General features: G+C 65.5%; 50 protein-coding genes and 1 other RNA gene. 25 read left to right on the forward strand and 26 right to left on the reverse strand.

Features of this window, described 5'->3' with window-relative positions; all coding sequences use genetic code 11:
* From JDO7802_RS18860 to JDO7802_RS14170, 6 genes are all read right to left on the reverse strand, one after another.
* On the reverse strand, nt 1-113 hold a 113-nt coding region (locus JDO7802_RS18860; protein WP_438501650.1), incomplete at its 3' end, for a deoxyribodipyrimidine photo-lyase.
* A 99-nt stretch (nt 114-212) separates the two neighbouring features.
* Nucleotides 213-1,196 (reverse strand): acryloyl-CoA reductase, encoded by a 984-nt coding sequence (gene acuI / locus JDO7802_RS14150; RefSeq protein ID WP_055086603.1) that lies wholly within the window; start codon nt 1,194-1,196, stop codon nt 213-215.
* 13 nt (nt 1,197-1,209) lie between these two features.
* Nucleotides 1,210-2,289, reverse strand: coding sequence for a dimethylsulfoniopropionate demethylase (locus JDO7802_RS14155; RefSeq protein ID WP_055086604.1), 1,080 nt, complete (start codon nt 2,287-2,289; stop codon nt 1,210-1,212).
* On the reverse strand, nt 2,286-2,786 hold the full coding sequence (locus tag JDO7802_RS14160) for a DinB family protein (protein WP_055086605.1): 501 nt from the start codon (nt 2,784-2,786) through the stop codon (nt 2,286-2,288). The genes JDO7802_RS14155 and JDO7802_RS14160 overlap by 4 nt, the downstream gene beginning before the upstream one ends.
* Before the next feature lie 10 nt (nt 2,787-2,796).
* On the reverse strand, nt 2,797-3,483 hold the full coding sequence (locus JDO7802_RS14165; RefSeq protein WP_083481178.1) for a DUF1326 domain-containing protein: 687 nt from the start codon (nt 3,481-3,483) through the stop codon (nt 2,797-2,799).
* On the reverse strand, nt 3,480-4,181 hold the full coding sequence (locus JDO7802_RS14170) for a DUF2182 domain-containing protein (RefSeq protein WP_245624200.1): 702 nt from the start codon (nt 4,179-4,181) through the stop codon (nt 3,480-3,482). Before JDO7802_RS14170 ends, JDO7802_RS14165 begins: the two co-directional genes overlap by 4 nt.
* An 89-nt stretch (nt 4,182-4,270) precedes the next feature.
* Between JDO7802_RS14170 and JDO7802_RS14175 the strand changes: the two genes are divergently transcribed.
* From JDO7802_RS14175 to JDO7802_RS14200, 8 genes are all read left to right on the forward strand, one after another.
* Nucleotides 4,271-4,984, forward strand: a complete 714-nt coding sequence (locus JDO7802_RS14175) for a FadR/GntR family transcriptional regulator (protein ID WP_055086606.1) — start codon at nt 4,271-4,273, stop codon at nt 4,982-4,984.
* Nucleotides 4,985-5,038: 54 nt separating this feature from the next.
* The gene (locus tag JDO7802_RS14180) at nt 5,039-6,070 is read left to right on the forward strand and encodes an ABC transporter substrate-binding protein (RefSeq protein WP_055086607.1); all 1,032 of its coding nucleotides are present in this window, start codon (nt 5,039-5,041) and stop codon (nt 6,068-6,070) included.
* 91 nt (nt 6,071-6,161) lie between these two features.
* Complete coding sequence (locus JDO7802_RS14185) at nt 6,162-6,524, forward strand: DUF4345 family protein (RefSeq protein ID WP_245624201.1); 363 nt, start codon at nt 6,162-6,164, stop codon at nt 6,522-6,524.
* Nucleotides 6,517-6,868: a transfer-messenger RNA gene (gene ssrA, locus JDO7802_RS17730) on the forward strand. Before JDO7802_RS14185 ends, ssrA begins: the two co-directional genes overlap by 8 nt.
* Nucleotides 6,869-7,027: 159 nt before the next feature.
* A complete protein-coding gene (locus JDO7802_RS14190; protein ID WP_055086608.1) occupies nt 7,028-7,513 on the forward strand; it encodes an SspB family protein in 486 nt (161 codons plus the stop codon).
* Nucleotides 7,514-7,594: 81 nt separating this feature from the next.
* Nucleotides 7,595-8,986: a class II fumarate hydratase gene (fumC, locus tag JDO7802_RS14195; RefSeq protein ID WP_055086609.1), complete on the forward strand. Its 1,392-nt coding sequence runs from the start codon at nt 7,595-7,597 to the stop codon at nt 8,984-8,986.
* 42 nt (nt 8,987-9,028) lie between these two features.
* Nucleotides 9,029-9,202, forward strand: coding sequence for a DUF4169 family protein (locus JDO7802_RS17735; RefSeq protein ID WP_083481179.1), 174 nt, complete (start codon nt 9,029-9,031; stop codon nt 9,200-9,202).
* Complete coding sequence (locus JDO7802_RS14200; RefSeq protein ID WP_055086610.1) at nt 9,199-9,429, forward strand: ribbon-helix-helix domain-containing protein; 231 nt, start codon at nt 9,199-9,201, stop codon at nt 9,427-9,429. Before JDO7802_RS17735 ends, JDO7802_RS14200 begins: the two co-directional genes overlap by 4 nt.
* 34 nt (nt 9,430-9,463) lie before the next feature.
* Here the strand turns inward: JDO7802_RS14200 and aroB are convergent, their stop codons facing one another.
* Nucleotides 9,464-10,558 (reverse strand): 3-dehydroquinate synthase, encoded by a 1,095-nt coding sequence (gene aroB / locus JDO7802_RS14205; RefSeq protein WP_055086611.1) that lies wholly within the window; start codon nt 10,556-10,558, stop codon nt 9,464-9,466.
* A 7-nt stretch (nt 10,559-10,565) separates the two neighbouring features.
* Entirely contained in the window at nt 10,566-11,135 is a 570-nt protein-coding gene (locus JDO7802_RS14210) for a shikimate kinase (RefSeq protein WP_055087267.1), read from the reverse strand.
* A 77-nt stretch (nt 11,136-11,212) separates the two neighbouring features.
* Between JDO7802_RS14210 and JDO7802_RS18310 the strand changes: the two genes are divergently transcribed.
* From JDO7802_RS18310 to JDO7802_RS14240, 7 genes are all read left to right on the forward strand, one after another.
* Entirely contained in the window at nt 11,213-11,371 is a 159-nt protein-coding gene (locus JDO7802_RS18310) for a hypothetical protein (RefSeq protein ID WP_187298149.1), read from the forward strand.
* Nucleotides 11,361-12,884 (forward strand): hypothetical protein, encoded by a 1,524-nt coding sequence (locus JDO7802_RS14215; protein WP_055086612.1) that lies wholly within the window; start codon nt 11,361-11,363, stop codon nt 12,882-12,884. Before JDO7802_RS18310 ends, JDO7802_RS14215 begins: the two co-directional genes overlap by 11 nt.
* A complete protein-coding gene (locus JDO7802_RS14220) occupies nt 12,881-13,801 on the forward strand; it encodes a site-specific tyrosine recombinase XerD (RefSeq protein ID WP_055086613.1) in 921 nt (306 codons plus the stop codon). The genes JDO7802_RS14215 and JDO7802_RS14220 overlap by 4 nt, the downstream gene beginning before the upstream one ends.
* A 70-nt stretch (nt 13,802-13,871) precedes the next feature.
* Entirely contained in the window at nt 13,872-14,321 is a 450-nt protein-coding gene (locus JDO7802_RS14225; protein ID WP_055086614.1) for a YtoQ family protein, read from the forward strand.
* A gap of 42 nt (nt 14,322-14,363) precedes the next feature.
* On the forward strand, nt 14,364-15,677 hold the full coding sequence (locus JDO7802_RS14230) for an HlyC/CorC family transporter (RefSeq protein WP_055086615.1): 1,314 nt from the start codon (nt 14,364-14,366) through the stop codon (nt 15,675-15,677).
* A 71-nt stretch (nt 15,678-15,748) separates the two neighbouring features.
* Entirely contained in the window at nt 15,749-16,462 is a 714-nt protein-coding gene (locus JDO7802_RS14235; RefSeq protein ID WP_055086616.1) for a lysozyme inhibitor LprI family protein, read from the forward strand.
* A complete protein-coding gene (locus JDO7802_RS14240; protein ID WP_055086617.1) occupies nt 16,459-16,935 on the forward strand; it encodes a hypothetical protein in 477 nt (158 codons plus the stop codon). The genes JDO7802_RS14235 and JDO7802_RS14240 overlap by 4 nt, the downstream gene beginning before the upstream one ends.
* Here the strand turns inward: JDO7802_RS14240 and JDO7802_RS14245 are convergent.
* Together JDO7802_RS14245 and JDO7802_RS14250 are read right to left on the reverse strand one after the other, a co-directional pair.
* A complete protein-coding gene (locus JDO7802_RS14245) occupies nt 16,911-17,993 on the reverse strand; it encodes a T6SS phospholipase effector Tle1-like catalytic domain-containing protein (protein ID WP_055086618.1) in 1,083 nt (360 codons plus the stop codon). The two genes, JDO7802_RS14240 and JDO7802_RS14245, sit on opposite strands and share 25 nt — an antisense overlap.
* The gene (locus JDO7802_RS14250) at nt 17,990-20,308 is read right to left on the reverse strand and encodes a xanthine dehydrogenase family protein molybdopterin-binding subunit (protein ID WP_245624202.1); all 2,319 of its coding nucleotides are present in this window, start codon (nt 20,306-20,308) and stop codon (nt 17,990-17,992) included. Before JDO7802_RS14250 ends, JDO7802_RS14245 begins: the two co-directional genes overlap by 4 nt.
* A 207-nt stretch (nt 20,309-20,515) precedes the next feature.
* Between JDO7802_RS14250 and JDO7802_RS14255 the strand changes: the two genes are divergently transcribed.
* Both JDO7802_RS14255 and JDO7802_RS14260 read left to right on the forward strand, forming a co-directional pair.
* On the forward strand, nt 20,516-23,599 hold the full coding sequence (locus JDO7802_RS14255; RefSeq protein WP_055086619.1) for a valine--tRNA ligase: 3,084 nt from the start codon (nt 20,516-20,518) through the stop codon (nt 23,597-23,599).
* Nucleotides 23,596-24,585 (forward strand): GT-B fold glycosyltransferase domain-containing protein, encoded by a 990-nt coding sequence (locus tag JDO7802_RS14260; RefSeq protein WP_055086620.1) that lies wholly within the window; start codon nt 23,596-23,598, stop codon nt 24,583-24,585. The genes JDO7802_RS14255 and JDO7802_RS14260 overlap by 4 nt, the downstream gene beginning before the upstream one ends.
* 9 nt (nt 24,586-24,594) lie before the next feature.
* Here the strand turns inward: JDO7802_RS14260 and JDO7802_RS14265 are convergent, their stop codons facing one another.
* Together JDO7802_RS14265 and JDO7802_RS14270 are read right to left on the reverse strand one after the other, a co-directional pair.
* Nucleotides 24,595-25,242, reverse strand: a complete 648-nt coding sequence (locus JDO7802_RS14265; RefSeq protein ID WP_055086621.1) for a hypothetical protein — start codon at nt 25,240-25,242, stop codon at nt 24,595-24,597.
* Nucleotides 25,242-25,949, reverse strand: coding sequence for an ArsR/SmtB family transcription factor (locus tag JDO7802_RS14270; protein ID WP_055086622.1), 708 nt, complete (start codon nt 25,947-25,949; stop codon nt 25,242-25,244). Before JDO7802_RS14270 ends, JDO7802_RS14265 begins: the two co-directional genes overlap by 1 nt.
* A 196-nt stretch (nt 25,950-26,145) precedes the next feature.
* On the opposite strand from JDO7802_RS14270, the gene JDO7802_RS14275 reads away from it, so the two are divergent.
* From JDO7802_RS14275 to JDO7802_RS14310, 8 genes are all read left to right on the forward strand, one after another.
* The gene (locus tag JDO7802_RS14275; protein ID WP_055086623.1) at nt 26,146-26,784 is read left to right on the forward strand and encodes an ATP-dependent Clp protease proteolytic subunit; all 639 of its coding nucleotides are present in this window, start codon (nt 26,146-26,148) and stop codon (nt 26,782-26,784) included.
* 235 nt (nt 26,785-27,019) lie between these two features.
* On the forward strand, nt 27,020-28,288 hold the full coding sequence (clpX, locus tag JDO7802_RS14280; protein WP_055086624.1) for an ATP-dependent Clp protease ATP-binding subunit ClpX: 1,269 nt from the start codon (nt 27,020-27,022) through the stop codon (nt 28,286-28,288).
* A 92-nt stretch (nt 28,289-28,380) separates the two neighbouring features.
* Entirely contained in the window at nt 28,381-29,598 is a 1,218-nt protein-coding gene (locus JDO7802_RS14285) for an FAD-binding domain-containing protein (RefSeq protein ID WP_055086625.1), read from the forward strand.
* 104 nt (nt 29,599-29,702) lie between these two features.
* A complete protein-coding gene (locus JDO7802_RS18580; protein ID WP_055086626.1) occupies nt 29,703-30,848 on the forward strand; it encodes an SPOR domain-containing protein in 1,146 nt (381 codons plus the stop codon).
* A 42-nt stretch (nt 30,849-30,890) separates the two neighbouring features.
* Nucleotides 30,891-32,060 (forward strand): D-alanyl-D-alanine carboxypeptidase family protein, encoded by a 1,170-nt coding sequence (locus JDO7802_RS14295; protein WP_055086627.1) that lies wholly within the window; start codon nt 30,891-30,893, stop codon nt 32,058-32,060.
* Between the two features lie 69 nt (nt 32,061-32,129).
* Complete coding sequence (gene tmk / locus JDO7802_RS14300) at nt 32,130-32,726, forward strand: dTMP kinase (protein ID WP_055086628.1); 597 nt, start codon at nt 32,130-32,132, stop codon at nt 32,724-32,726.
* Nucleotides 32,723-33,781, forward strand: a complete 1,059-nt coding sequence (locus JDO7802_RS14305) for a DNA polymerase III subunit delta' (protein WP_055086629.1) — start codon at nt 32,723-32,725, stop codon at nt 33,779-33,781. The genes tmk and JDO7802_RS14305 overlap by 4 nt, the downstream gene beginning before the upstream one ends.
* 37 nt (nt 33,782-33,818) lie before the next feature.
* Entirely contained in the window at nt 33,819-34,610 is a 792-nt protein-coding gene (locus tag JDO7802_RS14310; protein ID WP_055086630.1) for a TatD family hydrolase, read from the forward strand.
* Here JDO7802_RS14310 and JDO7802_RS14315 read toward each other — a convergent pair.
* The 14 genes from JDO7802_RS14315 to JDO7802_RS14380 form a co-directional block, all read right to left on the reverse strand.
* A complete protein-coding gene (locus tag JDO7802_RS14315) occupies nt 34,607-35,320 on the reverse strand; it encodes a helix-turn-helix transcriptional regulator (RefSeq protein WP_055086631.1) in 714 nt (237 codons plus the stop codon). The genes JDO7802_RS14310 and JDO7802_RS14315 overlap by 4 nt on opposite strands.
* Nucleotides 35,321-35,324: 4 nt before the next feature.
* A complete protein-coding gene (locus JDO7802_RS14320; RefSeq protein WP_055086632.1) occupies nt 35,325-35,723 on the reverse strand; it encodes a VOC family protein in 399 nt (132 codons plus the stop codon).
* Between the two features lie 86 nt (nt 35,724-35,809).
* A complete protein-coding gene (gene ureG / locus JDO7802_RS14325; RefSeq protein WP_055086633.1) occupies nt 35,810-36,439 on the reverse strand; it encodes an urease accessory protein UreG in 630 nt (209 codons plus the stop codon).
* Nucleotides 36,436-36,810 (reverse strand): carboxymuconolactone decarboxylase family protein, encoded by a 375-nt coding sequence (locus tag JDO7802_RS14330; protein ID WP_055086634.1) that lies wholly within the window; start codon nt 36,808-36,810, stop codon nt 36,436-36,438. The genes ureG and JDO7802_RS14330 overlap by 4 nt, the downstream gene beginning before the upstream one ends.
* Complete coding sequence (locus JDO7802_RS14335) at nt 36,807-37,424, reverse strand: urease accessory protein UreF (protein ID WP_187298150.1); 618 nt, start codon at nt 37,422-37,424, stop codon at nt 36,807-36,809. The genes JDO7802_RS14330 and JDO7802_RS14335 overlap by 4 nt, the downstream gene beginning before the upstream one ends.
* Nucleotides 37,414-37,860: an urease accessory protein UreE gene (locus JDO7802_RS14340; RefSeq protein WP_055087269.1), complete on the reverse strand. Its 447-nt coding sequence runs from the start codon at nt 37,858-37,860 to the stop codon at nt 37,414-37,416. Before JDO7802_RS14340 ends, JDO7802_RS14335 begins: the two co-directional genes overlap by 11 nt.
* A gap of 32 nt (nt 37,861-37,892) precedes the next feature.
* The gene (locus JDO7802_RS14345; protein WP_144430624.1) at nt 37,893-38,492 is read right to left on the reverse strand and encodes a hypothetical protein; all 600 of its coding nucleotides are present in this window, start codon (nt 38,490-38,492) and stop codon (nt 37,893-37,895) included.
* Nucleotides 38,493-38,524: 32 nt separating this feature from the next.
* Entirely contained in the window at nt 38,525-40,234 is a 1,710-nt protein-coding gene (ureC, locus tag JDO7802_RS14350) for an urease subunit alpha (RefSeq protein WP_055086637.1), read from the reverse strand.
* A gap of 132 nt (nt 40,235-40,366) precedes the next feature.
* Nucleotides 40,367-41,185, reverse strand: a complete 819-nt coding sequence (locus tag JDO7802_RS14355) for a cyclase family protein (protein ID WP_055086638.1) — start codon at nt 41,183-41,185, stop codon at nt 40,367-40,369.
* A 77-nt stretch (nt 41,186-41,262) separates the two neighbouring features.
* Nucleotides 41,263-41,682: a lysozyme inhibitor LprI family protein gene (locus tag JDO7802_RS14360; RefSeq protein WP_055086639.1), complete on the reverse strand. Its 420-nt coding sequence runs from the start codon at nt 41,680-41,682 to the stop codon at nt 41,263-41,265.
* A 4-nt stretch (nt 41,683-41,686) separates the two neighbouring features.
* Nucleotides 41,687-41,971 (reverse strand): antifreeze protein, encoded by a 285-nt coding sequence (locus JDO7802_RS14365; protein WP_144430625.1) that lies wholly within the window; start codon nt 41,969-41,971, stop codon nt 41,687-41,689.
* On the reverse strand, nt 41,968-42,279 hold the full coding sequence (locus JDO7802_RS14370) for an urease subunit beta (RefSeq protein ID WP_055086641.1): 312 nt from the start codon (nt 42,277-42,279) through the stop codon (nt 41,968-41,970). The genes JDO7802_RS14365 and JDO7802_RS14370 overlap by 4 nt, the downstream gene beginning before the upstream one ends.
* Nucleotides 42,276-42,596, reverse strand: a complete 321-nt coding sequence (locus tag JDO7802_RS14375; RefSeq protein ID WP_055086642.1) for an urease subunit gamma — start codon at nt 42,594-42,596, stop codon at nt 42,276-42,278. Before JDO7802_RS14375 ends, JDO7802_RS14370 begins: the two co-directional genes overlap by 4 nt.
* A gap of 10 nt (nt 42,597-42,606) precedes the next feature.
* The coding region (locus tag JDO7802_RS14380; RefSeq protein ID WP_187298151.1) for an urease accessory protein UreD at nt 42,607-43,001 on the reverse strand (395 nt) is incomplete at its 5' end.

Raw genomic sequence — 43,001 nt, forward strand, 5'->3', positions numbered from 1 at the left:
AACACCGGCAGGACTGGACGCTCCGCATCGACCGCCCAGTCCAGGGCCGGATTGTCGGTGAGGCGCAGATCCCGTCGCAGCCAATATATGATAGGTTTCATCGCGCCCTCCATCTTGCGACGTTCAGATAGCCCGTCGCCCGGGCAGGCAAGACCCATCTTCTTCTGGCCGGAAATACCCCGGGGTCCGGGGCAGAGCCCCGGCCCCTTCGATCAGGCGTTCAAGTCGACGACGACGCGTCCGCGCACCTGACCTTTCAGGATGTCCGCGCCCAGCTTGGGCAGGTCCGACAGCGTGGCGGGCACGACCATCGACTCCAACTTGTCCATCGGCAGCACTTCGGCCAGTCGCGTCCAGGCGCGCACGCGGTTGTCGTAGGGTTGCATGACGCTGTCGATGCCCAGCAGGTTCACGCCGCGCAGCAGGAACGGGATGACCGTCGCGGGCAGGTTCGCCCCCCCGGCTAGGCCCACGGCAGCAACGGACGCCCCGTATTCCATCTGACCCAGCACACGTGCCAGCATCGCGCCGCCCACGGCATCGACGCAACCGCCCCAGGTCTCGCCCTCCAACGGGCGCTTGACGGTCTCGTTGATATCCTCGCGCGCGACGATCTGGCTGGCACCCAGCGATTTGAGGTAATCCGCCTGTTCCGGGCGCCCCGTCACGGCCGCGACATGGTGGCCCATCGCCGACAGGATCGCGACGGCGACCGATCCGACGCCGCCCGCCGCCCCCGTCACCAAGACGGGACCGCCCTTGATGCCATGATCCTCCAACGCCTGAACGGCCAGCATCGCGGTGAACCCCGCCGTTCCCACGGCCATCGCCTGTCGCGTGTCCAGACCCTTGGGCAACGGCACCAGCCAGTCGGCCTTCACCCGCGCCTTCTGGGAATAGCCGCCCCAATGCGCTTCGCCCACGCGCCAGCCCGTCAGGACGACCTTGTCGCCGGGGGCATATCGGTCGTCGTCCGACGACTCCACCGTGCCCGCGAAATCGATGCCCGGAATGTGTGGATAATTCCGCACCAGACCGCCGCCCGGCCCGATGCAGAGCCCGTCCTTGTAGTTGACGGTGGAGTATTCGACCGCGACCGTCACCTCGGCCTGCGGCAGGTCGTCCAGCGTCAGGTCCTTGACGGACGCCTGCGTGCCATCGTCGGTCTTGTCGACCACCAGTGCCTTGAACGTCATATCGTAACCTCCTCTATCTCCAGAATTTCTCTCGCAGGTGGGCCGCTTTCGGCCCGTCCTGCGTTTGAACGACCACGTCTTCCCCGGCCCCCCAGCGTCGGTCCACCGATCCGATGGCGACGCCGCAGCCGAATTCCTGCGACCAGGCGGACGATGTGACGACGCCGATCCGCTCCTCGCCCAGCATGATCGGCCAGAGCCGGTCGCAGGTCGGAAGCGGGCCGGCCATCTCCACCGCCATCAGGCGGCGGTTCGACACATGCGCCTTCAGGGCCGGACCGCCGATGCAGTCATAGACCTGCACGTATTTGTCCAGGCCCACCTCGAACGGCGTGTCGAGGTCGGTCATGTCGTTGCCGTAGCTGAGCATGCCGCCTTCTATCCGCTCGACCAGGTTCGGACAGCCCGCGCGCACGTCCAGATCGGCCCCCGCCGCGAACAATGCGTTCCAAAGCGGCATCGCATCCGCCTCCCGCTCGACATAGATCTCGAAGCCGCCCTGCTTGGAATAACCGGTCCGACTGATGATCATCTCGGTGCCGTTGAACGCGAAGCGGTCATGGCGGAAGAACTTCAGCTTGCGCACCTCCTCGCCGAAGACGCGCGCGGCCAATTCGTCCGACAAAGGCCCCTGGATCGCCAGCGGCTGCACGTCGGCCTCGAACACCTGAACGCCGTAGCCGCCCGCCTCGGCCATGCCCGCAATCCACAGGCGCAATTCGCCGTCGGCCAGGCTGACCCACCATGTGTCGGGTCGTGGCTTGAGTGCCACGGGATCGTTCAGCATTCCGCCGTCATGATTGCAGATCGGCACATAGGCGCATTGGTTCGGTTGCAATTGCGACAGGTCGCGGGGCGTCAGCCGCTGCATCAGGGTGTCGGCGTCCGGCCCGGTGATTTCCACCTGACGCTCCACCGCGACGTCCCAGACCTGCACCGCGCGCTTGAGATGCGCCGCGTCGACGTCGGTGCCCGCGAAACTCGCCGGCAACATCATGCGATTGTAGACGGTGTAGGCGGTGCATCCCGCCCGATCCACGGCATCGGTCCACCACGTGCGGCGGATGCGGTTCGAGCGGGCCAGCGCGGTCATCCGAGCCCCGGCATGACGAAAAGGTCGGTCACGCCGGTCGACAGGCCGGCGGAGGTCAGCATCTGATGCATCTGTCCTCGATGATGGGTTTGGTGGTTGAAGTAATGGGCAAAAAGCACAGCGCGCGGCCGCGAAACCTCGCGCCCGAGCATCGGGGAGTGCCACGTCAGATCGCCTTCGCAATCGTCCATGCCATCGGCCCAGACAAGGATTTCAGCGTCGAGCACGGGGCGGCGGCTGCGCCATGTTGCCATATCCGGCACCCAGTCGGTCGAGCCGTCGATCCCGCCGCCATTCCGCGCGGCACCGACAAATCGGGAAAGCCAGATTTCGTCGGCCCACATCACGTGTGACGCCGTCTTGCGGAACGATCCGAAAAAGCCGCCTCGATCCTGTTCCGCGGCGTCGTCGGTCATGCCCTGCGTGGCCTCGACCATCCACTCGTTCTGCCACGCATTATAGCGGGCCATGGTGCGCACCCAATCCGCCGCGATCATCGCCCTACCCTCAGCGCGCGACTTCGGGACCCGACCAGTCGATCTGGCAGATTTCGGCGCTGCGGCCGTCGAAGTCCCAGACGCGACCGAATGCGCGAACGCGGCCCTTGTTGGCCGTGGCCACTGTGATGTCACTGCCCATCCAGTATTCGGTGTTGGTGGCTACGATGTCTCGGTCCGGATCCTTGCCTTGGACCGGAACAACCTCGCCCTGGATCTTCTTGCCGACCATCAGGCGACGCGTCTTGCCCTCGGTCTCATAGGTGATGGCGGCGCGTTCGGCCCCCAGGAATTCGCTGACCAGCAGCTTGAACAGACCGGTCGTCCCCTTGGCCCGCCCCGAGAAGATCTCGATCAGGGCGAGATAGGCGTTCTGATCGGCGCGGTCGTCGATGAAGGCCGCCGCCTTCCAATTGCCCCGCGCCATCAGGCCCGGAATTTCCAGCAGCAGACCGACGTTCAGGCCCGACAGATCGGTGTCGCCGTAATGCCCGCTGTCGATGCGGATGCCCGACCAGGCCTGGCAATAGCCTTCGGTCGGCGCGTGCTTGCCCAAGGACACGACGCAGGGGCAGAACACCGTGCAGTTGCAGTTCAGGATCAGCTCGCCCTTGATCGCCCAAGGCGTCGTCCCGGCGGCCTGCGGGCGCGCGTCGGGGTGACGGTTGGACACGGCTGGCGCGGCAATCTTGGTCATATCGTTCCTCCGATCATGTATCCCGCGCCAGCAATGCAGGCGAGGCCGATCGCGCCGGGCACAAGCGCCCCGCGCGAGAGTTTCTCTAGCGTCATCATGAGTGTGGCCAGCGCCATGAACCCAAGGCTCATCGCGCCGCCGATCAGGCCAAGCGCCATCAGCGCCCAGCAGCATCCAAGGCACGTCGCCCCCAGTCGCAGGCCCATGCGCCAAGGACCGTCGTCCCAGTGCTGCATGAAGAACGTCAGTGGCTGGCGGCATTTCGACAGGCAAGCGTCCTTGAGCGCGCTGAACTGATACGCCCCCGCCGCCAGCAGCAGACCGGCGGCCAGCCAGACGCTGTCGGTGGACCCCAGGCCCAGCTGCACGGCGGCGGCGATCCCGGCGAAACCGATCCAGACGGTGACGTATCCGGCGACCAGCCATGCCCCGCCGCCGGTGCCCTGGCTGTCCGCGATCTGGTCATGCGTGGCAAAGGCCGGAATGGCCGTGGGCAGCATCATCGCGGCCGACATGATCAGCCACATGGCGACAGCACCGCCCGGCCCCACGGCCGCGACCGGCAGACGGCAAATGTCGCGCAGCGCGGTCGCCAGGGCGGCGTCGGTCGTCATCGCATAGACCCCCATCCAGGCCGCGATCAGGCCGGAATAAAGGATCAGCCAATGCGGCGCGGCCATGCGGGACAGATGCTTCATCAGCCAGCCCTCCCGTGCCGCTTGATGTGATGTGATTCCTGCGACATAAATGTCAGACAATCAAATGTCAGACAATTGGAAATCGCCCCATGGCGGCCCGCCCCCCGCTCTCCACCGCCATCGCCGACAGGATCGCCGCGCGCATCGCGGACGGGGACCTGATGGCCGGGGATCGGTTGCCGTCCGAAACGGATCTGGCCGAGCAGTTCGAGTGCTCCCGCGCGACCGTGCGCGAAGCATTGAAACGTCTGGCCGCCCGCAATCTGATCCGTACGGCGCGCGGGGCCTCGGGCGGGGCTTTTGTCGCCGATCTGACCTATGCGGCCGCTTTGGATGCGCATGTCTCGACCTCCACGCTTTTGCTGTCGATGAATGCCGTCGATTTTCAGACCGCGGCCGAGGCGCGCTTCGCGCTGGAACGGGCCTGCGCCGATCTGGCCGTCGCAAACCACCAACAGGCCGATCTGTCCCGATTGATGGCGGCGATCGACACCCTGGACGGACCGATCGACGATGCGGCGTTTTGCGCCGCCGATGTCGCGTTCCATCGCGCGCTGGTCGACGCGGGGCGCAATCCGGTCCTGTCGTATCAACTGGCCGGCGCGGTGGAGGCGATGCAGCCGCTGATGAACATGCTGACCTATGCCGACCGCGACCGGGCAACGATCCTGACGCTGTACCGGCGCATCGCCGATGCCCTGCGCGACCGCGACGCCGTCGCGATTCGCGCCATTCTGTCGGAATTGGAAGCATCCATGCTGATGCTGTTCCAGACCGGTCAGTCGCGCCGCAACGCCCGCTAGACATTTCCCGAAATGAGCAGCAGGGTCCGGAAAAATCCAAACGGGAGACCTGCCATGACCTTTCGCCTGACCCTTCTCGCCTCGACAGCCCTTGCCCTGCCGGCGGCGGCCCAGACCCTGACGGTGTTCGATTACTCCGGGTTCGAGGATCCGGCCTTCCACGCCACCTACGTCGAAAAGCACGGGGCCAGCCCCGATTTCGCGTTTTTCGGCGACGAGGAGGAGGCCTTCCAGAAGCTGTCTTCGGGCTATGACGAACCTGGTGTGACGCACATCTGCGCGGGCTCCGCCACGAAGTTCATCGAATCCGGCCTGATCGAACCTTGGGACCTGAGCCGCATCGACAATTGGGACAACCTGAGCACGGATTTGACAGGCCAGGATGTCGCGTCGGACGGCGACGTCTATTTCATGCCCGTCGATTACGGCTCCACGGCCATCGCCTATAACACCGAAGAAGTCCCGGCCGAGGCGGTCGCGTCGCTCGACGTGTTCCTGAACCCCGAATACCAAGGTCGCATGTCTCTGCCCGACAATGTCGACGACGCCTATGCCCTGGCCTATCTGGCGACCGGCACGACCGATTGGTCCAACGCGACGGATGAGGAGTTCGAGGCCGCGAACGACTGGCTGCGTCAGGCGCACCAGAACCTGCGCACCTATTGGACCGACCCGGCCGAGCTGTCGCAGCTTTTGTCGTCGGGCGAAGTGCTGGTCAGCTGGGCCTGGAACGAAACCTTGCCGACCATGGTCGACGAAGGCTTCCCCATCGGTTTCCAGCGGGAGGCGACGGAAGGATCATCGCTGTGGCTGTGCGGCTACGTCAACATGGCCGACACCACGTCGGACGAAGATCTGGCTTATGATTTCCTGAACGCGATGCTGGACGAAAGCGCCACCGTCCCCCTGTTGGAGGCGGGCTACGGCCAGTCGAACGAAGCGGCCATGGTCGGTCAGGGCGAGGAGGCGCTGGTCGCGGCCGGTCTGGGCACGATCGACGCTCCGGTCCTGGCGCAGCTGCCGATGGACGGGCAGCTGCGGCAACGCCAGGCCGAAACGTTCGAGCGGATCAAGGCCGGCTTCTGATCCTACACGACCCGAGGAAATACGCGGCCCCGTCGGAACACCCGGCGGGGCCGTCGCGTTTGCGCAGGATACGCAACGCCGGAGCTTGCCCATGATCGATATCATCAACATCCTGATGGCCCTTGCCACCATCGCCTTCGGGGCCGCCGGCTGGCTGGCCCCCGACTGGACGATGAAGAAGGTCAGCCTGGCCGACACCGGCACGACCATGGGCAAGTCCGAGGTGCGGGCCGCGTCCGGCGCGTTGTTCGTTGTCGCCGGTCTGGGCGCGATCCTGCTGGGCGGGCCGATCGCCTATGTCATGCTGGGCTGCATCTGGCTGGGTGGGGCTTTGGGTCGGGCCACGTCGCTGGTGCTGGATGGCACGACGACGCGCAAATGGGGCTTCTTCGGCACCGAAATCGTCTTCGGCATCTTGCTGATCTGGATGAATATGGCTGTCGCGGCGGCTTGAATTCCGCTGCGTGTCCGACTATCTGATGTGTGTTCGCTTCGGCGGACTATGGCAATAAACGCGCTCGTAATACGCGGATCGGACCCGGGGGCGGTACCCGGCGACTCCACCAAACATCCGTATTGGCGGATCATGGGGTCGAAATAGGATCGACGGACGTCTAAAGGGGTAATGCTTTTGCTCGGTGAGTTACCACCGTTATCGGTACAAGATGTACAGTTGCCAATAACAACAGTGCTCCGGTCGCCGTCGCAGCGTAAGCTGCGTCGAGATCGAAACTTAAGTCCTTGCGCCTAGCAGTGTAAGGCGGGGTTCGCAGGCACCTGGCAACAGAAGCCTGCACTTTCCCCAATTCGAACGAAACGTGCTGCACCGCACCCCATGGCTGGTGCCGCGATGGGCCGGCGGGATATCGGGCGGACGGAATTATCGGTCCTGCCCGCCCTTGCCGCCCCCTTCGACCTCTGGTCTATCTAGGAGTCGAAGATGCCCGTGGGGGACCCATGACCGACAGCGACGCGACCGCGACCATCGATTACGGCCACCTGATGCACGACGCGATGCGCGGTCTGATCCGTCGCGTGCTGCAGGATGTGGCCGAAACCGGCCTGCCCGGCGATCACCACTTCTTCATCTCGTTCGATACGAACCATCCCGGCGTCGACATCGCCCCGTGGCTGCACGATCGCTACCCCGAGGATATGACCATCGTGCTTCAGCACTGGTTCGATGCCCTCGACGTGCGCGACGACGGGTTTTCCGTGACGCTCAACTTCGGTGAAAGTCAGGAACCGCTGGTGGTGCCCTGGGCCGCGATGAAGACTTTCGTCGACCCGTCGGTGGAATTCGGCTTCCGGTTCGAGCGGCAGGACGACGATGGCACCGGGCCCGAACCGATCGAGGAAGCCCCCTTCGCCGAAATGGAAGAAGAGCCGGAGCCGCCCCGCAAGGACGCCGATGTCGTCAGCCTGGACCAGTTCCGCAAATAACGCGCCCGCGCCCGTTTCGATGGACGCCCCCACCGCGGACCGCTAGACCGTTGGCGACATTCGCCAGCAGGACACGATCCCATGACCGACACCCGCACCGAAACCGACAGCTTCGGCCCGCTCCAGGTCCCTTCCGACAAGTATTGGGGCGCGCAGACGCAGCGGTCGATCCAGAACTTCCCCATCGGTTGGGAACGTCAGCCCGTGGCCATCGTGCGCGCCCTGGGCGTCGTCAAGAAGGCGGCGGCGGCCGTGAACGAAGGGTTTGGCGATCTGGATCCCGGCCTGTCCAAGGCCATTCAGGACGCGGCCACCGAAGTCATCGACGGCAAGTTCGACGACAACTTCCCCCTTGTCGTTTGGCAGACGGGATCGGGCACGCAATCGAACATGAATGCCAACGAGGTCATCTCGAACCGTGCGATAGAAATGCTGGGCGGCACCATCGGATCGAAGGACCCGGTGCATCCCAACGACCATTGCAACATGGGCCAATCCTCCAACGACACCTTCCCGACAGCCATGCATGTCGCCATCGGGATGATGGCGCGCGACACGCTCCTGCCCGGTCTGCGCAAGCTGCACGCGGCGCTTGCCACCAAATCCGACGAGTTCAAGGACATCATCAAGATCGGCCGCACGCACACGCAGGATGCGACGCCCCTGACCTTGGGTCAGGAATTCGGTGGCTATGCGCATCAGGTCGCCAAGGGGATCGAACGGGTCGAGGCCTGCCTGCCCGACATCTATGAGCTGGCGCAGGGCGGCACCGCGGTCGGCACGGGCCTGAACACCCGCAAGGGCTTCGCCGAGAATGTGGCGACGGAAATCGCCCGGATCACCGACCTGCCCTTCGTTACGGCGCCCAACAAGTTTGAGGCGCTGGCTGCCCATGACGCGATGGTCATGTTCTCGGGCGCGCTCAAGACCGTCGCGGCCAGCCTGTTCAAGATCGCCAACGACATGCGCCTTCTCGGCTCCGGCCCCCGGTCGGGCCTGGGCGAACTGATCCTGCCGGAAAACGAGCCTGGGTCGTCGATCATGCCCGGCAAGGTGAACCCGACGCAGGCCGAGGCGCTGACGATGGTTTGCATCCACGTCATGGGCAACGACGCTGCCGTCGGTATGGCCGGATCGCAGGGCCATTTCGAGTTGAACGTCTACAACCCAATGATGAGCTACAACGTCCTGCAATCCATGCAACTGCTCGGCGACGCCGCCGGCAGCTTCACCGACAACATGGTGGTCGGCACGCAGGCCAACACGGCGCGCATCGACAAGCTGATGAAAGAATCGCTGATGTTGGTCACCGCACTGGCCCCGACCATCGGCTACGACAACGCCACCAAGGTGGCCAAGACGGCGCACAAGAACGGCACAACCTTGCGCGAAGAAGCCATCGGCATGGGTCTGGTCGATGCGGAAACCTTCGACCGCGTGGTCGATCCCAAGCTGATGATAGGGCCGAAGTAAGTCGGGCTTCACCCCGTCGCGCGACCGCGCTACCCTTGCGTCATGGCAAAGATCGTCAACCTGAATCGCGCCCGAAAGACACGGGACAAAGACGCCGCGAAAAAGCGGGCGGATGAAAACGCCGCCCGGTTCGGACGCTCCAAGATCGAAAGACGGATCGAAACCGCGCAGGCCGATAAGGCCGAGCGCAGCCTGGACGGCCACGAAATCGAATGACCGACGCGCGGCCCCGCAAACGATCCCTAACGCTGCATGGGCACCGGACCTCAGTGTCGCTGGAGGAAGCGTTCTGGGTGGCCTTCGTGCAGATGGCACGGGACCGCGACCTGTCGCTCAATGCCCTGGCCGCACAGATCGACCGGGATCGCGGCGTGACGGCGGGGCTCGCTTCGGCGATCCGGGTGGCGGTCCTGAAACATGTGCGGCGCCCCGAAGACGGCTAGCCGCCCTGTCCCGGACGCCAGGCGACGCAGGTGCCTACGCGGATGCCCGCAGCACGCCCAGAACTTCCTCCGTCGGCACATCCGCCGTCACGAAAGCGTCCCCGATCCCGCGCGCCAGAACGAACCGGAGCGTCCCGTCCACGACCTTCTTGTCCTGCCCCATCAGGCCCAGAAGCGCCTCCGCGGGCGGCAGGTCGCCGGGTATGTCGCGCAAGTCTTTCGACAGGCCCATCGCCTCAAGGTGCGCGCGCACGCGCGACGGATCTTCTTGCGGGCACAGCCCCAGGCGCGACGACAGCTCGAACGCCATTGCGCAGCCGATGGCCACGCCTTCCCCGTGCAGCAGGCGATCAGAATAGCCCGTCGCCGCCTCCAGCGCATGACAGAACGTGTGGCCAAGGTTCAGCAGCGCGCGGTCCCCCTGCTCGGTCTCGTCGCGCACGACGATATCGGCCTTCATCTGCACCGAATGGCGGACGGCCTCGGTCCGCAGGACCGGATCGTCGGCCAAACGCACCGCGTTTTCCTCAAGCCAGCCGAAGAATTTCGCGTCGCCCAGCAGCCCGTATTTCACGACTTCGCCGTACCCGGCGCGGAAATCGCGTGGGGTCAGGGTGTCCAGAACGTCGACATCGGCCAGCACCAGCGATGGCTGATGAAATGCGCCGACCAGGTTCTTGCCGTGGCGCGTGTTGATCCCGGTCTTGCCGCCCACCGACGAATCCACCTGCGCCAGAAGGGACGTGGGCACCTGAACGAAACGCACGCCGCGGCGCAGGATCGCGGCGGCAAATCCGGCCAGATCGCCGATCACCCCACCGCCCAGTGCGACAACGACATCGCCGCGTTCGCATCGCTGGTCCAGCAGCCATTCAACGGTCTGCACGATCCCGTCCCAGCCCTTCGTTGCCTCCCCCGGTTCCAGCAACAGCGCGGGCGCGTCTATGTCGCCCAACCCGTCGCGCAAACGGTCCAGATGCAGCCCCGCGACACGCCGTTCGGACACGACGAAAACCTTGCGCCGTCGCAGCAGGGGGTCGATCAGCGCGGCCGCCCGCGCCATCAATCCCTGCCCGACGTGCACGTCGTAAGCCCGGTCCCCCAAAGGGACATGCACGATCTCGGTCATCGGAACCTCATGTCAGTATGCCGCCATCGCGCAGCGCCGCGATCACACGATCGACCATCTGCGGGATCGGCAGGTCCGGCGCACCTTCGGCCACCAGATCGGCTGCCTGATAGGACGGCGTACGCGCCTCCAGCAAGTCGATCAGGGTCGCCTTGGGATCGTCCGTCATCAAAAGCGGCCGCGTCGTGCGGTGCCGCACCCGGCTCCAAAGCAGCTCTGCATCGGCCTTCAGCCAGACCGAAACCCCCAATTTTCCGATCAACGCCCGGTTTTCCGCCCGCAGGAACGCCCCGCCCCCGGTGGATACCACGCCCGGTCCTTCGGCCAGCAGACGGGCCAGCACTTCGGTTTCACGGGCGCGGAAGAACGGCTCTCCGTCGCGGGCGAAGATCTCGGCGATGGTCATGCGCGCGGCCGTGACCAGGGCGTCGTCGGTGTCGCGGAACGGCACGCCAAGGCGTGCGGCCATGGCGGTTCCGACGGCCGTCTTGCCGCAGCCCATCATACCGACAAGCACCACGGGGCGCGTCAGGTGCAACCCGCGTGACCCACCCGTCACCGGCCCCCGCTCCGGCATCTTGTCGCCCATCGCCCGCATCCGCCGTCCATGCCCTGTCGCTTGACCGATTGCCATCTATATCTCCGCCCGCCACAATGGTTGCAACGATAACAGGCAAGGCAGGTATGTTCCGGTTTCTCAAATATCTCCTGATCCTTCTCGTCCTGGGGACGGTGGGCCTCTTTGGTTATTCCTATCTGTTGGAGCCTGACCCCACGCCCGGAACCACGACGATCGAGATCGATGCGGGCTAGCGTCCTTGCCGCGGCGGCCCTGCTGTGCGCGGCCCCACTTGCCGCACAGCAGCCGCCCGAATCGGCCATCCCATGGCTGTCGGACAGCTTGTCGTCCCCGCGCACGATCCCGGCCCCGGACGAACCTGCGGCCACGCCGCTGACCGGCACGGATGTCACCGTCATGCCGCTGGGGCAGACGCGGCGCGATGCCGTGGGCCTTCTGTCGTCGCGCCTGACAGGCCTGCCGCGCGATGCCTTTGCCGGTTCCGATCCATCCCGCCTCGCCAGGTTGATCGCGGATCAACCGACCGACGCCCTGCCCGCGATGCAGGACATGGTGCTGATGCTGCTGTTGGCGGAACTGGATCCGCCACGTGCCGCCGCCGACCCCGACGCGCTGTTCTTTGCGCGGGTCGATGGTCTGCTGCGCTTCGGCGCGTTGGACCAGGCGCAGGCCTTGCTGGAACGGGCCGGTGCCACCGACCCGCAGGCATTTCGGCGCTGGTGGGACACGTCGCTGCTGACGGGGTTCGACACCCGTGCCTGCGACGCGATGACGGCGAACCCCGGCGTCGCCCCGACCCTGCCCGCACGCATTTTCTGCCTGACGCGCACCGGCGACTGGGCCGCGGCCGCCCTGACCCTCGACACCGGACGGGCCCTTGGGGCGATCACGCAGGCCGAGGATGATCTTCTGGCCCATTTCCTGGACCCGGAGATGTTCGAGGGGATGCCCCCGCCCATCCCACCGCGCCCCATGACGCCGCTTGCCTTTCGCCTGCTCGACGGGATTGGGGAAACGCCGTCGATCTCGGGCCTGCCGCTGGCCTTCGCCGTTGCCGACCTGCGCCCGACGACGGGCTGGAAAAGCCAGATCGAGGCCGCCGAACGCCTGACCCGCGCCCGTGCGCTGGACGTCAATCGCCTGCTGGCCCTCTATACCGAAGGGCGCCCTTCGGCCTCCGGCGGGGTTTGGGACCGGGCCGCCGCGATCCAGCGTCTGGACACTGCCATCATGGCGCGGGACGCGGGGACGGTTGCCGTTGCCCTGCCCCCGGCTGTCGCGCGGATGGACGAGGCCGGTCTGCTGGTCGCCTTCGCCGATCTTTACGGCGAGGCGCTGTCCAAGCTTCCAATTCCACCTCCGGCGGCAAACCTTGCCCTTCGCGTCGGCCTCCTGTCCCCGGCCTATGAGAAGATCGTGGCACCGCTTGCCGACACGACCGGCGTGTCCACCGACGCCCGAATTGCCTTCGCCGTGGCCGTGGCCCTTGGCGATATGACGGGCGTCGCTTCCGACGATCCCCTGGAGCGTGCCATCGCCGACGGCTTCACCGGCACGCCACCCGACCACCTGACCCGTCTGGCCGAGGGCGAACGATTGGGCGAAGCCCTCCTGGAGGCCGCACTTCTGCTTGCCGACAGGGCCGAGGCCGATCCGCAGGACATCGCGGACGCGCTCGCCTTCTTACGGTCCGTCGGCCTGACCGACATCGCCCGCCGCACGGCGCTGCAACTGCTGCTGTCGTGAACTGGGTCGATCTGTTCCTGGAGGCGCAGGCCGCCGAACGCGGTGCGGCCCTCAACTCCCTGCAGGCCTACCGGCGCGACCTCGATGCTTTTGCGGCGCATCTGATCCATCGAAATCTGGCCATCGACACGGCGACCCGGACGCAGATCGAAGGTTTTCTCATCGCCTGCGAGGCGAAGGGGCTTGCGGCATCGACCCGTGCGCGCCGCCTGTCGGCCATTCGCGGCCTTTACCGGTTCGCCCACGAGGAAGGGCTGCGCGACGACGATCCGGCCATCCGCATCACCGGCCCGCAGAAACCGAAATCCTTGCCCAAGACGCTGTCGGAGGCAGATGTCGATGCCCTGCTCGGCGCGGCCGAGGATATGGGCAAGACCGAAGCGGAGAAGCTGCGCGACACCTGCCTGATGCAGCTGCTGTATGCGACGGGCATGCGCGTCAGCGAACTCGTCGCGCTGCCCGTCGCGACTGCGCGGGGCGATCCGCGGATGCTGCTGGTCCGCGGCAAGGGCGGGAAAGAGCGCATGGTCCCCCTGTCGCCCGCCGCACGCGATGCCATGGCGCATTGGCTTCGACACCGCGACCGCGCGGAGGCACAGGCCCGCACCACCAAGGGCACGCCCGCGTCGGCCCATCTGTTCCCGTCGCGCGGCAAGGCGGGACATCTGACCCGCGTCTGGTTCCACAGCCGGATCAAGGCGCTGGCCGCGTTTGCCGGGCTGAACCCCGATGGCGTCAGCCCCCACGTGCTGCGCCACGCCTTCGCGACTCATCTATTGGCAGGCGGGGCCGATCTGCGCGCGATCCAGACGATGCTGGGGCACGCCGACATTTCGACCACCGAAATCTACACCCATGTCCTGGAGACCCGGCTGCGGGACCTCGTGCTGACGCATCATCCGCTTGCCACGGAGTGACGGAGCGGAGCGAGGGATCCTCCTTCGCGCTCCGTGGGGTATTCAGGAAACGAAGAATTAGGAGCGATCCATGACCTTGAACGTCTATCTGTCCGGCGAGATTCACACCGACTGGCGCGACGAAATCACCGCGGCCTGCGCCGACCTTGATGTGACCTTTGCCGCCCCCGTCACCGACCACGCCGCCTCCGACGATTGCGCCGTGGCGATCATGGGCGCGGAGCCGGACAAGTTCTGGCACGATCACAAGGGGGCCAAGCTGAACGCCATCCGCACACGGCGCGGTATCGACCAGGCGGACATCGTGGTCGTGCGCTTCGGCGACAAATACAAGCAGTGGAATGCCGCCTTCGACGCCGGCATGGCTGCGGCCTTGGGCAAATCACTGATCGTGATGCACGGGCCAGACCATCAACACGCCCTCAAAGAGGTCGACGCCGCCGCCCTTGCAGTGACCGAAACGCCCGAACAGGTCGCGCAGATCCTTACCTATGTCCTGACCGGCACTTTGCCGTCCTGATCGCGCCTTGTCGCAGCCCCCGTCCCGGACCATAACGCGCCCATGGAAACAACCATCGACACGATCAACTGGGGCGCCACTTGGGGCACGGCAGGCGCTATCGTCTTCCTGCTGTTCCTGTCCGCGTTCTTCTCGGGCTCCGAAACGGCGCTGACGGCGGCCAGCCGCGCCAAGCTGCGCAGCCAGGCCGACAAGGGCAGCGCCGGGGCCGAACGCGCCCTTCAGGTGACCGAAGATAACGAACGCCTGATCGGCAGCGTCCTTCTGGGCAACAACATTGTCAACATCCTGTCGGCCTCGCTGGCGACGGCGCTGTTCACAATGCTTTTCGGCGAAGGCGGCGTGGCGATCGCGACATTGGTGATGACGGCGCTGGTCCTCGTCTTCGCCGAGGTCCTGCCCAAGACCTATGCCATCACCAACCCCGAACGCGCGTCCAGCCTGGTCGCACCCATCATCGCGGTCGTCATTCGCGTCTTCAGCCCCGTGGTGTCCGCTGTGCGGGCCTTCGTGCGCGTCGTCCTGTCCATGGTCGGCGTCGACACGGACCCAGACGGCAACATCATGTCCGCCCGCGAAGAAATCACCGGCGCCATCACGCTGGGCCACAACGAAGGCAGCGTCGAGAAAGAGGATCGCGACCGTCTGCTGGGCGCGCTCGACCTGGCCGACCGCTTCGTGGAGGAGATCATGCTCCACCGGTCCGGCATCGAGATGATCAACGTCGCCAGCGCCCCGTCCGACATTCTGGATCAATGCCTGCATTCGCGCCACACCCGCCTGCCGGTCTTCCGTGACGAGCCGGAGAACGTCATCGGCATGGTCCATTCCAAGGACCTGCTGCGCGCCGTCGACAAACTGGTCCGGACCGAGGGTGGCGGGATCGAGGCGATGGAAAAGCTCGACGTCACCGACGTGATGATGGAGCCGTATTTCATTCCCGAAACGACGACGCTCGACGATCAGATGCGTCAGTTCCTGCGCCGTCACACGCATTTCGCCCTGGTGGTGGACGAATACGGCGCGCTTCAGGGCCTGATCACACTGGAGGACATTCTGGAAGAGATCGTGGGCGAGATCACTGACGAGTTCGACCACCCCGAAGAACCCGTTCTGGAGGCCGAGGCCGACGGGACCTATCTGATCGAAGGCAACATGACGATCCGCGACCTGAACCGTGCGACCGAATGGGGCCTGCCCGACGACGAGGCCAATACTGTCGCAGGCCTTGTCATCCACGAGGCGCAGACGATTCCGACCACGGGCCAGGTCTTCAGCTTTCACGGCTTCCGGTTCGAAGTCGCAGCGCGCGAGGCCAATCGCATCACGCAGCTGCGCATCCGCCAGCTGGGGTAAGGTTTTCCCCCCTTCCGTGAATTTCCGCTCTGGTGTTACCTTGCGTCAACATTCGATCGTCGGGGGACATCATGCGACCATGGATTCTAGCGCTGCTGATTGCATCGCCGTTTGCCGCCACGGCCCAGACCGGGCCCAGCTTCGACTGCGCCCGCGCACAAACCCCGACCGAGATTTCGGTGTGCAGACACGACGACCTTGCCCAGCTCGATCAGCGGATGGCCGACCTGTACGTGGACGAATTCACCTTTCTCGAACCGCGCCAACCGGGCGAGGCGCGGGCCCTGCGCGCGGAACAACTGCTCTGGCAACGCTGGCGCAACACCTGCGCCGACGAACGCAATTGTCTTGCCCGCCGCTACAAGGAACGGATCGTCGACTTGGATCCCTTTGCCCTGTTCGACGATGACCGCATCACGGCCGCCGACGGCCCCTCCGCCCTCCGTCTTCGCGATGGTCGGCTGGAGCGGGTGAACGCGGACGGCACGGTGGACATATTCTCGCCCGAGGGCCGTCTGATCGGCATCCGCTTTCCCAGTGGCGAGACGCAGACGATCACGGTCAGCGCGATCGAAGTGTCACCGGACGGCCCGATCGCCCCGCCCCCGCTACCGCCCGCCGTCGATGACCCATGGCTGATGGATCTGGAACTTGACTTGCTGGGCGTCGTCCACGGCATCCTGCCGCCCGAGGATCATCCCGGCTACAGCGCGCTGCACGATGGCTTGCCGACGCCGACCAGAGTGGAGCGCCACATCTCCTCCATCGGGATCCTCAGCAGATGATCCGCGCGCTCCTCCTCATCCTCGCCTTGCTTTGTCCCGTCGCCGCCGCGGCGCAGAGCGAGGCGCTGGACCTTCTGACCAACTCTCTGCCGCCGGTGGACCCGCCGACCACCGACGCCGGCATCGCGCCGACGCAGGACATCATCGACGCCTACAACGCCGCGCAGGTGGCCTATTATTCGTACCGGACGGACCAACTGGTTCACCGGCTCGACGTCTTCAAATGGCAGTATCTGTCATCGCAGGCGATCTTTGCGGTCGTCATCGCGGTCGTGGCCGTCGGGCTGTACTTTTCGTGGATGCAATTCCACGCCTCAAACCTCGGACGCGATCTGGGCCGTTCGGATATCGAGGCGTCGGAAAAGGGCGTGAAAATCTCCTCCCCGGTTCTTGGCGTCATCATCTTGGCGCTGTCGCTGGGGTTCTTCTACCTCTACCTCGTCCACGTCTATCCCATAAGCGAGATCTTCTGATCGGCGGGCCGGCGGTCCCAGGTTCGCAGGCGCGCGGCCGCGCGGTGTCCCGACGCGCTGGAATGGATCCATTCACTCGGATCCTCCCCGACGGTGCGACGGCTGCGCGCCAGGAACACCGGCCCGAACCCGCGCCAGTTGCCCACTGACGGGGCGTCGTGATCCGTCGGAAAGTGGTCCCGCCAGTCGTCCGGCAAATCCAGCCCGACATCCTGCAACCGCGACAACATCCAGACCAGCGGCACGTTCGCCAGGGGTCGTCCGCTGTGGCGACCGTTCAACTGACCCCCCAGATCGCCGTGGGTGCCGCGAAACCAGACCTGCTCGACCGTTTCAGTCCGCGCGCCCCGCGTTCGCCAACGATCCAGCGCATAGGCCTTGCGCGTCTCGTCCAATGCCATGGCGTGAAAGCCGTACTGCACCGATTGACCCAGCCGGTGCGACCGAAAGGCGTGGACCTTGGGAAACACCCGCCACAGCACGGGCCAGCGAATACCGACGGCCTGCACCGTATCCAGCACGCCGACGGCGGTGATCTTCGTGCCCGAATGGCAATGCTGCGCCGCGAACCGTCGCGCTTGGGGGTGCAACGGGGCGTCGCGGTAATGGCCATAGGCGCGCAGCACCATCTCCTCTCCGGCGAATTCCGGGCGCAGCAGGCCGATGCGGTCGATCATACCGGCCAGCGCGCGAACCCCGTAAGCCCCGCGCGAATACCCCAGCAGGAAAATGCGGTCGCCGGGGCGATAGCGTTCGGCAAGGAACAGATAGGCGCGTCGGATCTGATGATTGATGCCAACGCCCGCCATGATTTCGGGCGCGTGTCGCCACCCCCGCCATTCCAGCCCAGGCTCGTAATACAGGCAATGCCGGTTCTCGCCGGCCAGCATCCGGTACGTCAGGCCGATCGACGTCTCATATCCCGGCTGCATCGTCGACATGGTGCCGTCCAGAAGAACGACATGCGTGGTGCCTTCGGGGGGCGGATCGGTCGCGCGGGTGATGCCGCCACCGTCCCGCCCCAGAAGACGGTAGAGAAGATCGCGCGCCCAGATCACTCGGCGGCGATCGCCCCGGCATCCTGCTGCAACATTGCCCAGACGCGCGACGGCGTGAACGGCATGTCCACCCGCCGCAGCCCCCGGTCCCACAGCGCATCGAGCGCGGCGTTTCCGACGGCGGCCATGGCCCCCACCGTCCCCGCCTCGCCGCAGCCCTTCATGCCCAGCACGTTGGCGGTGGACGGCACCGGTTCGGAATAGAAGGCAATCATCGGGACCTGCACCGCGCGCGGCATGCCGTAGTCCATGAACGACGCCGTCAAAAGCTGTCCGGTTTCGTCGTACACCACATGCTCCGACACCGCCTGACCGATGCCCTGCACCACGCCGCCATGGACCTGACCTTCGGCCAGCATGGGGTTCATCAGATTGCCGAAATCGTCGACCACGGTGTATTTGACGACGGCGAGATGCCCGGTGTCGGGGTCGATCTCCACCTCGCACAGATGGGCCCCATTCGGATAGCTGCGGCCCGGCAGGGTCGTCGTCTCGCGGGTTTTCAAAAGCTCCGTCTTGCCGGCCGCACGCGCCTCGGCCGCCGCCTCCAGAACGGTGACGACCCGGTTCGATCCGTCCGCGCGAAACGCGGTGCCGTCGAACTCCGCCGTGTCCACCTCCAGCAGATCGGCCACGAAGGGGGCGAACTTCTCGATCACTTTGGCGCTTGCCGCCTTGTTGGCCGTGCCCTGCGTCGTGACCGACCGCGACCCGCCGGTGCCGCCACCCGTGGCGATGCGGTCGCTGTCGCCCTGCACCACGTCGATCATGTCGGGCGGGATGCCCAGGTCTTCGGACAGGAACTGCTTATACACCGTCTCGTGCCCCTGCCCGTTCGACTGTGTGCCGACATAGAGCGTGACCCGCCCGTCGTCGGTGAACTCGATCTCGGCACTCTCGGACGGATTCCCTAGAATGCTCTCGATATAGTAGCACAGGCCCAGCCCGCGCAGCTTGCCCTGCGCCGCGCTGTCGGCCCGGCGCGCCTCGAAGCCGGCAACATCCGCCTCGGCCATCGCGCGGTTCAGGACGCGGGGAAAATCGCCCACGTCATAGGTCTCGCCCATGGCACTTTCATAGGGAAATTGATCGGGCTGAATGAAGCATTTGCGGCGCAACTCGAACCGGTCGACCCCCAACTCGCGCGCGGCGAAATCCATCGCGCGTTCCAACACATAGATCGCCTCGGGCCGCCCGGCCCCGCGATAGGCGTCCACCTGCGTCGTGTTGGTAAAAATGCCCTTGGACGTCATAAAACAGGCCTGAACGTCATAACAGCCCGGCATCACCTTGGAAAACAGCTCCGACTGGATGTGCTGCGCATAGCCCGAGTTATACGCCCCCATGTTCGCCACGTTGTCCATGCGATAGGCGATCAGCCGGTTGTCCGCGTCGAACCCCAGTTTCGCATGGCACACCAGATCGCGCCCCGCGTTGTCCGACAGCATCGATTCCGACCGGTCGGCCATCCAGCGCACGGGCGTGTCCAGCGTCCGCGCGGCATAGGCCGTCAGGATCATCTCGGGATAGGACATCGCCTTCATGCCGAACCCGCCGCCCACGTCCGGGTTCGTCACCCGCACGTCGGACTTCTTCATCTTCAGCGCGGTGGCCAGTGTGCCCTTCGGCCCCCAGACCCCTTGTCCATTGACGCAGACGTGCAGTCGGCCCTCCTCCATCTGGGCCCAGACGCCCCGCGGCTCCAGCGAAGCGCAGATGATGCGGTTATCGTCGACCGTTAGCTCCACCACCCGGTGCGCCGATGCCAGCGCCGCTTCCGTCGCCTCCTCGTCGCCCTTGCCGTAGTCATAGACGATGTTGTCCGGGGCCTCCTCGTGCACGACGGCGCCCCCGCCCGCGACGTCCAGCTTCACGTCCAGCTCTTCATAGTCGACCTCGATCATCTCGGCGGCATCGCGCGCGCGCTCGATCGTGTCGGCCACGACGAAAGCGATCGCCTCGCCCACGAAGCGCACGCGCCCCACGGCCAGAAGCGGGCGCTTGGGGTCCGCCGCGCGGCTGCCGTCGCGGTTTTCGGCAACGGTCGTGGACAGGTGGTTCACGATGTCCGCCGCCTCCACGTCGGCCCCTGTCAGCACCAGTGCCACGCCATCGGCCTCGTGGGCCTGCGACGCATCAACGGTAATCTGCGCATGCGCGACGGAGGAGCGAAGGACCACGGCGTGCAGTGCGCCCAGCGGGGCAGTGTCGTCCACATAGGCCCCCCCGCCGGTCAACAGGCGGGGATCTTCGGCGCGACGCACCGACCGGCTCAGGCCGAAGGCTTCGTTCGCGGGCGCGGTCATGTCGGTCATTCGGGGGCTCCGGTCGGCAAGCTGGGGTTATCTGGACCTTAGCGGGGACGGGTCCACTGTCCAGCGCAAGTCAGGCGTCGGGCGGTCAACGGACGCGACGTGCGACGATCTGCCGGCCCCGTCGCAGTGCCCCCCGCCCGTCGCAGAAGGCTTTCCCTTCGCGGCCACCCGCGTTAACCGACGTCCCAAGCGAGCGGAGTTTGAGCGATGGCGATGGAAAAGACCTTCAACGCGGCCGAGGCCGAATCCCGGATCAGCAAGGCCTGGATCGAGGGCGGATACTTCCGCGCCGGTGCCAATGCGCGGCCGGGGGCCGACACCTTCAGCGTGATGATCCCGCCGCCCAACGTCACCGGTGACCTGCACGTCGGCCATGCCTTCAACCACACGCTACAGGACATTCTGGTCCGCTGGCACCGGATGCGCGGGTTCGACACGCTGTGGCAGCCGGGCCTCGACCACGCGGGCATCGCCACGCAGATGATGGTCGAGCGCGAGTTGGCGAAAGAAGGCAAGTCGCGTCGCGATTTCAGCCGCGCCGAATTCGTCTCCAAGGTTTGGGAGTGGAAGGCCAGGTCCGGCGGCACCATCGTCGATCAGGACAAGCGTCTGGGCTCCTCGATGGATTGGGACCGGATGGCCTTCACGATGTCCGGGGCCGAGGGCGCGCCCGCGGGCGAAGAGGGCAATTTCCATGACGCCGTCATCAAGGTCTTCGTCGACATGTACGACAAGGGCCTGATCTACCGCGGCAAGCGGCTGGTGAACTGGGATCCGCATTTCGAGACGGCGATCTCCGATTTGGAGGTCGAAAACGTCGAAACACCGGGCCACATGTGGCACTTCAAATATCCGCTCGCGGGCGGGGAAACCTACGACTACGTCGAACGCGACGCGGACGGCGAAATCCTGTTTACCGAAACGCGCGACTACATCTCCATCGCCACGACCCGCCCCGAAACCATGCTGGGTGACGGGGCCGTCGCCGTGCACCCGTCGGACGACCGCTATGCTTCCATCGTTGGGAAACTCTGCGAAATTCCCGTCGGGCCCAAGGCACACCGCCGCCTGATCCCGATCATCACCGACGAATACCCCGACAAGGATTTCGGGTCGGGCGCGGTCAAGATCACCGGCGCGCATGATTTTAACGACTACGCCGTCGCCAAGCGCGGGAATATACCGTGCTACCGCCTGATGGATACGCGTGCGGCAATGCGTGCCGACGGTGCCCCCTACGCCGAGGAAGCCGCCAAGGCGCAGGCCATCCTCGACGGTGCCAAGATGTCGGACGCGGAGGTCGACGCGATCAATCTGGTGCCCGACGCCTATCGCGGTATGGACCGGTTCGACGCGCGCAAGGCAGTCGTCGATGACATCACGGCCGAGGGCCTTGCCGTCATGGTACCCGCCACCGATCCGCGTCTGGGTGCCGTGAAGACCCCGGTCGCGCCCGAAGAAGGCGGCGAAGCGCGGACTGACGCCGATGAACTCGTCCCCCTGGTCGAGGCCAAACCGATCCAACAACCCTACGGCGATCGCTCCAAGGTGGTGATCGAGCCGATGCTGACTGACCAGTGGTTTGTCGACACCGCCAAGATCGTCCAACCCGCCATCGACGCGGTGCGCGACGGCACCATCGAGATCGTCCCCGAGAGCGACCGGAAGGTGTATTTTCACTGGCTGGAGAACATCGAGCCGTGGTGTATTTCCAGACAGCTCTGGTGGGGGCATCAGGTTCCGGTTTGGTATGGGCCAGGCGTCACTTATATTGAGCACTCCGATGGAACGCTCGATTTCGAGATTGACCCGGAAGTGGTGGAACGCTTCTGCGCGCCCACCGAAGCCGAAGCCCTCAACTTTGCAGGACAACACTACGGCGTTGTCGCCATGGTCGAGGAGGATGCGGACCGACGCGCCGCGATCATCGCCGATCCGAAGGGACACATGTTGGTGCCGCTTTACCGCGACCCCGACGTCCTCGACACCTGGTTCTCCTCCGGCCTCTGGCCGCTGGGCACGCTCGGCTGGCCCGAGGAAACCGAAGAACTCGCCAAATACTTCCCCACCTCGACGCTGATTACCGGCACGGACATCCTGTTCTTCTGGGTCGCGCGCATGATCATGATGCAACTCGCCGTCCTGCCCGACGAGCAGCCCGTGGAGCAGCGTATCCCGTTCAAATCCGTCTACCTCCACGGCCTCGTCCGTGACGCCAAGGGCAAGAAGATGTCGAAGTCTGTCGGCAACGTCGTCGACCCGCTCGACCTGATCGACGAATATGGCGCCGACGCCCTGCGCTTCACCAACGCGGCGATGGCGTCCCTTGGCGGTGCGCTCAAACTCGACACCCAGCGTATCGCCGGCTACCGCAACTTCGGCACCAAACTCTGGAACGCCGTCCGCTTCGCGGAAATGTACGACGTGCGCTTCGCCGGCGACACCGCGACGCCGGCACCGACGCAAACGGTCAATCGCTGGATCGTGGGGGAAACCGCGCGAACGCGGGCCGATGTCGACGCCGCTCTTGGTGCCTACCGGTTCGACGACGCGGCAAGCGCGCTTTACAAATTCGTGTGGAACGTCGTTTGCGATTGGTACGTGGAATTTTCCAAACCCGTCCTGCAGGGCGCGGCGACGGATGCGAAGTCGGAAACACAGGCCGTCATGGGTTGGGTGTTGGAGCAGTGCATGACCATGATGCACCCGTTCATGCCCTTCATCACCGAAGAATTGTGGTCCGCCACGGGTCATTCGGACATGCTGGTCCACGGCACTTGGCCCGAGAACGTCACCTCGCAAGCCATTGACGGGGATGCGGAACGCGAAATCCGCTGGACCATCGCTTTTATCGAGGCTGTCCGGTCGGCCCGCGCCCAGATGAACGTGCCCGCAGGCGCGACCATCCCGGTCGTCGCGGTCGATTGGGATGCGCGGGCCAAGGCCTCCTATGACACCAACGCCCTGATGATCGGTGCCCTGGCGCGGATCGACGGCCTGACCGAAGGCGACGCGCCCAAGGGGTCCATCGCTGTTACGGTGCAGGGCGGGCGCTTTGCCTTGCCCTTGGACGGGATTATCGACGTCGACGCGGAACGCACGCGCCTCGACAAGCAGATCGCCAAACTCGACAAGGAAATCAAGGGGATCGCGGGACGGGTCAACAACCCGAAATTCGCCGACAGCGCCCCACCCGAAGTGGTGGAGGAAACCCGCGCGAACCTTGCCGCACGACAGGCGGAGCGTGACGCGGTGCGGACAGCATTGGACAGCCTGAACGAATTGCAATGACGTTCAACATCCTGATCATAGGACAGAAAGGCAGGCTGACCCACGAAGCCTGTCTGTTTGTCGCAACCCTGCGGCAAAACAGTCCGAACTGGTCAGGACGACTGATCGTCGGAGAGCCGGAGCCGGGCGAACGCTGGCCCGACGACCCGCGCATCCCGCAAGGGGATCAGCGTGACCTGCTGACCGATCTGGGGGCAGAGATCGTGCCCTTCGCCAACTGGCATTTCGGCAGCTACTATCCCAACGGCAATAAGATCGAGGGGCTGACGGCCCTGCCCGATGGCCCCTTCATGTTCTTCGACACCGACACCGTGATCACAGACGAGTTGGCCGATCTGGATATCGATTTTGCCCGGCCCTCCGCGTCGATGAAGCGGGAGAATACATGGCCCGCCGTCGAACTTTATGGCCCAGGTCTCAATGAGATATGGGGCGCGCTTCATGCGCGGCGCGGCGGCGATCTGGCCGATACGCTGGACCCGGCGTGGCCCGACGAATACTGGCAACGCTATCTTTATTTCAACGCGGGCTGGTTTTTCGGCGACGATCCGGCGGCGTTTCACCGTGCATTCCGCGACGCGGCTTTGATGATCCGCGATGATCCACCCGAGGAAATCGTGACGCAGGTCCTTGACCCGTGGTTGGATCAGGCCGCGCTGCCGCTTGCCATACACGAATTGGGCGGCGGTCGCCCCGGCGCGAAGGGTGGGATTTCACCTGAACATCTGGATCGAAGTCACAGTTTCCATTATCGTTTCCTGCCGCTGATGTACGCAACGGCCCCCGACCATGTCATCGAGGCAGTGACGGCAGCAACCGCGCCGAACCGGATCAAGAAGGTTCTGAAGGACTACGAGCCGTTCAAACGCTTTCTCTACCAACCCAAGGGCGAGAAGGCGCGCGCGATGTTCGACCGTACCGCGCTGCCCCGCCGGGAGCAGGCGATCCGCAACCAACTCAAGCGCAACGGCCTTTGGCTGCGTTAACGTCGACGTTTAAATATCTGATATCGAATTGGTTTTCAGCCAGATGCGCGCGCGGCACGCCGCCGCCTGATAGATGGGCCGATCCGTCGTGCCGGCCAGGCGTCCCCAGGCTTTGTACCCCGCCGGCAGATCCTCCGTGTCGAGGCTCGCACAATAGGCAGGCGTCAGGTCGAACCGCGGGTCGCCGGAGGCAAGGACGGCCAATCCTTCGTTGAGCCACGCGGGCATCCGGCCGCGCCACAGGTCCAGCAGCGACACGCGGGACGCCACGAGAGTGTGGCTCAATTCATGGGCGAGGATTGCCCGGCGCAGTTGCGGCGACTCAAGCCCCAAACGGGCGTGCACAATCAGAAGATGACGTCCGTAAGCCTGCGCATAGGGGCCGGGTCCTTTCAGTGCGCCATCGCAGTCATAACTTCCGCACACCAGGATCCTGGGCCGATCCGGAACCTCGCCCCACCATTCTGCGACCTTCGCCTCGGCCCACTCCAACTCCTCGATCAGGCGGGCTGGCGGCCCGGCCGACGCCTCCATCCAGGTGCTGTCGGCCACGTAGTCGAGGCCGCTCAGCCCCGGAAACAGGACGTACCGGGGAAACGGCAGAAGTCCGAGCGACAGCAGGACGATACCAAGAGCAAGGACGCGGATGGGGCGCATCAGAAGTTCGACAGGCTGGCGTTCGCGGCGGCGGCGAACCGCTCCAGAACCATGTCCCACATCGCCGCCACGATTTCCGACTCCGCATCCTGGCGCAGCGTCAGCCGCGCGCCGCCGTCTTCGGCCGCCAAGATCACGGCGACCTTCGACCCCTGCGGCGTCCCCAGTCGCCAGTCGAGGTCGATACGGGCCGGACGCTGCGCTGCGGTCACCGTCGCCCACGTTCCTTCGGTGCCGTCGAACAGGACTTCGCGCAGCCGCCCGCCGGCCTTCGCGTCCAGCACGACGACCTGCGGCAAGGCCCCGTCGTTCTGCGCCGACAGCGAAATACGGGCCACGGGCCACCAGATCGCGATGTCTTCGCAGAACAATTGCCAGGTTTCCGCAACGCTGAGCCGGGTCGTCAGGCTGCGATACCATCCCGGAACGGGGTCCGGTGCGATGCAGGTGGCGTGCAGATCACCCAACCAGTCCACAAGGGGTGCAGCGCCGCCCGACACCAGTGCGTAATGATTGCGCGTCCCGCTTGTCGTCATCGACACAAGGCCAGCTTCGAGCAGGACTTTGAGATGTTGCGACACTGCCGGGCGCGACACCGGCAATCCGTCGGCGATGCGCCCGACGGGCAAGGCCCCGCCCCGCAGGCGGTCAAGCACTGCACGCCGCGTTGGATCGGCCAGGGCCGTGAGGATCGCCTCGTAAGTCACAGCAGACGCTAATCACGCGGCACTCGTGGCGGTCAATCGGCTTGTTGTGCCGTGATGTCGCGTGGCGACCAATCGCCCGGATGCGGCGTTTCCACTTGTCGACAGACATCGCCTTGAAGCCCCCGCGCCCCGGACATAGGTTCGGCCCCAACCCATGCCGCGACAGGCGCGGCGGGGTGGCAAAAGGGGCAGTGCCATGATCGACCCGGTCGAACATTTTCAGAACAATCTCGTGCCGATGGTGGTCGAGCAGACCAGCCGCGGAGAGCGGGCCTACGACATCTTCAGCCGACTGCTGAAGGAACGGATCATCTTCGTGAACGGCCCCGTCCACGACGGGATGAGCCAGCTGGTCGTCGCACAGCTTTTGCACCTTGAGGCGGAGAATCCGTCCAAGGAAATTAGCATGTACATCAACAGCCCCGGCGGTGTCGTGCATTCGGGCATGTCGATCTACGACACGATGCAATACATCCGGCCCGCCGTGTCCACGCTGGTGTGCGGCATGGCCGCGTCGATGGGGTCCGTGATCGCCGTCGGCGGTGAAAAGGGCATGCGCTTCTCGCTGCCGAATTCGGAAATCATGGTCCACCAGCCGTCCGGTGGGTCGCAGGGCATGGCGTCCGACATCCTGATCTCCGCGCGCCATATCGAACAGACGCGCGAACGGCTCTATCAGCTTTACATGAAGCACACCGGCCAGGACCGCGAAACGGTGCAGACCGCGCTGGACCGTGACAAGTGGATGACGCCGCAGGAAGCCAAGGATTGGGGTCACATCGACGAAATCGTCGAAAGCCGCGCCGAAGCGAAGACCGACGACGACAAGAAGTGATCGGCGGGCGACACCGCCCGGAAAACGGCGGGCCGACGGCGTGGCGCTGTCGGCCCGTTCGCCCGTAACGGGGCGGATTCGACGCGACGGAATGCCCGGTCACCGGTCGGGAATTTGGCATTGTGGCCCCCGACCGATCCGCCTAGGCTTCTGCGCAACGACGAAATCTACCGGCGGGGCATGGCCCCCGCTGTCGGCGTCCGCCAGGCACGGACGCACGACATAGGAGGCGACGATGGCCAACAGTTCCAATTCCGGCGAGGGTAAGAACACCCTTTATTGTAGCTTCTGCGGCAAGTCCCAGCATGAAGTCCGCAAGCTGATCGCCGGTCCGACGGTCTTCATCTGCGACGAATGCGTCGAGCTGTGCATGGACATCATCCGCGAAGAGACGAAGGCCGCCGGCCTGAAATCCTCCGAAGGCACGCCAACCCCCCGCGAAATCTCCGAGGTGCTGGACGATTATGTCATCGGTCAGGAGCATGCCAAGCGCGTCCTCGCCGTGGCGGTTCACAACCACTACAAGCGGTTGGATCACGCGGGCAAATCCGACATCGAGCTGGCGAAATCCAATATCATGCTGATCGGTCCGACGGGCTGCGGCAAGACGCTGCTGGCGCAGACGCTGGCCCGGATTCTGGACGTGCCGTTCACCATGGCCGATGCGACCACGTTGACCGAAGCCGGCTACGTCGGCGAAGACGTCGAGAATATCATCCTGAAGCTGCTGCAGGCGTCGGAATATAACGTGGAGCGGGCGCAGCGCGGCATCGTCTATATCGACGAGGTCGACAAGATCACCCGCAAGTCTGACAACCCGTCCATCACCCGCGATGTATCGGGCGAAGGCGTGCAGCAGGCCCTGCTGAAGATCATGGAAGGCACCGTCGCCTCCGTGCCGCCCCAAGGCGGGCGCAAGCATCCGCAGCAGGAATTTCTGCAGGTCGACACCACCAACATCCTGTTCGTCTGCGGCGGGGCTTTTGCCGGTCTCGACAAAATCATCGCACAGCGCGGCAAAGGGTCCTCAATGGGCTTCGGTGCCGACGTGAAAGCGCCGGACGAGAAGACCGTCGGCGAATATTTCATGGATCTGGAGCCGGAGGATCTGCTGAAATTCGGTCTGATCCCGGAATTCGTGGGGCGTCTGCCGGTTATTGCGACGCTGACAGATTTGGATTTGGATGCGCTGGTCACGATCCTGACCAAGCCGAAGAACGCGCTGGTCAAGCAATATCAGCGTTTGTTCGAGCTGGAAGATGTGCAACTGACCTTCACCGACGACGCGCTTCAGGCGATCGGCAAGCGCGCGATCGAGCGTAAGACCGGCGCCCGTGGCCTGCGGTCGATCATGGAAGATATCCTGCTGGATACCATGTACGAACTGCCCGGCATGGACACGGTCGAGGAAGTCGTCGTCAACGAGGAGGCGGTCCGCCGCGAGGTGAAGCCTCTGCTGATCCATTCCGAGAAAAAGGCCGAGGAGCCTGCTTCGGCAGGCTGAAGGCCGCGACATCGTGGAAATTACGGCCCTTTCGGGGGCCGTTTTTCATTTGCGGGATTGAGGACATGCTCCAGCGCCCTACCCTGTGGCGTATGAAAGATACCCCCGCAAACACCGCCCCCGCCCTGACTTTCACCCCGACCCGCGCTGCCGGGTTGGAGCGGTTGGAGGCTTTCCTGCCCCGTGCCGGTCGCGCCTATGCCGACGGGCGCAATCACGATCTGCCGGGTCACCCGCATGTGTCGTCGATGTCCCCCTGGCTGGCCCACCGCGCGATCACCGAGGCGGAAATGGCGGGCCGTATTCTGGACCGGTTCGGCCCGGCGACCGCGGAAAAGATGCTGTCGGAAATCGTCTGGCGGGCCTATTTTAAAGGCTGGCTGGAACGTCGCCCGTCGACCTGGACGGATTACAAGCGCGGCTTGAAGGGCGCGCGCGACCGCCTCGCCACCTCGTCCGGCCTGCGCCGCGCGTGGGAGGAGGCCTGTGGCGGCACCACGGGTATCGCGCCGTTCGACGACTGGGCGGCGGAGCTTGTGAATACCGGCTATCTGCACAACCACGCGCGCATGTGGTTCGCGTCGATCTGGATGCACACCCTGCGTTTGCCGTGGGAGTTGGGGGCCGATTTCTTCCTGCGGCATCTTCTGGACGGCGATGCGGCGTCCAACACTCTGTCCTGGCGATGGGTTGCCGGGCTGCACACCAAAGGCCGTCCGTATCCCGCCCGCGCCTCCAACATCGCGAAATTCACCGGTGACCGCTACGACGCGCGCGATCTGGGGCACCGCCTGACGCCTTCCGGGGAGATCGAGGCGTTGGACGGCCCACCCCATCCCGACCCGCAAGCCGTTCCCGATGATGTGCCACTGCCATCGGGGCGCATCGGGCTGCTGCTGCACGAGGACGATCTGCATCCCGATTACCTGCTGGCACGCGGGTTAGAGCCTGCGGGCACGGCCGCCTTCATCGCCCCCGCCGGGCGTTCGCCGCTGACCATCGCGTCCCACGTCACACATTTCACCACCGCGCTGGCACAAAACGCGGTGTCGCGCGCGGACGCGCAGGGTCCGGTGACGACGGACGGGGAAGAGATCGCGGCTTGGGCCAAGGACTTCGATCACATCGTCACGCCTTATGCGCCGACCGGGTGGCTGCGCGATGCCCTCGACGACCTGCCGCTGCAGACACATCGGCCCCTGCGCGATTGGGACGCCGCCGCCTGGCCCCAGGCGACCGCCGGGTTCTTTAAGGTGAAGAAGAAGATCCCTGACATATTGGACACGATCCCAAGCGATTGCGGGCATTGACCACGGGCAGGGTTCACAGATGACGGATCGTCGGCTACGGTCCACCCCAATGCAGGTCCGATTAACGGATCGCACGAGGCAGTAATCAAGCACGGGGCAGTGACTTGCGACAGGCAACCAATGGGGCGCATCCGCCCGAATCCATCCGTATCCTATCTTCCGTCGCGTTGATCGCGCTGCTTGCCGGCTGTCAGGGATCGCTTCCCGGCAACGGTGGCGGCGACGCAACACGCGCCACCCCGATCGGGGAAAGCGTCCAGTTGATCGAGCGCGACGTGGAAGCACCGGAGGTCTTCAGCGCCAAGGATCGCGCCCTGTGGGACGGTCGCCCGTCGCTGGGGGGTGTCTGGGTCGCCGCCCCCGACGTCCGCGACCCCGAGCGGGTCATCATCCGCAACGAGGATAACGGCAAATTCGTGATCGGCGCGTTGTTCAAGCGCGAGCGTTCGAACCCCGGCCCGGCGCTGCAACTGTCGTCCGATGCCGCCGCCGCCCTTGGCATTCTGGCCGGATCGCCCACGTCCATCGACGTCGTCGCCCTGCGCCGCGAGGAATCGGCAGCCCCGACGCCCGCCCCGGCCACCAGCGCCCCCTTGGCCGAAGCGGAGGCCGAGGCCGGACCCATCGCCGAGGAAATCGTGCAGACCGCCGCGGCCCCCGTCGCCGAAGCCCCGCGCCCCGACGCCATCGCCGCCGCAAGCGCCGCGCTTGAAACGGTGGACGCCGAGGGCGAGACACCGGAAGCCAGCATCGAGGCCGCCGCCGCAATCCCGGGGCCCATCCCCGAAGCGGAGCTGCGCGCGCCGGCACGCCAGAATTTCTTCGGTCGTCTGTTCGGCAAGCGCCGGGCGGCGAATGTCGATGCGCCTGCCGCCATGCCGGATCAGACCGTGATGCCGACCCCCGTCGACGTGTCGGCCACGGGGGCTGCGGCCCCGGCGGTTACCGCCACGTCGCTTGACACCACGCCGGTCCGCACCGCTTCGGCCAGCCCGGCACCCGTACGCGCCACCGGCCTTGACCGGCCCTATGTCCAGATCGGCATCTTTTCGGTCGAGCAGAACGCCCGCGATATCGCCACGTCGCTGTCCACCGCAGGCATCGTGCCGACCGTGCTGGAACAGGAAAGCCGCGGCCGCACCTTCTGGCGCGTCATCGTCGGCCCCGCGACCACGACGGGCGACCGGGCGGCGGTAATCCGCAAGGCCAAGTCCATGGGCTTTACCGATGCTTTCGCTACCCGCGGCTAAGGTCCATATCACGAAAGACAATTTCAACCGGAGGACCCTGCCATGCTCCGTCGCACATTTCCGTCCCTGATCGCCGCCCTGCTGATCGCCTCGCCTGGTCTGGCGCAGGAGTTTCAGACTCAGGCCGGATCGGCGGTCGTCCTCGACCACAATACCAGTCAGGTTCTGCTGTCCAAGAACGCGGAGGTGCCGCTGCCGCCTGCGTCGATGTCCAAGCTGATGACGCTGAACATGACGTTCGAGGCGCTGGAGGACGGTCGGCTGACGCTGGAGTCGGTGCTGCCGGTGTCGCAACACGCGGCAAGCTATGGCGGCTCCACGATGTTCCTCGACAGCCGTGACCGCGTCTCGGTCGAAGATCTGATCCGCGGCGTCGTCGTTTTGTCGGGCAACGATGCCACCACCGTCCTTGCCGAGGCCCTGTCGCCCGACGGCACGGAAGATGGCTTTTCCCAGATGATGACCGACCGGGCGCGCGAGCTGGGAATGGAGCAATCGGTGTTCCGCAATTCCAACGGCTGGCCCGCGCCGGGCCACGTCATGTCGATGAAGGATCTAAGCATCCTGGCCGAACGCCTCATCACCGAATTCCCGCAATACTATCCCTATTTCGCCGAGCGGGAGTTCGAATTCGACGGACGCTCCCCCTCGAACCGGTTCAACCGCAACCCCCTCCTGACCCTCGACATCGGGGCGGACGGCCTGAAGACCGGTCACACGCAAGAGGCGGGCTACGGCCTTGTCGGCAGCGCCGTGCAGGGGGACCGTCGCGTCACCTTCGTCATCTCCGGCCTGCCGTCCGAAACGGCCCGCGCCGAGGAAAGCGAGCGGATCGTGAACTGGGCGTTCCGGCAATTCGCCGAAGTCGAAATGCTGGCGGATCGGTCGGCGGTGATGCAAGCCGACGTCTTCATGGGCGAGCAGAGCGTCGTCGGACTGGTGCCCGAAGACAGCGTCATACTGCTGTTGCCGGTGACGGGCCGCGCGCCGGTGTCGGGCGACATCACCTTCGACGGCCCGGTGCAGGCCCCGGTAACCGCCGGTGATCGTCTGGCCACGCTGACGCTGTCGCATCCGGGCGTGCCGCCGGTCGAAGTGCCGCTGGTCGCGGAAAGCGACGTGACCCGCGCCGGCCCGCTGCGCCGCATCCAGATCGCCGGATCCCGCGTCGCGGGCGAGGTTCTGGGATCGGCGCTGGAACGGTTCGAATAACCGTCCGATTTCGGGACGGCGACGGGCGGGGTATGTTCCCCCGCCCCGCCCCCTGCTAGGGCAAGGCGCATGTTCATCTCCCTCGAAGGTATCGACGGCTCCGGCAAGTCGACGCAGGCCCGGCTGCTGGCCGATCATCTGGAATCACTTGGCCACACCGTCCTGCGCACGCGGGAGCCGGGGGGCAGTCCGGGGGCCGAGGCGATCCGCGCCTTGCTGGTCGAAGGCGACCCCGGACGGTGGTCGCCGGTGACCGAACTGCTGCTCTACAATGCCGCGCGACGCGACAATCTGGAACGGCGGATCGAACCTGCGCTGGCACGTGGCGACTGGGTCGTCACCGACCGCTGGACCGATAGCACGCGGGTCTATCAAAGCACGCGGGGCGGCGACCGCGCCTCGGTCGATGCGTTGCAGGATCTGGTGATCGGCCGCGAACCCGATCTGACAATCGTGGTCGACATGGATCCGGCCGCCGCCCTGGCCCGCGGCCTGGCCCGTCCGGGGCAGGAAGACCGGTTCGAACAGCTGGGAGTCGAGTTTCAGCGCACCGTCCGCGACGGATACGCCGCGCTCGTCAAGGATTACCCCGACCGCGTCCGCATCGTGGACGGCGATGCCGACGAAGAAACGGTCGCCGCCCGGATCCAGGCCTTGCTGCCGTGACCGACATCCCCGAAGCTGACCGCCGGGGCGACGCACCGCACCCCCGCATGACCGACCGTCTGTTCGGGCAGGAGACGGCCGAGGCCGCGTTCCTGGACGCGTGGAACACCGGGCGGCTGCACCACGGCTGGTTGCTGACGGGGGCGCGGGGCATCGGCAAGGCGACGTTGGCGTGGCGGATCGCGCGCTTCCTGCTGACCGATCCGCCGGCCCGCGCCGACACGCTGGATCCGGTGCCCGACCATCCCGCCCTGCCCCGCATCCGCGCCCTGTCCGACCCGGGTGTCATGCTGTTGCGCCGACCGTGGGACGACAAGACCAAGAAGCTGAAGACGCAGATCACCGTGGACGAGGTGCGCCGACTGGGGGGATTCTTCGCCATGTCGTCGGGCGGGCGGCGCGTGGTGATCGTTGATTCCGCGGACGCGCTGAACCCGTCTGCGGCCAATGCCATCCTGAAACTGCTGGAAGAACCGCCCGCGCAGGCCACGCTGCTCCTCATCTCGCATCAGCCCGCGCGCCTTTTGCCCACGATCCGGTCGCGGTGCCGCGTCCTGCGTCTGTCGCCGCTGCCGCTGCCCGCGCTGGAACAGGCTGTGGAGCAGGCCGGCGGCCATGCCGCGGCGGCGAGTGCCTTGGCCGAAGGCTCCGTAGGGGCGGCCCTCGAACTGGCAGATGGCGGGGCCGAAACCTACGAAGCGCTGATCGACCTGTTCGCGAAACCCGCTCTCGACAAGGCACGCGCCCGCGCGATGGCCGACGCCTGCACCGGTAAGGCGGGTGCTGCGCGGCTGGACGCGACGCTCAATGCCATCGAACGGTTGTTGCACCGCACCGCCCGCGCCGGTCTGCTGGGCCCCCCTGCCGACGCGCCCGAGGCCGAGACGCGCACCCTGACCCGTTTGGCCCCCCATGATGCCGCGGCCCGCGCCTGGGCCAAATTGGCGCAGGACGTCGGCGATCGCGCCGCCCATGCCCGCGCCGTCAACGTGGACCCGTCCGCCATCGTCTGGGACGCGCTTGCGCAGATCGACGGGCTGGCCCGCCGCATCTGACCTTGCGGGGACCCTGCACGCGCCTTACTTCGCCGGCATGGAACCCAAAATCACCGACGCCCACTGCCACCTCGATTTTCCGCAATTCGAGGGGACGCTGCCCGACCTGTTGACGCGCGCCGCGACTGTCGGCGTGCACCGCATGGTCACGATCTGCACCAAGCTGCGCAACGCGTCGTCCGTCCGCGCCCTGTCGGATGCCCATGCGCCCGTTTTCTGGGCCGCCGGCACGCATCCTATGTCTGCCGCAGATGAGCCGATGGCGACGGTCGACGATCTTGTCACGCTGGCCGGTCATCCGAAGATGGTCGGCATCGGGGAAACGGGGCTGGATTATCATTACACGGCCGACACCAAGGACGTGCAGCAGGAAAGCCTGCGCATCCATATCGAAGCCGCGCGCCGGACCGGTCTGCCGCTTATCATCCATGCGCGCGACGCGGACGATGACATGGCCCGCATCCTGACGGACGAACACATGGCCGGGGCCTACACCTGTCAGATGCATTGTTTTTCCAGCGGTCCGGCACTGGCGCAAACCGCGCTCGATCTGGGTTTCTATCTCAGCATGTCGGGCATCGCGACCTTCCCGAAATCCCAGACCGTGCGCGATATCTTTGCCGCCGCACCGCTCGATCGGATCCTGGTCGAAACCGACAGCCCTTATCTGGCCCCCAAACCCCACCGCGGAAAAACGAACGAGCCGGGGTTCGTCGCGCATACCGCACGGATCGGCGCGGAGATCTTTGCCATGGACTACGTCGATTTCGCCGCCGCGACAGAAGCCAACTTCGAGCGTCTGTTCACCAAGGCGGCGAACCACGCCTAGCCCAGCGGATCGACCGGCAAGGGGCACCCCTCCCGCGCCTCCAACTGCGCCATGCAGGCGGCAAGGCTTCGGTCGGGATCGGGCGGGAACACTTCGGCCAGCGGATCAAGAACGCCGATCCGGTCAATACGGAACATCCGGAAATCCCCGCGCAGTTCGCACCACGCCACCAGCGTCCAGACCTTGCCCCAGAACCACAGTCCAAGCGGTTGCACCCGGCGGTCGGAATGGGTGCCATCCGGCGTAACATAGACCAGCCGCGTCCACAGGCGGTCGCGGATCTGGCCGTCGATGATATCCAGCCGTTCCCGATCCGCATCCTGCAGGCCCGAACGCAGCACGAAATGCCGGTCCAGCGCGTCCCGTACGTCCTGCGCGCGGGGCACCACCGCCTCGATCTTGGACAGGGCATCGCGGGCACCGTCGGCCATATCCGGCCCGCCCCATGCGGCGACCATGCGCGCGCCAAGCGCCAGCGCGGTGACTTCGGCCTGCGTGAACATCAACGGCGGGATATCGAAGCCCGACCGCATGATGTATCCGACCCCCGCCGCGCCTTCGATCGGCACGCCGGAGGCCGACAGATCCGCAATGTCGCGGTACACCGTCCGCTCCGATACCTCCATCGCGTCCGCCAGCCGCGCCGCCGTCCACAGCTTGCCACTGCGCATCAACTGCACGAGGCGGAACAGACGATCGGCGCGGCGCATCGGCTCAGTACCGAAAGAAGCTGAGCGAATTGCCGTCCGGATCGGTGGCATAGAAGAACGATCCGAAGGGAATCGTGATCGCCTCGGAAATCACCTCTCCGCCGGCGGCGCGCACGCGGTCCATCACCTCCGGCAGCGGGTCGGTCACCGCCAGGCTGATGCTCGGGCCGCGCCCGTCGCCCGCCGGTCTGCCTTCGTACAGATGGCCTGACACGCCGCCGTCGTAGGGAAAGACGACCGTCATGTCGGGCCCCATCTGTTCGGCCTTCATGGTGGTGTTCAGCGCGGCTTCGTAAAACGCCTGCGCCTTGGTCAGGTCGGCGACGGGAATCTCCGTCCAGACGACGGCGTTCTGCGCGGCCTCGGGGGTCGCGCTCGGGGCGAAGTCATGGGATTCGGTCATGGCGGTTCTCCTGTTTCGGCGTCCCGCAGTCCGGGGACAGGAAAGTGATCGCACGGTCCTCCTGACAGCATTCTGTCAGGAGGATGTCAGCCTTCGCCGATTTTTTCCAGCCCGCCTTCGCGCCGGATGAATTCCACCACATCGGTCACGCCGGTCCCGTGTCGCAGGGCGGCCATGACGAACGGCCGCGTACCCCGCGCCGTTGCAAGATCGCTGCGCGCCATTTCCAGATCGACGCCGACATGTGGGGCCAGATCTATCTTGTTCAGGATCAACAGGTCCGAGCGTGTCACCCCCGGACCCCGCTTGCGCGGAATGTCCTGCCCGGCGGCGGTGTCGATGACATAGAGCGTCAGATCCGCAAGTTCGGGGCTGAACGTCGCCGCCAGATTGTCGCCCCCGCTTTCGATCAGCACGACGTCCAGATCGGGGTGCGCCGCCCGCAGGTCGGCGATGGCGGCGAGGTTGATCGACGCATCCTCCCGAATGGCGGTGTGCGGGCACCCTCCCGTCTCCACCCCGCGAATGCGCGACATGGGAAGGACCTGCGCCCGCATCAACGCTTCCGCATCCTCACGGGTGTAGATATCGTTCGTGACCACCGCGACCGACAGATCCACCGACAGCGCGCGGGCCAGATGTTCGGTCAGCGTCGTCTTGCCGGCCCCGACGGGGCCGCCGATCCCGATGCGCAAAGGGCCATTGGGGGAGGTCATTCGTCTTCCATTTCAAACACTTCCAACGCGACGTTCAGGCCATTGATGGCGGCAGGAAACCCACCGTAGAGCGACATCTGCCAGATCGTCTCGGCGATTTCCGTGCGGCTCAACCCCGCCTTGCGCCCGCCCGCGATGTTCACCCGCAGTTGCGGTGCCGTTTGCCCGCCCAGCGCCGTCAACGCGGCAATGGTCGCGATATATCGGTCCCTCAGCGGCAGGCCGGGCCGCGCGTATTGGCGACCATAGGCGAAATCGACCACACCCTCCGCCATGCCCGGCAGCAGATCGCCGTAGCGCGCCTCAAGCGCTGCTTCCATGCCGGGGTTCAACTCCTCCGACAGGGTCTTGCCGGTGTCATAGGTGCTCATGTGCGAAATATCCTCGGTTGCAAGGTTTCATGGGCCATCGCGTCCAGATCCGCGATCCGGGCCGCGCTGCCCGGCGGATCGGCGTCCTCCCGATCGGCAATTTCCGCGATATCGGCGTGCAGACCCCGCAGGATCATCTGCGCCTGTGTCTGCCCCAGGGGCAAGAACCGCGTCGCGGCCGACACCATCTGCCCCGCAAAGGTCTGCAGGTACAGGCGGGCCACCGTCACCGCATCCATCCCCCGTGCCCGCACACCCAAAGCCACGGGCAGCGGCAGGTCGGTCAGCGTCGGCTCGCCCATGGCACTCGTCACGTTGCAGAACGCAGTTCCCTGATCGCGCATTTCGGCCCAGCGTTCGGCGCTGCTCGCGCGGGCGCGCAGGGTAAGGGCGACATCGTCGGCCCGCGCCCCGCCCATGACCGACCGGATCGCCCAGACATCCAGCGGCCCGGTCCCGTGGACCAGCACCGCGCGCACCCAGTCGCGCGTCGTCGCAGCATCGCGGACCCGCCCCGCTGCCATCGCCGTCTCTAACCCGTGAGAGTAGGCATATCCCGATACCGGAAACGCGGGCGACAGCCATTGCGTCAGACGCAGAAGGTCAGTGGTCATGATCATCCGGGCCGTGGCTGTGTCCCATCGTCCGCCCGTGACCGTAGGCCCCGCCTTCGGGGTGGAAAGGCCGCGTGTCAGCCATAACCTCGGCCCCCAACCCCTCCAACATCCCCTTCAGAACATGATCGTTTCGGATGATGAGGTGGTCGGCCTCGACCTGACAAGGCGTGTGCCGATTGCCGATATGCCAGGCCAGCCGCGGCAGGTCTCCCCGGATCACCAGCACGGGCTCCGCCGCCGCCTCCAGCGCGATTTCGGTTCCGTCCTCCAACCGGAGCCCGGCGTGATGGCTCAGGTCGGTCAGCTCCGCCAGGTCCAGCATCACCGCCCTGCCCGCTTCGGTCACGAGGCGTTTTCGCCGGACCAGACGGGCATCGTAGTCAAGACGGATCGTGTCGGTCGGGTGGTGGAGGTGGTCGAGGAGGGTGATCAAGGGAGGGCATCCATCTTCAGGCACGATTTCTATCAATTCGGCGACGTCGACGCACGCGAGCACATTTGGTAGACACCGTCCGAAAATTCCTCAGTCCAGTACCGCAGCGCAAGAGGAAGAAGCTCGACCAGGCCGTCCTTTCCCTCGACCACGGGCACAGTTTCATGGCGATGCATCGGATATCGGAAGAACCCTCCTTTCTGGGAATGGCGAAGCCCATACCAATGAAACAGCTCACGGGGCATGATCGCTGCATCCTTTCCGACCGTAGGAAGCGGCGCGCCACCCATTTTCTCGAAGGTCTCTTGTTCGGCCAAAAAACGTGCTGCTTCGTCGGCTGACGTAAAGGCCCGTTCAATTTTACCAAGCCGCTGGTTCATCGCTCTCTTCGTAGACTTCAGGACAGAGCCGAGATCATTCACTTCTTCCATCCGGCCGAAGAGACAGTGAAGCCGGTGTCCATATTTCATGACATTGATCGTAGGCACGGTCGCGATGAGCGCTGCCTTCATGAAGAGCTCTGCCGCGTGACAGAATAGGTGATCGATCGGGGCATTGCTTGAGAGCGATATGGCATCGCGATCACGTCGCTCGCTGAGATTGCGCCCGGCAGTGAGGTAATCGCGGCCCATGACATACAGACCCATAGGTTCGGGCCCGTCTTTCAAAACAGAAAATACCGCTGCGCCATCGGCAAGACCTCCGCCGGCTCACAGGTCAGCAGCTCCCCGTCCGCGCGCACTTCATACGTCTCCGGGTCCACCTCGATCTGCGGCAGCGCATCGTTGAGCACCATGTCCCGCTTGCCGATCCCCCGCGTGCCTTTCACCGCGACCAGATCCTTGGCTGTTCCCAGCGCCTCCGACAGTCCCGCATCCACCGCCGACTGCGAGGCAAAGACGACCGCCCCCCGTTCCACCGACCGCCCGAACGCCCCCCACATGGCCCGGGAGTGAACCGGCTGCGGCGTGGGGATCGACGCGTTCGGATCGCCCATCTGGGCCATGACGATGGTGCCGCCGATCAGGGACATCTCGGGCTTCACGCCAAAGAACGCGGGGTTCCACATCACCAGATCGGCGCGCTTGCCCACTTCTACAGACCCGACCTCATGGCCGATGCCGTGCGCGATGGCCGGGTTGATGGTATATTTCGCGATGTAGCGGCGCACGCGCAAATTGTCGTTGTCGCCCGTCTCGCCCTCCAGACGCCCGCGCTGCCGCTTCATCTTATCCGCCGTCTGCCAGGTGCGGATCAGAACCTCGCCCACCCGTCCCATCGCCTGGCTGTCGGACGCGATGATGCTCATGGCTCCCATGTCGTGCAGGATGTCCTCGGCGGCGATGGTCTCCTTGCGGATGCGGCTCTCGGCGAAGGCCACGTCCTCGGGGATCGACTTGTCGAGGTGGTGACACACCATGAGCATGTCGAGATGCTCCTCCAGCGTGTTCACCGTATATGGCCGCGTCGGATTGGTGCTGCTGGGAATGACATGCTCCAGCCCGCAAACCTTGATGATGTCGGGTGCGTGCCCCCCGCCCGCGCCTTCGGTGTGGAAGGCGTGGATGGTGCGGCCCTTCATGGCGGCGATGGTGTTCTCGACGAAGCCGCTCTCGTTCAACGTGTCGGTGTGGATCATCACCTGCACGTCACGCTCATCCGCCACGGTCAGGCATGTGTCGATGGCCTGTGGCGTCGTCCCCCAATCCTCGTGCAGTTTGAGCGCGCAGGCGCCCGCATCGATCATCTCATACAGTGCATCGGGCCGGCTGGCGTTGCCCTTGCCCGAAATGGCCAAGTTCATCGGAAACGCATCGAACGCCTGGATCATCCGCCCGATGTGCCAGCTTCCGGGCGTGCAAGTCGTGGCCAGCGTTCCATGCGCCGGGCCCGTGCCGCCGCCCAGCATCGTGGTGATACCGGAATGCAGCGCATCGTCGATCTGCTGCGGGCAGATGTAGTGGATGTGACAGTCGAACCCCCCGGCGGTCAGGATGCGTCCTTCGCCGGCAATCGCCTCCGTCCCCGGTCCGATGACGATGTCGACGCCCGGCTGCGTGTCGGGGTTTCCCGCTTTGCCGATGGCCGCGATGCGCCCGTCGCGCAGGCCGACGTCGGCCTTGTAGATGCCCGAGTGATCCACGATCAGCGCATTGGTGATGACCGTGTCCATCGACCCTTCGGCGCGGGTGCGCTGCGACTGGCCCATGCCGTCGCGGATGACCTTGCCGCCGCCGAACTTCACCTCCTCGCCGTAAGTGGTCAGATCGCGCTCGACCTCGATGAACAGCTCGGTATCGGCAAGCCGAACGCGGTCGCCGGTGGTGGGGCCGTACATGTCGGCATAGGAACGGCGGGAAATCGTGGTGGGCATGGGCGTCTCCGAAACGGGTCGGCCCAGTTTCTCGCCCGCGCGGGCGATGTCAAACGGGGGACACGCCGTTGCCCGAAATTCAGGCAATGAAGGAACACCCCCACGCTACTCCGACCCATTCGGCCCGGTGCTTTATGCCACGGCAAAAATGCGCGCCGGTCCGCCCGATCCGCCCGCGTGTTTGGGCGCGCCCACGAACAGCGTGGCACCAGCCGCGGGCATCTGGTCCAGGCCCGCGATATTCTCGATCCCGTATCGACCTGCCGGCAACCACGCGTAATGCGTCGCGAAGTCGGCCGATTGCCCGTAGTCCAGCGAAAGCGTGTCGACGGCGATGGCCGCGGCCGACGTCATCTCCAGAAGCATCGCGGTCGCGTCAGGATGGAAGCCCGGAAAATGCAATCCGCCACTCTCGTCTTCCCCGCGGTAGCTCGGCTCCGCCACCTTGTCGGCCCAGCCCGACAGCATCGCCACGCAGGCCCGGTCGGGGATGTCGCCGTTGGCCGAAATCCAGGCCGTCAGATCGTCTGGCGTCACCTGCGCATCCGCGTCGAAGGAGGAGCGTTCGCGAATGTCGACCACGCAGAGCGGCACGACCAGATTTCCGACCTCGATCGCGTCCACCGACTTGCCGTCCGCCGAAAAATGCAGCGGCGCGTCGATATGGGTGCCGGTATGTTCGTTGATGCTGAGGTTCCAGAGATTGAAGCCATCCTCCTCGAATTTGTACGCCTGCTCCATGGTGATGCCGGGCACACCGAAGAACGTCGGAAAATCGGGGCCGTAGGTGTGGGTCAGGTCACGGACGGACCCATGCGCATCGGCCAGCGCGGGTGTTGTCGTCGCGCCCATCGCAAGGCCCGCGACCCCGGCGGCCACGCCCCCGCGCATGAGGTCCCGACGGCTGAGCATACGGTCCTTGACCGCGTTCATCACGCAAACATCGCACATGGGCTTTTCCTTCCTGACGGTGAATGGCCCATTCCGGCCTATCGGAGTCGAAGCTGTCAAGCCGCGCGACGACGCGATCAGTAATCGGCCATCATCTCGCGCAGGGCCTGCGCCCGCCTTTGGGTCGCTTCGGCGCGGCACAGGATGCCCGCCGGCGGACCACCCGTTCCGCCGCCATAGGTCACGGCCAGCGCATCGCAGTGGCTGTCGCGGAAGGCGATCCAGTCCCGCTGCGCCTGCCGCAACGCCGCCTCCAGCGTCAGCGGCCCGGCGGTGCCGTCGGTGGCGGCGTCCAGGTCGAAGACCTTGGCCCGCGTGATCGCAAGCCGGTAAACCTCGTTCAGGTCGTCGTCGGCGGTGGCGTAGGCCGCTGCGGCACAGGCGCGAAATTCGACCCTGCTCAGACCCTCGCCTTCGCAGGCCCCGGTCAGGTTCTGTTGCGCGGGGGCCGCACAGGCCCCGGCCAACAGGACTGCGACGGACAGGATGGGTCGCACCGCGTCAGGTCCACTTGCCAAGCCGCTTCGAATTGGCCCGCGTCGTCCGCCCGATGGGCGTCAGTGCCAATCCGTAGGCCTGCGTCGGCGTCTTGCCGGCCAGCAACGCCCCGGCCCCCGCCATCGCCGCCGCGGCAAAGGCGGTCTGTTTTTCGGTGACCATGCGCAACGTCTCGTCGGGGTCCGCGGATGTCATCCCCGCCATGCCCATCATGCGCAGCCCGATCACGCTCTGCGCTTCGACCAGCATCCGCGCCGTACGCATCTGCAACCTGAAGATATCCATCATCCGTCGAGTGCCCCCTGAACCTGACCGTTGAACCCGAACGCCCGGCGGTCGCCCGACAATGGCACCAGCGCCACGCGCCGCGTTTGACCCGGCTCGAACCGGATCGCGGTGCCCGACGCGATGTCCAGCCGCTGGCCCCGCGCCGCGTCGCGGTCGAAGTCGAGCGCCGCGTTCGTTTCGGCGAAATGATAGTGGCTGCCGACCTGCACCGGGCGATCGCCGGTGTTCGACACCTCCAACGTCACGGCCTCGGCCCCGTCGTTCAAGGTGATATCGCCGTCCCGCGTCAGGACTTCGCCGGGGATCATTCCGCCGCCTCCGGCATGCGGATCGGGTGATGCACGGTGACCAGCTTCGTTCCATCGGGGAACGTCGCCTCGACCTGCACATCGTGGATCATCGACGGCACGCCGTCCATGCATTGATCGGCGGTGATGACATGGGCCCCGGCCTGCATCAGATCGGACACCGACCGCCCGTCGCGCGCCCCCTCGACCACGAAATCGGTGATCAGCGCGATGGCCTCGGGGTGGTTGAGTTTGCAGCCCCGTTCCAGGCGCCCCCGCGCCACCATCGCGGCCATACTGACCAGCAGTTTGTCTTTCTCACGCGGGGTCAGGTTCATCGCAAAATCCTCAGGGTTCGGCCGATCGATCGGATTGCCAGACACGGGGAATATCCGCGCCCCGCAGCGCGACGATGGCCGATATCACGACCCTGCGCAACGCCGCCGGGTCGGGCGACATGCAGCGCACGATCAGCCGACCGTCCCATCCGCTCGTCTCCTGCCGCACACCCGTCGCAACCGGATCGCAGGGGTGCACCGCCGCGCCCGCATCCTCTGCCCCCGGCCCCGTCAGAACGATCGTCGCAAAAGCCCGCCCATCGCCCAATGCCATCGCGCTTTCGAACGTGGCCGGGCCCAGCATCAGATGTTCGATGTGCAGCGGCACGCCGTCCCGCCGGATGGTGCGGCGGTCGTCCAGGCGCGCGCGCGTCACCGTCTCACCGTGGGCGGCCCGCCCCAGGA

The organism is Jannaschia donghaensis (assembly GCF_001403795.1).
Lineage (GTDB): Bacteria > Pseudomonadota > Alphaproteobacteria > Rhodobacterales > Rhodobacteraceae > Jannaschia > Jannaschia donghaensis.

Bases quoted from the DNA above. Each gene is read 5' to 3' on its own strand.
- acuI (WP_055086603.1), bottom strand. From the start codon at position 1,196: ATGACGTTCAAGGCACTGGTGGTCGACAAGACCGACGATGGCACGCAG.
- JDO7802_RS14155 (WP_055086604.1), bottom strand. From the start codon at position 2,289: ATGACCGCGCTGGCCCGCTCGAACCGCATCCGCCGCACGTGGTGGACC.
- JDO7802_RS14160 (WP_055086605.1), bottom strand. From the start codon at position 2,786: ATGATCGCGGCGGATTGGGTGCGCACCATGGCCCGCTATAATGCGTGG.
- JDO7802_RS14165 (WP_083481178.1), bottom strand. From the start codon at position 3,483: ATGACCAAGATTGCCGCGCCAGCCGTGTCCAACCGTCACCCCGACGCG.
- JDO7802_RS14170 (WP_245624200.1), bottom strand. From the start codon at position 4,181: ATGAAGCATCTGTCCCGCATGGCCGCGCCGCATTGGCTGATCCTTTAT.
- JDO7802_RS14175 (WP_055086606.1), top strand. From the start codon at position 4,271: ATGGCGGCCCGCCCCCCGCTCTCCACCGCCATCGCCGACAGGATCGCC.
- JDO7802_RS14180 (WP_055086607.1), top strand. From the start codon at position 5,039: ATGACCTTTCGCCTGACCCTTCTCGCCTCGACAGCCCTTGCCCTGCCG.
- JDO7802_RS14185 (WP_245624201.1), top strand. From the start codon at position 6,162: ATGATCGATATCATCAACATCCTGATGGCCCTTGCCACCATCGCCTTC.
- JDO7802_RS14190 (WP_055086608.1), top strand. From the start codon at position 7,028: ATGACCGACAGCGACGCGACCGCGACCATCGATTACGGCCACCTGATG.
- fumC (WP_055086609.1), top strand. From the start codon at position 7,595: ATGACCGACACCCGCACCGAAACCGACAGCTTCGGCCCGCTCCAGGTC.
- JDO7802_RS17735 (WP_083481179.1), top strand. From the start codon at position 9,029: ATGGCAAAGATCGTCAACCTGAATCGCGCCCGAAAGACACGGGACAAA.
- JDO7802_RS14200 (WP_055086610.1), top strand. From the start codon at position 9,199: ATGACCGACGCGCGGCCCCGCAAACGATCCCTAACGCTGCATGGGCAC.
- aroB (WP_055086611.1), bottom strand. From the start codon at position 10,558: ATGACCGAGATCGTGCATGTCCCTTTGGGGGACCGGGCTTACGACGTG.
- JDO7802_RS14210 (WP_055087267.1), bottom strand. From the start codon at position 11,135: ATGCCGGAGCGGGGGCCGGTGACGGGTGGGTCACGCGGGTTGCACCTG.
- JDO7802_RS18310 (WP_187298149.1), top strand. From the start codon at position 11,213: ATGGTTGCAACGATAACAGGCAAGGCAGGTATGTTCCGGTTTCTCAAA.
- JDO7802_RS14215 (WP_055086612.1), top strand. From the start codon at position 11,361: ATGCGGGCTAGCGTCCTTGCCGCGGCGGCCCTGCTGTGCGCGGCCCCA.
- JDO7802_RS14225 (WP_055086614.1), top strand. From the start codon at position 13,872: ATGACCTTGAACGTCTATCTGTCCGGCGAGATTCACACCGACTGGCGC.
- JDO7802_RS14230 (WP_055086615.1), top strand. From the start codon at position 14,364: ATGGAAACAACCATCGACACGATCAACTGGGGCGCCACTTGGGGCACG.
- JDO7802_RS14235 (WP_055086616.1), top strand. From the start codon at position 15,749: ATGCGACCATGGATTCTAGCGCTGCTGATTGCATCGCCGTTTGCCGCC.
- JDO7802_RS14240 (WP_055086617.1), top strand. From the start codon at position 16,459: ATGATCCGCGCGCTCCTCCTCATCCTCGCCTTGCTTTGTCCCGTCGCC.
- JDO7802_RS14250 (WP_245624202.1), bottom strand. From the start codon at position 20,308: ATGACCGACATGACCGCGCCCGCGAACGAAGCCTTCGGCCTGAGCCGG.
- JDO7802_RS14255 (WP_055086619.1), top strand. From the start codon at position 20,516: ATGGCGATGGAAAAGACCTTCAACGCGGCCGAGGCCGAATCCCGGATC.
- JDO7802_RS14260 (WP_055086620.1), top strand. From the start codon at position 23,596: ATGACGTTCAACATCCTGATCATAGGACAGAAAGGCAGGCTGACCCAC.
- JDO7802_RS14265 (WP_055086621.1), bottom strand. From the start codon at position 25,242: ATGCGCCCCATCCGCGTCCTTGCTCTTGGTATCGTCCTGCTGTCGCTC.
- JDO7802_RS14275 (WP_055086623.1), top strand. From the start codon at position 26,146: ATGATCGACCCGGTCGAACATTTTCAGAACAATCTCGTGCCGATGGTG.
- clpX (WP_055086624.1), top strand. From the start codon at position 27,020: ATGGCCAACAGTTCCAATTCCGGCGAGGGTAAGAACACCCTTTATTGT.
- JDO7802_RS14285 (WP_055086625.1), top strand. From the start codon at position 28,381: ATGAAAGATACCCCCGCAAACACCGCCCCCGCCCTGACTTTCACCCCG.
- JDO7802_RS14295 (WP_055086627.1), top strand. From the start codon at position 30,891: ATGCTCCGTCGCACATTTCCGTCCCTGATCGCCGCCCTGCTGATCGCC.
- tmk (WP_055086628.1), top strand. From the start codon at position 32,130: ATGTTCATCTCCCTCGAAGGTATCGACGGCTCCGGCAAGTCGACGCAG.
- JDO7802_RS14310 (WP_055086630.1), top strand. From the start codon at position 33,819: ATGGAACCCAAAATCACCGACGCCCACTGCCACCTCGATTTTCCGCAA.
- JDO7802_RS14315 (WP_055086631.1), bottom strand. From the start codon at position 35,320: ATGCGCCGCGCCGATCGTCTGTTCCGCCTCGTGCAGTTGATGCGCAGT.
- JDO7802_RS14320 (WP_055086632.1), bottom strand. From the start codon at position 35,723: ATGACCGAATCCCATGACTTCGCCCCGAGCGCGACCCCCGAGGCCGCG.
- ureG (WP_055086633.1), bottom strand. From the start codon at position 36,439: ATGACCTCCCCCAATGGCCCTTTGCGCATCGGGATCGGCGGCCCCGTC.
- JDO7802_RS14330 (WP_055086634.1), bottom strand. From the start codon at position 36,810: ATGAGCACCTATGACACCGGCAAGACCCTGTCGGAGGAGTTGAACCCC.
- JDO7802_RS14335 (WP_187298150.1), bottom strand. From the start codon at position 37,424: ATGACCACTGACCTTCTGCGTCTGACGCAATGGCTGTCGCCCGCGTTT.
- JDO7802_RS14345 (WP_144430624.1), bottom strand. From the start codon at position 38,492: ATGGGCCGCGATTACCTCACTGCCGGGCGCAATCTCAGCGAGCGACGT.
- ureC (WP_055086637.1), bottom strand. From the start codon at position 40,234: ATGCCCACCACGATTTCCCGCCGTTCCTATGCCGACATGTACGGCCCC.
- JDO7802_RS14355 (WP_055086638.1), bottom strand. From the start codon at position 41,185: ATGTGCGATGTTTGCGTGATGAACGCGGTCAAGGACCGTATGCTCAGC.
- JDO7802_RS14365 (WP_144430625.1), bottom strand. From the start codon at position 41,971: ATGATGGATATCTTCAGGTTGCAGATGCGTACGGCGCGGATGCTGGTC.
- JDO7802_RS14370 (WP_055086641.1), bottom strand. From the start codon at position 42,279: ATGATCCCCGGCGAAGTCCTGACGCGGGACGGCGATATCACCTTGAAC.
- JDO7802_RS14375 (WP_055086642.1), bottom strand. From the start codon at position 42,596: ATGAACCTGACCCCGCGTGAGAAAGACAAACTGCTGGTCAGTATGGCC.